This window comes from Stenotrophomonas indicatrix (assembly GCF_002750975.1).
Taxonomy (GTDB): domain Bacteria; phylum Pseudomonadota; class Gammaproteobacteria; order Xanthomonadales; family Xanthomonadaceae; genus Stenotrophomonas; species Stenotrophomonas indicatrix.
The window spans coordinates 3,300,081-3,357,321 of record NZ_PEJS01000001.1 but is presented as its reverse complement, the minus strand read 5'-3'; the positions used below and the strand labels follow the sequence as shown (position 1 = coordinate 3,357,321).

Sequence of the window (57,241 nt, the reverse complement as noted above, 5' to 3'; positions counted from 1 at the left end):
GTTGACCACCGGCTGGCCGGTCAGTTCGGTCAGGGCCTGGTAGTTATCGGCCAGGGTGTTCTGCGCAACGATGGTGTTGGCGCGCGCCTGGTCGTACTGGGCGCGTGCTTCATGCACGTCGGTGATCGGCGCCAGGCCCACTTCCAGGCGCTTGTCGGCGAAGTCGAACTGCTTCTTCGCGGCCGCTTCATTGGTCTGTGCGGCGTTCAGCGATTCGATCGCCACCAGCACGTTGAAGTAGGCCGCCGAGGTGCGCACGATCAGATTGTCGTTGGCCGAGTCGAGGGTGAAATCAGCCGCCTTGCTCAGCTCGCGCTGCGAGCGCAGGTTGTTGATCTGCGTCCAGTTGAACAGCGTCTGCGAACCGTCGATCGTGTAGTTGCGGCGCTTGCTGGTGACCGTGCCGGAGTTGGCGTCATGGTCGGCTTCGGTGCGGGTGCGGCTCAACTGGGCCTGGCCATTGATCTGCGGCAGCAGGGCAGCACGCGCCTGCACGGCGCCTTCCTTGTCGTACAGCCGGGTGGATTCGGCGGCGGACAGCTGCGGGTCACCATTGCGCGCCATTTCATAGACCTGCAGCAGGTCGGCGGCATGGGCGGACAACGGCAGCAGGGCAGTGGCCAGCGCAACAGCGAGGGATCGGCGGATCATTGCGGCTTCCTTGGACTCAGAGGTGGAACTGGGGGGCCGGGGCGGCACCACGCAGGTAATCGATATCGGTCTCGAACAGCGACTCGGTGCTGCCATCGGCCTTCACCAGCAGTGCTTCCATTGCCGGCGAACGGCCCTGGATGACATACAGGCGACCACCCGGACGCAACCACGAAGCAAACTGTGACGGCACCACGTCGACGGCGCCAGTGACACAGATCACGTCGAAGCGGCGTTCGGTCTGCCAGGCCAGGCCATCGGCCACTTCCACGCGCACGTTGGTGCCCAGGCCGGTGGCATCCAGGCGGGCGCGCGCAGCGGCGGCCAGTTCCGGGTCGATTTCCAGGCTCAGCACGTCGCGCGCCAGCGCGCCGATGCAGGCCGACAGGAAGCCGCTGCCGGTGCCGATTTCCAGCACTTCGTCACCCGGCTGCAGATCCAGTGCCTGCAGGGTACGGCCCTCGATGACCGGCTTCATCATCTTCTGGCCGTTGCCGATCGGCAGTTCGACATCGGCATAGGCCAGCGCCCGGTGCGCGTCGGCGACGAAGGCCTCGCGCGGCAGGCGGGCCAGGACGTCGAGCACCTTGATGTCCAGCACGTCCCAGGGACGGATCTGCTGTTCCACCATCAGTTCGCGGGCGTGGGCGTAATCAATCGTCATGAGGTTCAAATCCAGCGCAGTGGGCCGGCCATTTTACCGGTGCCGGGGGCCGGCGGCGCGCCCAGAGCATCAGCTGCGGGGTGGCCGGGGTCGCAGTGCCGGAAGTCATCGCGACCTCCGGTTCGTTCAGTTTTGGTTATCCAGCATTCCCAGCCCCCCGCGGCGCGTAGGCGCGCAGGAAGAAATCCACACTGGCGGCCACATGGATCGCAGCATCGGTCTCGACGGGGGACAGTGGCATGCCGCACATCATATGCATGTGCACTTCGCCCTTCACCAGGGTCAGGAACTGCTGGCCGGCGATGTAGCAGTCGGGGATATCCAGTTCGCCGCGCTCGGCACGCGAACGCATGAAGTCGGCCAGTGCCTCGCAGGTGCGTTGCGGGCCCGCCTGCCAGAACAGTTCGCGCAGGCGCTCGTCGGTCTCCGGCGCCATCATCATCCGCTGGATCGACAGGGCCGCGTCGGAGGTGATCATCTCGAAGAACGCCATGCCGATGCCCAGCAACTGGTCACGCAGGGGGCCTTCGACGTCGGCCACGAACAGCGCGTCGGGCAGCATCTCGATGCACTTGGACTGCACAGCTTCGGAGAACAGGGTCTCTTTGTCGCCGAAATGGCTGTAAACGGTCAGCTTCGAGACGCCGGCCTGGGCAGCAATGCTGTCCATGCTCACGCCGCTGTAGCCCTGTTCGATGAACAGTGTCTTGGCTGCCTCGAGTATTGCCGCGCGCTTGCCCAGATCCTTGGGGCGCCCGGGACCGGCAGCCTTGGCAGCGGGCTTGGCCGTCGGCTTTCGGGAAGTGGAAGAACTCATTCCGCTAATACTAGACCAAGCGGTTCGATATTTATACTATACCGGCTGGTTCACTAATGTCCGCGTTGCAACAGTATGTTGCCGGCGCGTTCCCCCCGGATTTCTTTTCAGGTCCTGTACCTCATGAAAAACATGCGTTGGTTGGGCGTAGGCGTACTGGTCGTGGTGTTGGCAGCGTGCGGCAAGCAGGCCGCCGAGCCGGCGGCGGCCATCCCGGTGCTGGTGGTGCATCCCACCACGCAGGATGGACAGGCCGCGGCCGCCTACCCCGGCGAGGTGCGTGCCCGCCAGGAAAGCCCACTCTCGTTCCGGGTTGGCGGCAACCTGGTCAAGCGCCTCGTCGACGCAGGCGAGCGGGTGAAGAAGGGCCAGCTGCTGGCCGAACTGGATGCGGCCGACTACGCCTCGCAGGCGGCGGCGTCGCAGGCGCAGCTGGCGGCGGCGGAAGCAGACCTGGTGCGCGCGCGCGATGACCAGAAGCGCTATGCCAAGCTGGCGGAAGACCAACTGGTGAGCCGCTCGGCACTGGACCAGCAGACGGCGGCATTCAAGGCTGCACAGGGCCAGGCCAACGCCGCCCGGGCCAACCTCGCCGTGGCCCGCAACCAGGCCGAGTACGCGCAGCTGCGCGCACCCGCCGATGGCGTGATCGCCAGCCGCCAGGCCGAAGCCGGGCAGGTCGTGAGCGCGGGGCAGACGGTGTTCACCCTGGCCGCCGATGGTGGCCGTGAGGTGCTGATCGCGCTGCCGGAAAGCAGCATCCGCGACTACAAGGTCGGCCAGTCGGTGCAGGTGGAACTGTGGAACCGTCCGGGCCAGCTGCTGCCGGGCACCCTGCGCGAGATCGCCCCGGCCGCCGATGCACAGGCGCGCACCTATGCCACGCGCGTGAGCCTGGCGCCGGAAGCACTGAGCGAAGTGGAACTGGGCCAGAGTGCGCGGGTGTTTGCCACCGCCGGGCGCAGTGGTGCGTTGCAGCTGCCGCTGGCGGCTGTACTGCGCGGCAGTGATGGCAAGGCCAGCGTGTGGGTGGTCAATCCGTCCAACGGTGCATTGAAGGCAACGCCGGTGCAGGTGGGTGCCTACGGCGCGCAGGCTGTGCCGGTCGTGTCCGGCGTGGGCGCGACGGACTGGGTGGTCGCTGCCGGCGGCCATCTGCTGCGCGAAGGCCAGGTGGTGACGCCGGTCGACCGCCAGAACCGCCCGGTGCTGGCACCGTCGGCCGCCAAGCCGGCGCCGGCCGCAGACAAGGGGCACTGACCCGTGCGCCGCTTCAATCTCTCCGAATGGGCGCTGGGCAACCGTGCGCTGGTGTTGTTCGCGATGCTGGCGTTCGCCGTCATCGGTGCCTGGTCGTACAAGCACCTGGGCCAGTCCGAAGATCCGCCCTTCACCTTCAAGGCGATGGTGGTACGCACGATGTGGCCGGGCGCCACCGCCGAGCAGGTCTCGCGGCAGGTGACCGAGCCGATCGAAAAAGCGCTGATGAACACCGGCGAGTACGAATTCATCCGTTCGTACTCGCGGCCGGGCGAATCGCAGGTGATCTTCATGGCGCGCGACAGCCTGCGCTCCAAGCAGATTCCGGACCTGTGGTACCAGGTGCGCAAGCGCGTGGGCGATATCCGCGCGACGCTGCCGAGGGAGATCGTCGGGCCCTTCTACAACGATGAGTTCGGCGACACCTTCGGCAACATCTATGCGTTGACCGGCGAAGGCTTCGACTACGCGGTGATGCGCGACTATGCCGACCGCATCCAGCTGGAGCTGCAGCGCGTGCCCGACGTCGGCAAGATCGACCTGGTCGGCCTGCAGGACGAGAAGGTGTGGATCGAGCTGTCCAACACCAAGCTGGCCACGCTGGGCGTATCGCTGCAACAGGTGCAGCAGGCGCTGGCCGACCAGAACGCGGTCAGCGCCACCAGCTTCTTCGAAACCCCGACCGACCGCGTGCAGCTGCGCGTGACCGGTCAGTTCGATTCGATCGAGGACATCCGCAAATTCCCGATCCAGGCCGGCGAACGCACGCTGCATCTGGGCGACATCGCCGAGGTCAAGCGTGGCTTTGCCGATCCGGCCTCGCCGAAGATGCGCTTCATGGGCCAGGATGCGATCGGCCTGGCGGTGGCGATGAAGGACGGCGGTGACATCCTCAAGCTCGGTGCCACCCTGGATGCCGAGTTCGAACGCCTGCAGAAGACTCTGCCGGCCGGTATGCAGCTGCGCAAGGTGTCCGACCAGCCGCATGCGGTGGAAGAGTCGGTGGGCGAGTTCGTGCAGGTGCTCACCGAAGCGGTGGTGATCGTGCTGCTGGTCAGCTTCTTCTCGCTGGGCCTGCGTACCGGCCTGGTGGTGGGCGTGACCATCCCGCTGGTGCTGGCGATGACCTTCTTCGTCATGCACTACTTCGATATCGGCCTGCACAAGATTTCGCTGGGTGCACTGGTGCTGGCACTGGGCCTGCTGGTGGACGATGCGATCATCGCGGTGGAGATGATGGCCACCAAGATGGAGCAGGGCTACGACCGCCTGCGCGCGGCCAGTTTCGCCTGGGAATCCACCGCCTTCCCGATGTTGACCGGCACCCTGATCACTGCCGCTGGCTTCCTGCCCATCGCCACGGCGGCATCCAGCACGGGTGAGTACACCCGTTCGCTGTTCCAGGTGGTGACCATCGCGCTGGTGGTGTCGTGGATCGCGGCAGTGCTGTTCATCCCGTACCTGGGTGACAAGATGCTGCCGGACCTGTTCAACCCGCAGCTGCCGAAGCCGGACAGCCTGGCCGGCCGCTGGCGCGCCAAGCGCCTGCAGTGGGCCGACCGGCATCCGTCACTCGCGCGCTGGATCGCACCGAAGGAGCATGCGCACGATCATGATCCGTACCAGCGGCCGTTCTACACGCGCTTCCGGGCGTTCCTGGATACCTGCCTGCGCCATCGCTGGTGGGTGATCGCTGCGACCATTGCCCTGTTCATCGGTTCGCTGATGCTGTTCCGCTTCGTGCCACAGCAGTTCTTCCCCGACTCGACCCGCCCGGAACTCATGGTGGACATCGAGCTGGCCGAAGGTGCGTCGCTGGCCGCGACCCAGGCACAGGCCGACAAGCTGGAGAAGCTGCTGAAGGGGCGCGAAGGCATCAGCAACTACGTGGCCTACGTCGGCACCGGTTCGCCGCGCTTCTACCTGCCGCTGGACCAGCAGCTGCCGGCCACCAACTTCGCCCAGTTCGTGGTGCTCACCGAAGACGCCAAGGCCCGCGAATCGACCCGCGACTGGATGCTGAAGGACGTGATCAGTCAGTTCCCGGATGTGCAGATGCGGGTGACGCGCCTGGAGAACGGGCCGCCGGTCGGTTATCCGGTGCAGATGCGCGTGTCCGGCGAGCACATCGCGCAGGTGCAGGCGATCGCGCGCCAGGTCGAGGCCAAGGTGCGCGAGAACCCGCACGTGATGAACGTGAACCTGGACTGGAGCGAGCCGAGCAAGGTGGTGCGGCTGGTGATCGACCAGGACCGCGCCCGCGCGCTGGGCGTCAGCAGTGCGCAGGTCAGCCAGTTCCTCAGCAGCTCGTTGTCGGGCATGAGCGTGAGCACCTATCGCGAAGGCAACCGCCAGATCGAGATGCTGCTGCGTGGCCCGGACAACGAGCGAGCGCAGCTGGACCTGCTCGGCAGCCTGGCGATTCCGACCAGCAGTGGTACCGCGGTGACGCTGTCGCAGGTCGCGCGGCTGGAATACGCCTTCGAGGACGGCATCATCTGGCACCGCAATCGCCTGCCGACGGTGACCGTGCGTGCCGACATCAGCGATGGCATGCAGCCGCTGGACGTGGTGCAGCAGATCGTGCCGACCCTGGATGGCATCCGTGCCGACCTGCCCAGCGGCTACCTGCTGGAGACCGGCGGCTCGGTGGAGGATTCGGCTCGCGGGCAGAACTCGATCAAGGCCGGCATGCCGTTGTTCCTGATCGTGGTGGCCACGTTGCTGATGCTGCAGCTGCGCAGCTTCTCGCGTGCGGCGATGGTGCTGGTGACCGCTCCGCTGGGCATCATCGGCGCGACGCTGTTCCTGTTGCTGTTCCGCGCGCCGTTCGGCTTCGTGGCGCTGCTGGGCACCATCGCGCTGGCGGGCATGATCATGCGCAACTCGGTGATCCTGATCGACCAGATCCAGCAGGACATCGATGCCGGGCATGACCGCTGGCATTCGATCATCGATGCGACGGTGCGGCGTTTCCGCCCGATCGTGCTGACTGCGCTGGCGGCGGTGCTGGCGATGATCCCGCTGTCGCGCAGCGCTTTCTATGGCTCGATGGCGATTTCGATCATGGGCGGTTTGATCGTGGGCACGGTGCTGACGCTGGTGTTCCTGCCGGCGCTGTATGCGGCGTGGTTCCGGGTCAAGCCGGACGAATCCGGGGCGTGATACCCCGGGTTTCCCGGCCACCGGGCTGAGCCCCCTCTGCGGTGGTGGGCAGAAGCGGGATTGCTTGTCCGGGCCGGGTGGGTGGGCTGTTCGGGGGACGCCGCAAGTACGTCCTTGTAGGCTTGGCAGCCGCATCCATGCGGCTGACACCCCCGCCCAGTCTACCCACCCACCGGCCCCTGACAGTTTCCTGTGGCCTGCACCGCAGGAAGAGAAAGAAGAAGAGCGAAAAGCAACAGCAACAGCCGCGTGCTGATGGTTGGGGTCGGATCCGTTTTCCATTGGAAAACGGATCCGACCCCTTCTTGCTTTCCGATACACCTCATCCACGCACGGCGTGGATCCACCAACCGTCATCGGGAAATTGTCGAAGGCGGGGAGGGGGCAGCTGGCGGGACCGTCCACGGCATGGATGCCGTGGCCGAGCCTACAGGGACGTACTTGCGGCGTGTCCCACCAGCTGCCCCCTCCCCGCCAACCAAGCAACAACCCAGAGCCGCTCCGGCTTTTGTAGTTGCTTTTGCAGTTGCAGTTGCCTCGGCGGGCGCCGGGCAGCCGCCCGGCCGATCACCCCTGCAACTGCAGCCGCTCACGCAGCAGCGGCACCAGCCAATCCAGGAACACCTGCACACGCTGCGCGCGATGCTGCCGGTGCGGCAGCAACAGGGTCACCGGCAGCGGCTGCGCCGCGTGCTGGGGCATCACTTCCACCAGTGCACCGGTTTGCAGTTCGGCCTGCACGTCGTAGCGTGGAATCTGCAGCAGTCCCAGCCCTGCTACGCAGCAGGCAATCGACGCCTCGGCGCTGTTCACCCGCACCCAGCCGGGCATCGGCAGCGTGCGCAGCTGCGCGCCGTCCTGCCATTCCCACGGCTCCACCCGCGCCGTGGTAGGCGACGCATAGTTCACCGCGCGGTGCTGCTGCAGGTCGGTGGGGTGCTGCGGTACGCCGTGCGCGTGCAGGTACGCTGGCGCGGCAACGTTGACGAAGTCCAGCTGGCCCAGTGTGCGGGCCACCAGACTGGAGTCACCCAGCTGCCCCACCCTCAGCACCGCATCGCAGCCGTCCTCGATCAGATTCACCGCGCGATCGGTCATGCCCAGGTCCAGCTCGACCTGGGGGTGCCGTGCGAAGAAGTCCGGCAGCGCGGGGGCGATGACGCGGCGGCCGATCCGGCTGGGTACATCGATCTTCAACAGGCCACTCGGCTGTGCGTCGTCCTGGCGGAACAGCGACTCGGCGTCTTCCACCTCGGCAATCAGGCGTAGGCAGCGAACATAGAACGTGTCGCCATCGTGGGTGGTGGAGACCCTGCGGGTGGAGCGCTGCAGCAGGCGCGTGCCCAGGCGCTGCTCGAGTTCCGCCACGGCCGCCGAGACGGTGGAGCGGGGCAGGCCGAGCTGGTCGGCGGCGCGGGTGAAGCTGGTGCACTCCACCACCCGGGCAAAGATGCGGAAACGCTCGATCCGGTCCATTGTTCGCCCGCTTTGGAAAGTTAAGTCAATGTTGCGGTCTTTATCCGCAATTTCTGCACGATATCGTCGTCGGCACAGGGTTGCCAGCCCGGCAGCCTCTTCCCGAGACCGATGCCATGACCGACCACCGTATCCAGGGCAAGACCGTGCTGATCGCCGGCGGTGCCAAGAACCTAGGCGGGCTGATCGCCCGCGACTTCGCCGAACAGGGCGCCAAGGCCATCGTCATCCACTACAACAGCGCCGCCACCCAGGCCGATGCCGAGGCGACCGTTGCGGCGGTGCAGGCCGCAGGTGCCAAGGCCGTGGCGTTGCAGGCCGATCTGACCTCGGCCGCTGCGATGGAGCGGCTGTTCGCCGACGCGGTCGCCGCCGTCGGTCGCCCCGACATCGCCATCAACACCGTCGGCAAAGTTCTGAAGAAGCCGATGCTGGACATCAGCGAAGCGGAGTACGACCAGATGAGCGCGGTCAATGCGAAGACGGCCTTCTTCTTCCTCAAGGAGGCAGGACGCCATGTCAACGACGGCGGCCGCATCTGCACGCTGGTCACGTCGCTGCTGGGCGCGTTCACGCCGTTCTATTCCAGCTACGCGGGCACCAAGGCGCCGGTGGAACACTTCACCCGCGCGGCATCGAAGGAGTTTGGCGAACGTGGAATCTCGGTGACCGCGATCGGCCCCGGGCCGATGGATACGCCGTTCTTCTATCCGGCCGAGAGTGCCGATGCGCAGGCGTATCACAAGACCGCCGCGGCGCTGTCGGCATTCACCCGTACCGGTCTGACCGACATCGCCGACATCGTGCCGTGGATCCGCTTCCTGGTGACCGACGGTTGGTGGATGACCGGGCAGACCATCCTGGTCAATGGCGGTTACACCACAAAGTAGAGGCACGCGAGGCTTGGGTTCGTGCAGCAGCATCCACGCCATGCGTGGATGCTGCTGGCTTCCAATCAGGGCGTTCACGGGCACAATAGCGGGCTGTCCCGGGGCCGGAGAGCCTGCATGTTCCCTCGCACGATCCGCGCTTGCGTGCTGATGCTGGTTGCCTGCTGCGGTCATGCCGATGCAGAGCCGGCTCAGACCGAGGCCCTGCGCTTCCAGCAGAACCTGCTCGCCGTGCTCGAATGCCGTGCCAGTGCAGATACCCGGCAGACCGTCGCCAGCACCCTGCGGGCGGCACGCTACGGCGATCCGGCCGGTCGCCCGTTGCATCTGCGTGACTGGCATTTCGAGCAGGCCGGAGACGCCGACGCTGCTTCGGTGACGGTCATCGATATGCCGGTGCCGTTGACCGTGCAGGGCGTCCGGACCCAGCGCGTTTTCGCAGGCGCGCAGGGGTTGTCCATTGCCATCGACGCTGCAGCGCGCGATCGCATCGTTGCCCGCCATGGCCTGCAGCTGCAGTCGAGCACGCTGCGTGAACCCTTTCGGGTGTGGACTGCACGACCGGTTGATGGCAACGCGTCGGCCGCGTCGATCATGGTGAGCAGCGATGGCGACGGCTATCGGTTGGGATGTACTGCCGCGGTTGCCAGCACGCAGGGAACGTTGCCACTGGATCGGCAGCAGCGTGCAGATGCCAATGACCTCACAGCGGCCATCGAGTGCCGTGCCGACGATGCGGCCCTGCGCCGCGTCGGGCGCTTGCTGCAGCAGGTGATGGAACAGCCGCAGAGCGAATGGCCGGCAGAGGTGCACGCAGTGTCGGCACCCACGCATGCGATCAACGGCACGGTACTTCCGGTCTTCCAGATCGAACTGCAGACGCCGCTGCAGATCCAGGGAATCACCACCGACAAGGTACTGGCCGCACCGGCCGGCCTGATCGCTGCAGACCTTGGCAGAATCAACGTCGCAGGCGTGTTGCTCGATGCCGGTCTGACAACTGCTCACCAGCAGGCCGGCGTGCAGGTCTGGCAACGCGAAGCGTCGCGCAGCGGCTTGCCTTCAGGCAGCATCCGAATCCATGAACGCATGGTGGCCAGAGCTGACGACGGCACTGTCCTGACCGGATGCAGCAGCTCGCAGATGCGCGCGGCCGCGAGCGATCCGCAGAGCGCGAACATCCCGCACTGAGTGAGTCAGTGCGGGATGCGCAGAGAGAACGGGTACCGGACGCCGTCCGGTACCCCGATCACTCATCCCAGTTTGGCCAGCACCGCGTCGGTGGCCGTCGCCGTGCTCACCGCGTGGCCCTTGGCGGCCAGGTCTGCGGTGAAAACGCCATCGTCCAGCACCGCGTGCACTGCCGCTTCCACTGCTGCTGCTTCGTCTTCCAGCCCCAGCGAATGGCGCAGCAGCATCGCCGCGCTGAAGATCGTCGCGTACGGGTTGGCGATGCCCTTGCCGGCGATGTCCGGTGCCGAGCCGTGGATCGGCTCGTAGATGCCCACCGCACCCGGCTCGCCCAGCGATGCCGATGGCAGCAGGCCCAGCGAACCGGCCAGCATCGAAGCCTCATCGGTGAGGATGTCGCCGAACATGTTCTCGGTCACGATCACGTCGTACTCGCGTGGCTTGGCCAGCAGATGCATCGCCATGGAATCGACCAGCTGGTGTTCCAGCGCCACGTCCGGGAATTCCTCGCGGCCGATGCGCGCGGCCACGTCACGCCACAGGCGTGAGGTTTCCAGCACGTTGGCCTTGTCCACCGACGTGACCTTGCCGCGACGCTGCTGCGCCAGCCGGAAGGCACTGCGCAGCACACGCTCGATCTCGGCCACGGTGTAGCGGCACAGATCGCTGGCGCTGTCGGTATCGCGGGTCTTGTCGCCGAAGTAGATGCCACCGGTCAGTTCGCGCACCACGACGAAGTCCACGCCCTGCAGCAGCTCGGCCTTGATCGGCGAGGCGTGCAGTGCGGCTTCATGGGTGCGCACCGGACGCAGGTTGGCATACAGGCCCAGCGCCTTGCGGATCGCCAGCAGGCCCTGTTCCGGGCGGACCTTGGCGTTCGGGTCGGACCACTTCGGCCCGCCCACGGCGCCCAGCAGCACAGCGTTGGCGGCCTGGCAGGCGGCCAGGGTCGACGCCGGCAGCGGTTCGCCGTGGCGGTCGATGGCGATGCCACCGAGGTCGTGCTCGCTGAAGGTGAAGGTGTGGTTGAAGCGCTTGGCGACGGTGTTCAGAACGGCGACCGCGGCGGCGGCCACTTCCGGGCCGATGCCATCACCGGGCAGGACAACAATTTCAGCGTGCATGCTCACTCTCGTAACGTTCGATTTCAGGGACACGGCCCAACAGATAACCCAGTTGATCGACGCCTTCCAGCAGGCAGGTCTGCGAGAAGCCGTCCAACGGGAAGGAGTAGACGCGGCCATCGGGCGTGCGCAGCTCGCGCGCCGCAACGTCGATGGTCAGCTCATCGTCAGGGCGCTGCATCAGCAGCTGCACGTCGGCCTCGTCCAGTACGATCGGCAGCAGGCCGTTCTTCAGCGAATTGCCGCGGAAGATGTCGGCGATCTCGCTGCTGACGATGGCACGCAGGCCGAGATCGGTCAGTGCCCACGGCGCATGCTCGCGCGATGAGCCGCAGCCGAAGTTGCGCCCGGCCAGCAGGATGCTGCGGCCGGCGTTGTGCGGTTGGTTGAAGGCGAAGTCCGCCACGGGCGAGCCATCGGCCTGCCAGCGCCAGTCGTTGAACGCATTGCGGCCCAGGCCAGCACGTTCGGTGGTGGACAGGAACCGCGCCGGAATGATCTGGTCGGTGTCGATGTTGGTCTGGCGCAGCACCACGCTGGCCGAGCTCAGGGTGCGGAAGCCGCTCATCAGGCCACCTCCTGGGCGAACAGCTCACGGGCATCGGCGACGTGGCCCTGCACCGCGGCCCAGGCAGCACTCATCGGCGAGGCCAGCAGCGTGCGCGAGCCCGGGCCCTGGCGGCCTTCGAAGTTGCGGTTGCTGGTGCTGACCGCCAGTTGGCCGGGGGCGACCAGGTCGCCATTCATGGCAATGCACATCGAACAGCCCGGCTCGCGCCATTCGGCACCGGCCGCGCGCACGATCTCATGGATGCCTTCGGCCTCGGCCTGGCGCTTGACGATTTCAGAACCAGGCACCACCAGCATGCGCACGCGCTCGGCGATGCGACGGCCACGCAGCACCTGTGCCACTTCGCGCATGTCGCTCAGCCGGCCATTGGTGCAGGAGCCGACGAACACCACGTCCACGGGCGTGCCGGCCAGCGTCTGTCCCGCCTGGAAGTGCATGTAATCCAGGCCCTTCTGCGCGGCGGCATCGTTGGCCGCCGGGATCGGCGCATCCACCGCGATGGCGGTGCCGGGGTGGGTACCCCAGGTCAGGGTCGGGCGGATATCGGCGGCATCGATGTGCACCTCGCTGTCGAAGCGCGCGCCTTCATCGCTGCGCAGCTGCGTCCAGCGGGCAACGGCAGCGTCGAAGTCGGCGCCCTTGGGGCCACGCGGCGTATTGGCGACGAAGTCGAATGTCACCTGGTCGGGAGCGACCATGCCGGCGCGTGCTCCGGCTTCGATCGACATGTTGCACAGGGTCATGCGCTGTTCCATGTCCATCGCTTCGATGGTGCTGCCGCGGAACTCGATCACGTGCCCGGTGCCACCATTGACGCCGATCACGCCGATGATGTGCAGGACCACGTCCTTGGCGCCGATACCCGGCGCGACCTTGCCATCGACGGTGATCGCCAGCGTCTTCGCCTTGCGCTGCAGCAGGCACTGCGTGGCCAGCACATGGCCGACTTCGCTGGTGCCGATGCCGAAGGCCAGCGACCCGAATGCGCCGTGGGTGGAGGTGTGGCTGTCGCCGCAGACGATGGTCATGCCCGGCTGGGTGAAGCCCTGTTCCGGTGCGATCACGTGGACGATGCCGCGGTTGTCCGAGGCCATGTCGAACAGTTCGATGCCGTGCTCGGCGCAGTTGCGCGCCAGCATCGCGACCTGTGCTTCGGAGGCGGCACTGGCGTAGGGCAGCGTACCGTCGGCAGCGGCCGGCAGGGTCGGCGTTGAATGATCCATCGTGGCCTTGGTCCGATCCGGACGGCGCGGCTTCAGGCCACGCTCGCGCAGCTCGGTGAAAGCCTGCGGCGAGGTCACTTCATGGATCAGGTGGAGGTCGATATACAGCACGGCGGGCGCGCTGTCGGTTTCTGGAACCACCACGTGGGCGTCCCACAGTTTGTCGTACAGGGTGCGGGGTGCGGAAGTCATGCGTTTGCCTGGCAGGAGTACGGAGTAACGGGCATCGAAGAGAAAGTAACAGGAGCAGGTCAGCGGCGCCGCGCGAGCACGCGCAGGCGCACGTAGTCGGCCAGCGGCTGGCAGGCGGCATTGCGCGGCAGGTCGGCCAGCAGGGCCGTGGCGGCATCGCGCACCGTGGCGCGCGCCTCGGCCGGCAGGTCGTCCAGCAGTGGAGCGGCGAATACCCGCAGCCAGCCGGCAACGCCGGTCGGCAGCGCGGTCGGTCGCGGCAGGCATTCGATCAGCTGCACCTGGAAGCCATGCTGGCGCAGGCGGTCTGCGTAGGCATCGGCAGTGGGGAAGTACCACTGGAATGTGCTGGCACCATGGCCATGGGCGACGCGTGCGGCCTGCACGGCGGCAGTGATCGTGGCCACGTTGCCATGGCCGCCGAACTCGGCGACCAAGCGCCCGCCGGGGCGCAGGGCGCGGCGCACGCCCTCCAGCACGCGATCCGGGTCGGGCATCCAATGCAGGGCTGCGTTGCTGAACACCGCATCGAACGCACCATCGAAGGCCAGCGCGTGGCCGTCCATCACCTGCGCATCGACGCCCCGCGCACGCGCGGCGATCACCATTTCCGGCGAGGCATCGACGCCCTGCATATGTGCGCCGCTGAGGGCCAGCTCGGTGGTGAGCAGGCCATCGCCACAACCCAGGTCGAGAATGCGTTCTCCGGCACGCGCATCGAGCAGGCGCGCTACGGCGCCACCGAGGCGCGGCACGAAGCCGGCATCGATCGCATAGTCCTGGGCATTCCACTGCTGGCCAGCGCTGCTGGTGGTGGTTGCGGTGTCGAAGGCGCTCATCTCACATTCCTCAGGCAGTGGCGGTGGCAGGTGATTCAGCACTGATGCCGGCGTTGGCCTGGCGCTGGCGCAGCAGGCGGTTGGCCACGTCCAGCCAGGCCAGCGCGGACGCTTCGATGATGTCCTTGCTGGTACCGGTGCCGTCGTACTCCACGCCCTCGTGGCGCACGCTCAGGTTGGCCTCGCCACGCGCGTCGGCGCCGATGCCGACGCTGTGCACGTGGTAGCTGTCCAGCATCAGCTGCACGCCGGTGGCGGCCGACAACGCGCCGAACAGCGCATCGACGGGGCCGTCGCCCTGCGCGGTCTCGGCCACGCGGTTGCCGTCCGGGTCGGACAATTCGACCAGCGCGTTGGCGCGGCTGCCGACATCGCTGATGGTCATCGAAGCCAGACGGTAGCCCTGGGCATTGGAACCGCCCTGCATCAGCGTCTGCAGGTCGGCATCGGTGACAACACGCTGCTGCTCGCACAGTCCCTTGAACTGCTCGAACACCAGCTTCAGCTCGTCTTCTTCCAGCCAGAAGCCCAGTGCGCGCAGGCGTGCTTCGACGGCAGCGCGGCCACTGTGGCGGCCCAGCACCATCTGCGAATCTTCCCAGCCCACGTCTTCCGGACGCATGATTTCGTAGGTGCCGCGGTGACGCAGCATGCCGTGCTGATGGATGCCCGACTCATGGGCGAAGGCATTGGCACCCACGATGGCCTTGTTGCGCTGTACCGGCATGCCGACCAGGCGCTGCAGCAGCTGCGAGGTGCCGACGATGCGCGGGGTGTCGATGGCGGTGTCCTGCTCGTAGAAAGCCTGGCGCACCTTCAGCACCATCGCGATCTCTTCCAGCGAGCAGTTGCCGGCGCGCTCACCGATGCCGTTGACGGTGCATTCGACCTGGCGCGCGCCGCCTTCGATGGCGGCCAGCGAGTTGGCCACGGCCAGGCCCAGGTCGTTGTGGCAGTGGGCGCTGAAGATCACGTTGGCTGCGTTCGGCACATCGGCGACGCCAGCGATGACCTGCTGGAACATCGTGCGGATCTCTTCCGGCGTGGTGAAGCCGACGGTGTCGGGCAGGTTGATGGTGGTGGCGCCGGCAGCGATCGCCACGCGCGAGACCTCGATCAGGTAGTCCAGTTCGGTGCGGGTGGCGTCCTCGGCGGAGAACTCCACGTCATCGATGTAGGAGCGGGCCAGCGCTACGTGCCTGCGTACCGATTCCAGTACCTGCTCGCGGGTCATCCGCAGCTTGTGCTCACGGTGCAGCGGGCTGGTCGACAGGAATACATGCAGGCGCGGGTTGGCAGCGGCTTCCAGCGCACGCGCCGAGGTTTCGATGTCGGCCTGCAGGCAGCGCGACAGCACCGCCAGGCTCAGGCTCGGGCGGCGCAGTTCGCGGCCGATCAGGGCCATCGCTTCGCGGTCGGACTGCGAGCTGGCCGGGAAGCCGGTCTCGATGATGTCCACGCCCAGTTCGTCCAGCGCACGCGCCATCACCAGCTTCTGCGGCGGGCTCATGCTGCAGCCGGGGGACTGCTCGCCGTCACGCAGGGTGGTGTCGAAGATGCGGATGCGCGGGGTGGTAATTCGTTCGATGGTGGTCACAGGGAAATCTCCTCGACAGCGGGTGCGACGGCTTGCAGGGGGGAAGGGGAAGGCGTGGGAAAAGCGGTGGCGGTCGCCTTGCCGGGCGAGCGCGGGGTTTCTGCCCGGCGTCGGCGCGGCTTGCGTGGCGGGCGTGGGCGGATGTCGGTGAGCAGGCCGGCGAGCACGCCGGCGTCGATGTTGCCACCGGAGACGACCGCGCACTTGCGGCGCCCGGCGACGCGACGGCCGGCGGCCAGTGCCAGCGCACCGGCGCCTTCGGCGATGATGTGTTCTTCCAGTGCCAGCCGCACCAGGGTCTCGCGCAGCTCGGCTTCGCGCACGATCACCACATCGTCCAGCAGCGAGGTACACAGGCGACGGGTCAGGAAACCGGGGATCTTCACCCGCACGCCATCGGCCAGCGACGGCACAGGATTGATCTCGCGCACGTCGCCGCGGATCGCGCGGGCCATCGAATCGACTCCCTCGACCTGCGCGCCGACGATGCGCACGCCCTGCGACTTCAGCGCCAGGGCTACGCCGGATGCCAGGCCGCCACCGCCGATCGGTACGATCACCACGTCCGGCGCGTGTGCGGCCAGCTCGATGCCGACGGTGCCCTGGCCGGCGATGACATCGGCATCATCGAAGGCGGACAGGAAGCGGTAGCCATGACGCTGCGCCAGTTCGACGGCGAACGCATAGGCCTCGTCATAGCTGTTGCCGTGCTGGCGCACCGTTGCACCCCAATGGGCGACGCCAGCGATCTTGGTGGCCGGTGCGCCATGCGGCATCACGGTGATGGCCGGCACATCCAGGCGATAGGCGGCCCAGGCCACGCCCTGGGCATGGTTGCCGGCCGAGGCGCAGATCACCGGCCGGGTATCGCCACGTTCGCGGGCGGCCAGCAGGGCATTGAGCGCGCCGCGCACCTTGTACGAGCCGGTGCGCTGCAGGTTTTCCAGCTTCAGCCAGGTGCCGAAGCGCTCGGCATGATGCAGCGGCGTGGGCGGCAGGAAGCGGCGCAGGCGGGCCTGCGCAGCCAGTACGTCGGCAACGGTTACGTCGCCGACATCGCTTTCCTTGCTGGCGTCAGCGGCCGGCATGGGCCACCAGCAGGGTGTTGCCGACCACCGCATGCGGGCACGGGCGGCGAAGAAGACGCCTCCGTACCGGCACCGTGTTGCATACGGTACGGGCGTTCATGCGGATGCTCCTTCCAGTGCGGTCATCTGCACCGAAACGCAGTCGTAGATCTTTTCCATCTGCCGGCACAGCGTTTCCGGCGGGCGCTGGCTGTCCACCACCAGTTGCAGGTGCCAACGGCCATCATCGGCGGCCATCGGCGCACCGGTGATCGCGCGCGGCGCGAAACCGCGGCGTTCGGCCATGCCGATCACGCGCAGCAGCGCGCCCTCGGCCGGTTGCAGCACCAGGTCAAGCCGGTATTGCATTGGGGATCTCCTGGCGTGCATGTGCAGGGTTGCTTTCCAGCATGGTGCTGTTGGCGGTATTGGGCGGTACCAGCGGCCACACGTTCGCGCGTGCATCGATGGCCACGTGCAGCAGGGCCGGGCCGGGTTCGGCCAGCAGCGCGGCCAGGCCACCTTCGACGTCATCACGTGCGTCGATGCGCGTGGCCGCGATGCCGAACACCTTGGCCAGGGCGACGAAGTCCGGGTTGTCGGACAGGTCGATCTCGCTGTAACGCTCGGCAAAGAACAGTTCCTGCCACTGCCGCACCATGCCCAGCGAACTGTTGTCCAGCAGGATGATCTTCACCGGCAGGCGGCAGCGGGCGATGGTCGCCAGCTCCTGCACGTTCATCATGAAGCTGCCATCGCCGGAGACCAGCACCACCGTGCGCTCGGGGCAGGCGAACTGCGCGCCCATCGCCGCCGGCAGGCCGAAGCCCATCGTGCCCAGTGCACCGCTGGTCAGGTGGTTGCGCGGATGAGTGAAGCGGCAGTGCTGCGCAACCCACATCTGGTGCTGGCCGACGTCGCAGGCGACCACCGTATCGGCCGGCGCCAGTTCGCTCAGGCGCTTCAGCAGCGCCGGGGCGTAGATGTGCTGGCCGGGTGCGTCGTAGCGCGCGGCGAAGCGATCGCGATGCTGGGCGCAGCGCTTGCGCCATGCGTCCTGGTGGGCCTTGGGGGAGGGGAAGGCCGCACGCAGGGCGCGGATGGCGTGGCCGACGTTGCCGGGCACGGCGACATCAGCGCTGCGCAGCTTGGAGATCTCGTACGCATCGGCATCGATGTGCACCACGCGGGCAAACGGTGCGAACTCGGCCAGCTTGCCGGTCGCCCGATCATCGAAGCGCGCACCCAGCACCAGCAGCAGATCGCTTTCCTGCACGGCCATGTTCGCCGCGCGGGTGCCGTGCATGCCCAGCATGCCCAGCGACTGCGGGTGCTGGGGAGGCAGCGCGCCCAGCCCACGCAGGGTCATCACGGTGGGGATGGCGCTGGCTTCGACGAATTCGCGCAGGTCCTGCACGGCATCGCCCAGGGCGATGCCACCACCGGCGTAGACCACCGGCTTCTCGGCCGCCGCCAGAGCCGCGATGGCCTCGGCGATGGCCGCGTCGGCCGGGGCCGGCGGCGGTTCCACATTGGCCGGCACATGCGCCGGCAGGTGGCTGGCATCGGCCAGCTGCACGTCCTTGGGCAGATCGATCAGCACCGGGCCGGGACGGCCTTCGCGGGCGATGCGGAAAGCATCGGCCACCACGCGCGGCAGGTCATCGACGCTGCGCACCAGCCAGCTGTGCTTGACGATCGGCATCGTCAGGCCGAACACGTCCAGTTCCTGGAACGCATCGGTGCCCAGCAGCGGCGTGGCGACCTGGCCGGTGATGCAGACCATCGGCACCGAATCGAGCATCGCATCGGCGATGCCGGTGACCAGGTTCGACGCGCCCGGACCGGAGGTCGCCACGCAGACGCCGACCTGGCCACTGGCGCGCGCAAAGCCGTTGGCGGCCAGTGCCGCGCCCTGCTCATGGCGCACCAGGATGTGCTTCAGCGACGAATCCACCAGCGCGTCGTAGAACGGCATGATGGTGCCGCCCGGATAGCCGAACAGCGTACGGACACCCTCGGCCTCCAGCGCCTGGGTCAGCCAGCGCGCGCCGTTGGGCGGCGCGCTGCGGTGTGTGGGAGAGTTCATGGGGGAACCTTGCAGAGCGGGTGGGGGTGCCGCGTTGTTACGCGGCTTGACCTTGCAACCAGACCATCTTGGCGCGCAGTTCCTTGCCTACCTTCTCGATCGGGTGCTCCAGGTCGGCCTGCTTGAACTTGTTGTAGTTCGGCAGGCCCGCTTCGTACTCGGCCACCCAGTTCTTGGTGAAGGTACCGTCCTGGATGTCCTTCAGCACTTCCTTCATGCGCGCCTTGGTACCGGCGTCGATCACCCGCGGGCCGCTGACGTAGTCGCCGTACTGCGCGGTCTCGGAGATGAACTCCAGCATCCGCGAGATGCCGCCTTCGTAGAACAGGTCGACGATCAGCTTCAGTTCGTGCAGCACTTCGTAGTAGGCGATTTCCGGCTGGTAACCGGCTTCGACCAGCGTCTCGAAGCCCGCCTGCACCAGTGCCGAAGCGCCGCCGCACAGCACTGCCTGCTCGCCGAACAGATCGGTTTCGGTTTCTTCCTTGAAGGTGGTCTGGATCAGGTTGGCGCGCGCACCACCCAGGCCGGCCGCATAGGCGAGCGCGTACTCGGCGGCCTTGCCGCTCTTGTCCTGGTAGACCGCCCAGATGCATGGCACACCGCGGCCGATTTCATATTCGCGACGGACCAGTGCACCCGGGCCCTTCGGTGCGACCAGCACGACGTCCAGGTCTTCGCGCGGCTTGATCATGTCGAAGTGCACGTTCAGACCATGCGCGAACAGCAGCACCGCGCCCTGCTTCATGTTCGACGCCAGCACGTCCTCGTACAGCTTCTTCTGCACCATGTCCGGGGTCAGCACCGCGACCAGGTCGGCATCCTTCACCGCATCGGCCGGTGCCTTCACGGTGAAGCCATCGGCCTGTGCCTTGACCTCGGTGGGGCCGCCCGGACGCAGGCCTACCACCACATCGAAGCCGGATTCACGCAGGTTCAGCGCGTGCGCGCGGCCCTGGCTGCCGTAGCCGATGACGGCGATCTTGGTCTGGGGCAGTTCGTTGGTGCTCATGGGGGAGGTTCCTTGCGGGTGGGAAGAAAAAAGACGGCCGGCAGTCGAAGCGACGTACCGGCCGGTCAGGGAAAAGCGGGGAGGGCAGCGCCGCGCATCGCACAGGTACTGCCACCACGAGAGTTCGTGGTGCAGCGGGTCCAGGTTGTGGAGGAGGCGGTGGTCATGGTGGTTGCGTCTGAAACCAGGTCCTGAAATGAAAAAACCCGCACCTGGGCGGGTGCGGGTTTTTGAAGAGTTCCGGTGTGTTTGTTGCTTACACGCTGGCTCGTCCCGCACCTGTTGGTTGGGTAATAAGTACGAGCACAAGAATCGAACGCAGCGAGGCGGCGCCGGTATCGGCGGCTTCGATGTGGGTTCGCGGTGGTGTGTTGTGATGCAACATGTGATCGAGAAAACCACAGCCATTTCCGCTGTGTCAACCCTCGCAGCACTATTTCCGTCAGTTTCCGCTGCATGCAGTGCAATCGCTTGTGGCACAAGGATGGTTGCTGCTGAAAGTGTTTCGGTGAACCCGAATTCACTCTTTTCAACGGGTTTTTTGCGCGGATTCCGGCGATACCAGCTGCGCTCGCCGGGTCGTGCAGCGCCCCGTGTGCCGCGGGAGGTTCCGCGCGATTGCGATGCGTTCGTGGCAATGGCGCCCGTGGCTCCATGAGGCGCCCCATGACCTATGCCCGATGGCTCCCGGCCGCGGTAGCGGCGAAGATCGGGTCACCACCCCTTCCCTCGGAACCTGACCGTGTCCCGACGTCTTGCCCGTTCCCTGCTGGCAGCTGCCGTGCTGGCTGCCGTGCCCATGCTGTCCCAGGCCGCCGACCGCATTACCGGCCACACCTTCGCCACGCGTTCGGAGGTGATCGCCCCGCATGCGATGGCCGCCACCTCGCAGCCGCTGGCTACCCAGATCGCACTGGACGTGATGAAGGCCGGTGGCTCGGCCGTCGATGCCGCCATTGCGGCCAACGCAGCGCTGGGGTTGATGGAGCCGACTGGCAATGGCGTCGGCGGCGACCTGTTCGCCATCGTGTGGGACCCGAAGACGCAGAAGCTCTACGGCTACAACGGCTCGGGCCGTTCGCCGAAGTCACTCACCCTGGCCGAGTTCCAGCGTCGTGGCCTGAAGGAGATCCCCGCGACCGGCCCGCTGCCGGTATCGGTGCCGGGCGCGGTTGATGGCTGGTTCGCGCTGCACGAGCGCTTCGGCCGCAAGCCGATGGCCGACAACCTGGCCCCGGCCATCCGCTACGCGCGCGACGGTCATCCCGTTGCCGAAGTGATTGCCTATTACTGGGATCGCTCGGTGCCGAAGCTGTCGCAGTATCCGGGTTTCAAGGAACAGTTCACGATCGATGGCCACGCGCCGCGCAAGGGCGAGATGTGGAAGAACCCCAACCTTGCCGACACCCTGCAGAAGATTGCCGACGGCGGCCGTGATGCCTTCTACAAGGGCGACATCGCCCACACCATCGGCGATTACTTCAAGAAGAACGGCGGCTACCTGAGCTACCAGGACATGGCCGACCATCATGGCGAGTGGGTCGAGCCGGTCAGCAGCAACTACCGCGGCTACGACGTGTGGGAGCTGCCGCCCAACAGCCAGGGCATCGCCGCGCTGCAGATCCTCAACGTACTGGAAGGCTACGACTTCTCGAAGATTCCGTTCGGCTCACCCGAGCACGTGCATCTGTTCGTGGAAGCCAAGAAGCTGGCCTTCGCCGATCGTGCGCGCTTCTACGCGGACATGGCGTTCCAGCCCGCGCCGGTACAGAAGCTGATTTCCAAGGAGTACGCAGCGCAGCGTCGCGCGCTGATTTCGATGGACAAGGCGCTGAAGGAAGTGCAGCCGGGCACGCCCAAGCAGCTGGAAGAGGGCGACACGATCTACATGACCGTGGCCGATGCCGACGGCATGATGGTGTCACTGATCCAGTCCAACTACCGCGGCATGGGCAGCGGCATGGCCCCGCCGGGGCTGGGCTTCATCCTGCAGGATCGCGGCGAGATGTTCGTGCTGCAGAAGAACCATCCCAACGGTTACGCACCGGGCAAGCGTCCCTTCCAGACCATCATTCCGGCCTTCATCACCAAGGGCGGCAAGCCTTATGCAAGTTTCGGCGTGATGGGCGGTGCGATGCAGCCGCAGGGGCACGCACAGATCGTGATGAACCTGGTGGACTTCGGCATGAACCTGCAGGAGGCCGGTGATGCACCCCGCATCCAGCATGAGGGATCGACCGAACCGACCGGGCAGGCGACGGCGATGACTGATGGTGGCGAGGTCAATCTGGAAACCGGGTTCCCGTACGAGACGGTGCGGGCGCTGATGCGCAAGGGGCACCGGGTGGTGTTCGCCGATGGTCCGTATGGTGGTTATCAGGCGATCCTGCGTGATCCGGAAACGGGCGTGTATTACGGCGCGTCGGAGAGCCGCAAGGATGGGCAGGCGGCGGGCTACTGAGGTTTACCGGCCAACGGGCTGAGCCCCCTCTGCGGAGGGTTCAGAAGCGGGATCGCTTGCTGGGCCGGGTGGGTGGGCTGTTCGGGGGACGCCGTGAATCCGTCCCTGGAGGCTTGGCAGCCGCATCCATGCGGCTGACACCCCCGCCCAGCCCACCCACCCGACCTCTGACAGTTTGCTGCGGCCGCCACCGCAGGAAGAGAAAGAAGAAGATCAAAAGCAAAGGCAGCAACGGCCGCGTGCTGATGGTTGGGGTCGGATCCGTTTTCCTTTGGAAAACGGATCCGACCCCTTCTTGTTTTCCGATACACCTTCATCCACGCATGGCGTGGATCTACTGCCGTCACCGGGAAATTGTCGGAGGCGGGGAGGGGGCCGATGGCGGGACCGTCCACGGCATGGATGCCGTGGCCGAGCCTACAGGGACGTACTTGCGGCGTGTCCCGCCATCGGCCCCCTCCCCGCCAGGCAAGCAACAACCCAGAGCCGCCTTGGCTTCGGCCGTTGCCTTTGCCTGAAAAAAGCGGTGCAGCCGCAGGCTGCAAAACACCTCAATCCTGATCCTGCGCGCGTGCCGCCTCCGCCTGGGTCTCTTCCTGCGCCGCCATCTCGCGTGCGATCCACGCATCGATCATGCGCCGCTGGCGCTGCGCCTGCCGCCGCTCGCGCGTGTACTCCTGGTCCAGCACCCGGTACAGCGACACCATCACCAGCACCATCAGCAGCGCGAACGGCAACGCGGCAATCGTGATCATGCCCTGCAGCGCATCCAGCCCGCCCGCCAGCAGCAATGCCGCCGCAATCAACGCTACCGCGATGCCCCACGCCAGCTTGCGCTTCAGCGGCGGATCCCCGGCTTCGTCGGTGGACATGCTGGCCAGTACCAGAACCGCCGAATCGGCCGAGGTCACGAAGAAGATCATCAACAGCACCAATGCCACCGCCGACAGCATCAGCGACGCCGGCAGGCTGTCGAACAGGGTGAACAGCACCGTCTCATAGCCATTGCCCAGTGCCTGCACAAGGTCGGCGTGGCCGAAGATCTGCGCCCACAATGCCGTTCCCCCGAACACGGCGAACCAGAAGAAGCCAAGCACGGTCGGTGCCAACACCACGCCGATCACGAACTCGCGCACGCTGCGGCCGCGCGAGATGCGCGCGATGAAGGAACCCACGAACGGGGCCCACGAAATCCACCAGGCCCAGTAGAAGATCGTCCAGTCGGCCACCCACGTGCTGCCGGAGAACGGCGACATGCGCAGGCTCATGGTCACCAGCTGGTTGAGGTAGGAACCCAGCGTGGTGGTGAACGTATCGAAGATGAAGCCAGTCGGCCCCAGCACAAGTACGGTCGCGGCCAGCAATGCAGCCAGTGCCAGGTTGAAGTTGGACAGCCACTTCACGCCGCGCTCCACACCGCTGGCGGTAGAGGCCATGTACAGCACGAAGGCAATGGCGATGATGGTCATCTGCACCGGTACAGTCGCCTGCAGACCAAATACGCGCTCCACGCCTGCAGCGATCTGGATGGTGCCGAAGCCGAGCGTCGTCGCCACGCCGATCGCCGTGGCGACCACCGCCGCGATGTTGACGACACGGCCGATCCAGCCGCGATGGTGGCGGCCGATGATCGGCTGCAGCATATCGCTGACCAGCCCCCGTCCATTGCGGTTGAACTGGAACCAGGCCATCGCCAGGCCGATCAGTGCATAGATCGCCCACGGATGCAGGCCCCAGTGGAAGAACGCATAGCGCATCGATGCACGCGCGGCATCCATGCTCTGTGGCGCAATGCCTTCCGGTGGCTTGGTGAAGTGTGAGATCGGCTCGGCCGCGCCCCAGAACACCAGGCCGATGCCCATGCCGGCGGCGAACAGCATCGACATCCAGCTGGCGCGCGAAAATTCGGGTTCAGCGTCTTCGCCACCGATGCGCAGGTTGCCGAAGCGGCCGAAGGCCAGGTACATCAGGAATACCAGCGCCAGGAACACCACCAGCAGGTACAGCCAACCGACGCTGCGGATGACATCAGCCAGCGCCGCCTGCACGACGGTATTGAAGGGGCCGGGCGCGAGGCCGGCCAGCAGCACCAGGACAAGCACCAGTGCGATGGAAATGCGAAACACCATGAAGGAGCTTCTCCGATCAAGGGAATGAGGGGAGCGAGCGAAAGCTTGCAGGGAGTAGGCCGGCGACAGTGTGCGCGCACCGGACAGGCACCGCGATGGCGGCAGGGAAAGCGCCACGTGCAACGGTGCGGCGCGCGTGCACGTTACTGAATGCGACGTCACGGTTCTGTTAACGCGGGTGCGGCAGATCTGCGCCCTGCGTGGATGAACGGCCAGGAGGTCGAGTGGTTTCTATGCTCTAATGCCCACCAAGAAGCGGGGGTACCGCGGCCTTGTGGCCACGGTTGAGATAGTCCCTTGGAACCTGATCCGGCTCATACCGGCGTAGGGAAGCTTTGCAATGCAGCCGTACCCGGAACCTGCCCAGGGAGCGCCTTGGTGCCGTCCGGGCGCGGTGGCAGTGCGCCGCCGCTTCGTCCCTGACCTTCCTGGACGATGCCCGATGAACGCACAGCTCTCCGCCCTGCAGCAACAGGCCCAGCAACTCTCCGAATCCGTGACCCGGCCCATTCCCGGCTCGCGCAAGATCCACGTGCCTGGCTCGCGCCCGGACCTGCAGGTGCCGATGCGCGAGATCGCGCTGACCCGCACGCCGACCGTGTTCGGTGGCGAAGAGAACGCACCGGTCACCGTCTACGACACCTCCGGCCCGTACACCGATCCGGACGTGCGCATCGACCTGTCTGCGGGCCTGCCGGCACTGCGCCGTGGCTGGGTGGAGGAGCGCAACGACACCGAACAGCTCGACGGCCTCAGCTCCTCGTTCGGCCGCGCGCGCGAGCATGATCCGAAGCTGGACCCGGTGCGTTTTCCCGCGCGCAGCCTGCCACGTCGCGCGCGGGCCGGCGCCAACGTCACCCAGATGCACTATGCGCGCCGCGGCATCATCACCCCGGAAATGGAATTCGTGGCAATCCGCGAAAACCAGCGGCTGGAAGCGATCCGCGATGCCTCACTGCTGCAGCAGCATCCTGGCGAGGCATTCGGTGCGTCGATCCAGCAGATCATCACCCCGGAATTCGTGCGCGAGGAAATCGCCCGCGGCCGTGCGGTGCTGCCCAACAACATCAATCACCCGGAAAGCGAGCCGATGATCATCGGCCGCAACTTCCTGACCAAGATCAACGCCAACATCGGCAACAGCGCGGTGTCCTCGGGCATTGCCGAGGAAGTGGAAAAGCTGGTGTGGGCGATCCGCTGGGGCGGCGACACGGTGATGGACCTGTCCACCGGCAAGCACATCCATGAAACGCGCGAATGGATCATCCGCAATTCGCCGGTGGCGATCGGTACGGTGCCGATCTACCAGGCGCTGGAGAAGGTCGACGGCCGCGCCGAAGCGCTGACCTGGGAGATCTTCCGCGACACCCTGATCGAACAGGCAGAGCAGGGCGTGGACTACTTCACCATCCATGCCGGGGTACTGCTGCGCTATGTGCCACTCACCGCCAGGCGGGTTACCGGCATCGTCAGCCGCGGCGGTTCGATCATGGCCAAGTGGTGCCTGGCCCACCACAAGGAAAACTTCCTCTACACGCATTTCGAAGACATCTGCGAAATCATGAAGGCCTACGACGTGACCTTCTCGCTGGGTGATGGCCTGCGTCCTGGCTGCATTGCCGATGCCAACGATGCGGCGCAGTTCGGCGAGCTGGAGACGCTGGGCGAGTTGACGAAGATTGCGTGGAAGCACGACGTGCAGACCATGATCGAAGGCCCCGGCCATGTGCCGATGCAGCTGATCAAGGAGAACATGGACAAGCAGCTTCGCGAGTGCGGCGAGGCGCCGTTCTACACGCTCGGTCCGCTGACCACCGACATCGCACCGGGCTACGACCACATCACCAGCGCGATCGGTGCGGCGATGATCGGCTGGTTCGGCACTGCCATGCTCTGCTACGTCACGCCGAAGGAGCATCTGGGCCTGCCCAACCGGCAGGACGTGCGCGACGGCATCATGGCCTATCGCATCGCCGCCCATGCTGCTGACCTGGCCAAGGGGCACCCGGGGGCTCAGGTGCGTGACAACGCGCTGAGCAAGGCACGTTTCGAATTCCGCTGGGAAGACCAGTTCCACCTCGGCCTGGACCCGGAGAAGGCCAAGGAATTCCACGACGAGACCCTGCCCAAGGACGCGCACAAGCTGGCCCACTTCTGTTCGATGTGCGGCCCGCATTTCTGTTCGATGAAGATCACCCAGGACGTGCGCGAGTACGCCGAGAAGGGCATGCAGGAAAAGTCCGAGCAGTTCCGGGCGGCCGGCGCCGAGGTGTACCAGCAGGGCTGATCGCAGATGGGCAGTGCCGGGTCATGCCCGGCACCGTCCAGTCACCCAACTCACCGACATGCCGCTATCCTCGCCCCATCGTTCCCCGGGGACACGGAACCATGCCCATTGCCGTCACCACCCGCTGGCTGGCCATCGCCCGCCGTCATCCCTCTGCCTGGCTGCTCGGCGCACAGCTGTTGTCGGTACTGCTGTACCCGGCGTTGGACGAAACTGCTGCCGGGCGCGCGGCAGTAGGCGTATTCGGCATGGCCGTGCTCGGCCTGGCACTGTGGGTGGTGCAGCGCAGCCCGCTGGGGACATGGCTGGCGTTGGTGCTGGCCATCCCGGCGGTGGTGTTTTCCCTTTCGGCGGCCCTGCTCGACCGGCCTGCACTGGGCATCACCGCGCAGCTGCTGGAAAGCCTGCTGTATTTCTACACCGCCGGTGCGCTGATCGCTTACATGCTGCAGGACCACAAAGTGACGCGCGACGAGCTGTTCGCCGCCGGTGCCACGTTCACTCTGCTGGCATGGGCATTCGCTTTTACCTTTGCCGTATGTCAGCAGTGGTATCCGGGCAGTTTCCAGGGCGCCAGTGGCGGCGCGCAGCGCACATGGATGGAGCTGCTTTATCTGAGCTTCAGCTTATTGTCGGGGGTAGGTCTCAGCGACGTCGTGCCACTGCATCCGCAGGCCCGCGCGCTGGTAATGCTGGAGCAGTTTTCCGGCGTCATGTACGTAGCGCTGGTGGTTTCGCGGCTGGTTGGCCTGACCATGCTGAAACGCTTCTGAAAATGAACGCCAGATAAAAATATCGCGCCCAAAAGGGCGCGAATGATGATGCGTATTATGTGAATGCGTCGGCGAGAGAGAGCCTGATGTCGACCACGCGATAGGCGAGGTAACTCGCATAGGCTAATATCCGGAGGCTTCGTTTTTTTTGCGGTATGCGCCGATGCTTTGTGCGGAATCTGGCTTCTTGCTGTGCCAAGGATGGGAAGGGATCGATGGTGAACAGTGTTTGCGGCCTGTTTCAGCCCCATAGCAACGAATGATCAACAGCGAAATCCAGTCGCCTGAATCCGACCGCGTCCGCGTCGGTGAGTGCATCGTTACTTTGTCCTCGCGTGAGGTCGAAGTCGCCGGTGCCCGCCGTACACGCCGTTTGACGCCCAAGTCGCTGGGCGTGCTGCGCGTGTTGATGCGGCAGCCGGGGCGGGTGGTGACCCGTGACGAGCTGTTCGCCGAAGTGTGGCCGGACACGCTGCCGACCAACGATGTGCTGACCCAGGCCGTGACCCAGCTGCGCAAGGCGTTCAGCGTCGACGACGACAACGGCCAGGCGTACATCGAGACCATCGCCAAGACCGGCTACCGCCTGCTTGTGCCGGTGCAACCGCTGGCGGACCACGAGACCGACGCGATCGCCGTTGCAGAGGACTCGACCGCATCACAGCCGCCTGCGCCGGATGCCGTGGCTCCCGCCGGCGTGCCGGTGGTTGAACGCGGAAGCCGCCGCTGGCGCCGTCTGCGCCGTCGCCTGCTGCTGGCACTGGGCGTGGTGATGCTGCTTGCGCTGGTGGTGTTGAGCGTACTGCTGCTGCGCCGCCCGGCGCCGGTGAATTCTCCGGTGGATGCGGCAGTGGAGAACGGCACGCGGGTGATCGGAAGTCCGGAGCGGCCGTATCGATTGATTACCGCGACGGCCGGTTTTGAGACCTATCCCACACTTTCTCCTGATGGATCGCAGGTCGCCTACGAAGGCGCCAACGACGATGGCGCCGGCGGCAACGCCATCAAGGTGCAGACCTCCGGCAATGCCCCCGCGCGCCAGCTGCTATCGCCACCGGCAGGTGCCAGCGACCGTTTCCCGAACTGGTCGCCCGATGGCCGCGAAATCGCCTTCGCCCGCTTTGGTGCCGATGCCAGCTGCCAGGTGCTGATCGCCAGCGCCACCGGCGGCGCCGTGCGCCAGGCCACGCGCTGCGACGGCACCGAGCTGCTCAGTTTCGACTGGACGCCCGATGGTCGTGGCCTGGTCTTCGGCAGCATGGTCGGTCGCTATGCCCATCGCGGCATCCGCGTGCTCGATCTGGCCACCGGCCAATGGCGTTCGCTGGAGTACGCCGTCGACGAGGATGATTTCGACTACGCCCCGCGCTATTCCCCGGATGGCCGATGGCTGGTGTTTGTCCGCAACCCCCAGCTGGGCGACCTGTGGCGGATGCCTGCCAGCGGCGGCACGCCCGAGCAGTTGACCACCGAATCGGCCGAACTGCGTGGTTGGGCGTGGCTGGGCGACGGTCGGCATATCGTGTTCGGTCGCCGCGTGGACAGCGAAGCACGCCTGTACTACCTCGACGTCGAGCGCCGCACGCTGCGCGACGCCGGGCTCGACGATGCGCAGTGGCCGGCAGTATCCCGCCGCGGCGACATGCTGGCGTTCGTGCATCGGCGCGCGCAGTTCGGGGTGTTCAGGATGCCCGCGCAGGGCGGTGCCGGTGAGCGCCTGTTCGCCTCCAGTGGCCGCGACGGGCAACCGATGGTGGCACCGGATGGGCGGCAACTGGTGTTCAGTTCCGATCGTTCCGGCAGCTTCGCCCTGTGGTGGGCCGACATGCAGCGGCCGGAGTCGCTGCGGCCGATCGAGGGGCTGAAGCCCGAGGCACGGCAGGCGCCCGACTGGTCGGCCGACAGCCGGCATCTGCTGGTGGTGGGCCGCGATGAGCATGGCGAAGCGGTTGTCTACGAGATCGCACCGCGCGATGAACAACTGCATCGCCTTCCGGTTCCCGCCGAGCAGCCATTGCAGGCGTTGTACGGCGCAGACGCGGAGCAGCTGCTGGTGGTCGAACGTGATGCCGACCAGCACACCCGCTTGAGCCTGTTCGACCGCAGCGCGCAGCCATGGCGGCGGTTGGCCAGCCTGGAAGGCGTATCGCAGGCGCGTTTCGACCGCAGTACCGGGCGGGTGCTGTTCACCCGGCTGGCAGCCGGTGGGCTGTGGTCGGTGGACGCGGCGTTGACCCCTGCCAGCGTGCAGCAGGTCAGTGAGGACCGGCCCAGCCGTTGGCGCTACCGGACCTGGACGGTGGCCGGCAACGGCAGCATCGACTACCTCGGCAGCAGTGCCAGCTGCGGCACGACCCTGGTCCGTATCCAGTCCGGACGCGAAGAAGCCGAGCGTTGCCTGGACGCCCAGCGGCTGAGCGCGGGCAATGGACTCAGCGCCAGTGCCGACGGAAACAGCCTGTACCTGGCCCTGGCCATCAGCGATGGTGCCGACATCGGTGTGATGCGACTGCCCGAAAAACCGCCCGCACTGTTCCCGGCATTCTCCAAATTATTGATCTTGAACGAGAAAGGGCCTTCGTAATTTCTTCGTGACGATCTCGCCGCGAATTCGTGGCGATCTCGGCAGTCTTTCCTGACGCGCTGTCACCTCATTTGGCAAAACGGAGGCCTGTACTTGGCAAATCCGTGGTGCCCCTATGCGTCAACTCTCGCTGGCCGATCGTGGCCAAACCGTATCCCTGGACAAGGCGATCGACGATGTCGCGCCGACCTGCATGGGGGTTGCCCGCCTCGGCAGCCTGCAGACCGCCGGCACCAGCTTCAGCGTCTGGATGCAGGTGCGCGGCACCTCGTGGGTGGAAGCCAAGGAAGGGCGGTTCCGGCTTCGCCAGGGCGAATGGATCGCGTTCGAGAAGGAGTCCAGGCCGCTGGTCCAGGCCGGACGCAACGGCTTGTGCGTGGGCATGAACCTGAACGTGGAAGCGCTGCGCGTGCTGACCGAAATGGCCGACTGCGGCCTGTACGCCGGTCGTGGCCAGATGAACCGCGCTGATGCGCGGGTGGCGCTGCGCCTGTGGCGTGACGCCCTCGCCAGCGGGCAGCCGGCGCAGGCACTGCGTCCGTTGCTGCTGCATCTGGCCGGTCTGCAGCGCAGCCTGGCCGACAACGTACAGCGTTGCCCGGGCCGCTCGCGCAGCCGCAAGCGCCAGGTGTTTGGTCGCATGCAGCGCGCGCGCCTGTATCTGGAAGGCAACAGCCACCGTGTGGTGCGCATCGGCGAACTGGCCGAGCTGACCAACTTCTCCAGCTGGTATCTCTCCAAGACGTTCCAGAGCCTGTACGAGGAAAGCCCGCAGTCGCTTTCGGCACGGTTGCGCCTCGAACGTGCGGCCGATCTGCTGCGCGATACCGACATGATGGTCGGCGAAGTCGCTGCCGCCAGCGGTTTCGACAACTGCTGCAGCTTCGCGCGTGCGTTCCGCGCCCGCTACGGCCAGTCCGCCTCGCGCTTCCGCGAGAATGACGGACAGCTTCCGCCACACTCCGCAAAGTCTCCGGTTGTGTCGCGCAAATACAGCGCTGCAACGCAATCGTAACGTGCTACGGCGTTTTAACACGCTACTAACACGTACCTTGGAGAGATTGATGAACGTTCGTATTCCTGCAGTGCGGCTCGGCTTGTTGCCGGCCGGCATTGCGCTTGCCTTGGCACCGTCCTTCGCTTCGGCGCAGGACGCAGCTGCCGGCGGCACGACCGACCTGGACCGCATTTCGGTCACCGGTTCGCGCATCCGCCAGGCGAGCATGGAAACCGCGCAGCCGGTGATCGCGCTGCAGCGCGCCGACATTGAAAAGCAGGGCTTCACCAGCGTTGCCGACATCGTGCAGAACCTGTCGGCGACCGGTTCGCCGGCGATCAGCCGCGCCGATGCCCTGTCTTCGGGCGAAGAAGTCGGCGGCCAGTACGTCGACCTGCGCAACCTCGGCCCGGAGCGCACCCTGGTGCTGCTGGACGGCAAGCGCATGGGCACCAGCACCGGCGGCTACACCGACCTGGCCTCGATCCCGACCTCGGTCGTGGAACGCATCGAAGTGCTGACCGACGGTGCATCGGCCATCTATGGTTCCGACGCCATCGCCGGCGTGGTCAACATCATCACCCGCAAGAACTTCGACGGCCTGGAAGCCAGCGTCTACGGTGGCCAGTACGGCCAGGGCGACGGCCAGAAGCAGGTCTACAACTTCGTCTACGGCCAGACCGGTGAGCGCGGTTCGATCACCTTCGGCGCTGAATACAGCAAGGAAGACGAGGTCAAGGCCAAGGATCGTTCCTTCAGCCGCTACCCGAACGGTCGCTTCCACCCGTTCCCGACCGACGACGATGCCAATGGCTGGTCGCCGGCGTCGAACCAGGGCGTGCTGATCGACGACATGGGTACCCCGAAGGACGCCAACGACGATATCTGGTACACCCGTGCCAATACCGGTGCCGGCAACGGCATGGGCGACTTCCGTGAGTTCGGCACCGCCGACTACACCAATGCCAGCCAGGAAATGTGGCTGCAGAACAAGCTGACCCGTCGCTCGGTCTTTGCCAACGGCAACTACGACCTGACCGACAACATCCGCGCCACCGCGAACGTGCTGTACACCAAGCGCACCGCGACCTCGCAGATTGCCGGCTACCCGTACCAGTCCGAGGTCTACGGCACCCCGCTGTCGGCCGACAGCATCTACAACCCGCTGGGCAAGGACGCGAACTTCATCCGTCGCACCTCCGAGTTCCCGCGCCAGACCGAATCCGAGCAGGAAACCTTCCGCTTCTCGGCCGGCCTGGAAGGTTCGTTCGAGTTCGCCGACAAGTTCTGGGACTGGGACGTGGGCTACGTCTACAACCAGAACAAGGGCGTCAAGACCGGCACCGGCAACCTGTTCATCCCGAACGTGCAGAACGCCGTCGGCCCGTCCTTCATGGACGGCGACGTTGCCCGTTGCGGCACCCCGGGCAAGGTGATCGCCGGTTGCACCCCGTGGAACCCGCTCGCACCGTACGGCTCCACCGGCAACGGTTCGCTGGCTGACCCGGCACTGCAGGCCTACCTGTTCCTGCCGAGCCACGACACCTACACCAACACCACCAAGGCCTACAGCGCCAACATCTCCGGTTCGCTGTTCACGCTGCCCGCCGGTGACCTGGCCATCGCTGCCGGTTACGAGCACCGCCAGGAAAGCGGTGAGTACAACCCGGATGCACTGCTGCAGTCGGGCCTGAGCACCGACCTGGCCGGCGCACCGACCAAGGGCAGCTACAAGCTCGACGAGTTCTACGTCGAACTGAACGTGCCGGTGCTGGCCGACATGCCGTTCGCCAAGGAACTGTCGCTCGACATGGCTGGTCGCTATTCGGACTACAACACCTTCGGCGACACCATCAACAGCAAGTTCGGCCTGAAGTGGAAGCCGATCGACGACCTGCTGGTGCGTGCGACCTATTCGACGGGCTTCCGCGCGCCGAACATCGCCAACATGTACGGCGGCACCTCGCAGACCTTCGATGCCTACACCGATCCGTGCGACAGCAGCTTCGGCTCGGCTTCGCGCAATCCGTCGGTTGCCGCGGCCTGCGGCGCACGTGGCGTTCCGGCGAACTTCCGCCAGATCACCTCCGGTGGCGCACAGTCGACCGGCCCGGGCACCCAGTCCTACAGCGCCTTCGAGTCGGGTTCCAACCCGGAACTGCAGCCGGAAACCTCCAAGACCTGGACTGCTGGCCTGGTCTACAGCCCGAACTTCGTGCAGGGCCTGGACGTCAGCCTGGACTGGTGGAAGATCCGCATCGACAACGTGATCGCCGCCGAGTCGGTGACCTCGATCCTCAACCAGTGCTACGTGCTGGGCGTGGCTTCGGCGTGTGACCGCTTCAGCCGCGGTACCGAAGGCCGCACCGTCAACCAGGTGGTCGACGTTACCCGTACCCTGATCAACGGTGGTTACCAGGAAACCGCAGGTTACGACCTGGGCATCAAGTACCGCCTGCCGGAGTTCTCCTTCGGCAAGATCGTGGTTGACTGGAAGACCACCTACGTCGATTACCTCGAGTACAAGCGCGACAACGAAGCCGAGACTCCGGTCGAGCAGCACACCAGCTGGGCAACCGGCGACTGGGGTGCGAACTTCCGCGTCCGCTCGAACCTGAATGTCGATTGGAGCCTGGGCAACCTGGGCGTGAACTGGGCCGTGCGTTACTACTCGAGCATGAAGGAGCCGTGCTCCTACGACACCGAGTGCAACCTGCCTGACTTCACCTCGGCCTACACCCTGGGCCAGCCGACCCGCAAGGTTGGTTCGAACACCTTCCACGATGTGCAGGTGCGTTACACCCTGCCGTGGCAGGCTACGGTCTCGGTCGGTGCCAACAACGTGTTCAACCACGAAGGCCCGGTCATGTACAGCCAGCCGAACTCGAGCTTCTCCTACTACGGTGGCTTCGACATCGGTCGCTACTACTACATGAAGTACACCCAGCGCTTCTGATCCATCGAAGCGTGATAGCAGAAAGAGGAGGGCGGGCCGCAAGGTCCGCCCTTCTTGTTTGTGCGGTCGAGCAACGCGGCTGTCCACGCCGCGCGCGCCGAACCTCCGGTCACTTCCAGTAGATCCACGCCATGCGTGGATGAACTTCCGGCACAACGAAAAAAGGCAGGCCACGTGGCCTGCCTTTCGTCCCCTTCGTACCCGCCTGACGCTGTGCCTCAGGCCTCGCTCGGCACCAGCCCCATCAGGCTGTTGGCGTGCTCGCGCCACTGCGGCAGCTTGTTCAGCACACCGGCGCGCTGCAGATACTCTTCATCCACCGGGTCACCGTTGACCAGCGCCAGTGCCACGTGCACCGCACCGGTCACCCAGAAGCTGCGTGTATTGGCGCGCTGCGGCTGCAGATGGAACGCCACCGCCTCGATGATCGGCATCGGCAGGCCCCACAGGCCAAGCAGGTAGGCACCCGCTTCGGCATGCCCGGGGCGATCATCATCGGCCGGCTCCGGTTCGCTGCGCTCGTTGCGTACGCCCGGCAGCAGCAGGCCGATGTCGGCCAGCAGGGCGGCGGTGGCACCGAGTTCGGCGCTGGAGTCGGGCAGCAGGCGTGCGGCCAATCGCGAGGCCATCAAGGCACGCTGCTGCAGCGAGTTGCGTTCGGCCCCGGACAAGGTAGGCGCGGAGAACACCTCACTGGCCAGCACCAGGTCACGCAGCGTGGCCAGGCCCAGCCGGGTCACGGCGGTGCGCAGGTCGGCGATGGTGCGGCCCTGGCTGAAGAACGCCGAATTGGAAAGCTGCAGCACCTTGGCCGCGATCGCCGGGTCGGCGGCGACCAGCTTGGCGACATCGGCGCTGTCGGCGTCGTCGTCATGTTCCAGTGCCTGGGTCAGGCTCAGGTACAGGTGCGGCGGCGAAGGCAGCTTCTCGATGCGGCCGATGGCATCGCGCAGGCGCGGGCTGTCCAGCACTTCGCGCAGCTCTTCCAGGCTGGTCAATGCTTCCAGCAGTACTTCTGGTGCCAGCGGCAATGGCAGGAAGCGATGGGCGACCCCGATCAGGCGTGCCGGCGGCGGCCGGTTGCCATGCTGTGCATCGACCAGTGCGATGCGGATGGTCTCCGGGCGCAAGGTGCGGATCTGTCCCAGCAACGTGGTCGCGTTGAGATCGGGCAACTGCGGGCAGACGATCACCGCGTCCACGCCCTGGGTGGCGACCGCGGTCATCGCGGCATGGCCATCGGTGGCGGTCAACGGCTGCCAGTCTTCCCCAAGATCGGCAATGAATTCGGTCAGCTCAGCCGGCAGGCTGGCTGTATCCCCAACAAGCAGAATACGCACGACACATTCCCCTGGCTGTCTCGACGGTCGATGTCGATGACGTGTGAAGTGACGCAATTTACCTAATACGGCGGCAAAGGTGATGTGCCGCCGTCATGAAACGTGACCCGCATCGCTCCGACGCCGTGCGCCGGAGCAATGCTGTTCAGTCTCAGGCCTTGCTGTCGAGGTGGCGCTGGTGCGCCTCGATCAGGATCTGCTTGGCCTCGGCCGCGCCGCCCCAACCGTCCAGCTTGACCCACTTGCCCTTCTCCAGGTCCTTGTAGTGCTCGAAGAAGTGGCCGATGCGCTCCAGCCAGTGGCTGGACACCTGGGCGATGTCCTCGACGTGGGCATAGCCGCTGAAGATCTTCGAAACCGGCACGGCCAGGATCTTCTCGTCGCTGCCTGCCTCATCGCTCATCTTCAGCACGCCGACCGGACGGCAGCGCACCACCGAACCCGGGACCAGCGGCAGCGGCAGCACCACCAGTACGTCGGCCGGATCGCCGTCGCCGCACAGGGTGCTCGGCACGTAGCCGTAGTTGCAGGGGTAGCGCATCGGGGTGGAGAGGATGCGGTCGACGAAGATCGCGCCGGTTTCCTTGTCCACTTCGTACTTCACCGGCTCGGAATCCTTCGGGATCTCGATGATGACGTTGATTTCTTCCGGCGGGTTCTTGCCGGGCGAGACGAGTTCCAGACCCATGGTGTGCTCCAGGTGGGGGATGTAGACGGATAGCCCTCCATTTTATGCCTTTGCCGGTCGCTGTGCAGGGTGGGGCGCCGACGGGCCGTCGCGGTAGCCGACGACCGGCCAGGCCGGGGTTTCCCGATGGGGCCGGCCGGGTGACCGGGGCAGGCTGGAACCCTGAACCGAGGAGACCTGCCATGAACTGGAATCGTTGGCGCTGCGGCGTCCTGCTGTTGCTTGCTCCGTTGGCCGCGCTCGCGCGCGGGACGCATGTCGACCTGATCCACTACCCGACCCGGGAGGCCGGGTGGGACAGGGCCTACGCGCTTGAGGGAGCGCTTGCACAGGCGTTCGACCGTGTGTGCGCCGATACCTTCTGCGAAGGCGATTACAGCAACTACCGGGTGATGGAGTTCCGTTGTGCGGTGCTGGCCCATCGGGGCACGGTGCAGCGGTGTGTGTGGGTGCTGGCGGCCAGCGAACTGGTGGTGCAGGGTGAGACCGGCCAGGTGCAGGTCGACAACGGTCGCTGGACCTGCCCGGTGGAGATGCGGCCCGGGGTGCCGGTTGAAGCCTTCTTTGCCGCGCTGGAGGCGCCGGATGGGCTGATGGCACCGTTGCCCGGGCTCGATCATGGGCTGTTCGACGGGCTTGCCGACTGCCTGCGGGCGCAGGGGAGGGACGCCTGATGCGCACTTTCCCGGGACGATGGCTGATCTGCGGTCTGATGGTGGCTGGCGCTGCGCAGGCCGCGCCGGCGTTCGTGGACGCCCGTGACTATCCCGACCCAGCGACCGGCCGGGAGCGGTTCCTGGCCGCCGAACGGATGCTGGTGCGCGGGTTCGATGATGTCTGCGGCGACACGTTCTGCGAGGGGCAGTACTACAACCTGTGGGCCATGCGGCTGCGCTGTTCGGTGGAGCGAGCAACAGGTGTGGTCGGCAGCTGTATCTGGACCTTCGCCGGCAGCGATACCTGGGTGCGGAAGGAAGGACGGATCGATGTCGACCTTGGCAGCTATGCATGCGTGCTGCCGCTGGCATCTGGAACCCGGTTGGAGCAGCTCCTGCAGGTCTGGCAGGTGGGTTCCGGGGATGAGGCGATCCACGCGCCCTTGCCCGGTACGACCACGAGCGTCTATGACGGGCTGACAGACTGTCTCTGACGTCGATGATTGCGAATGCAAACGTGATTTATTCGCATTAACGGAGTAGCATGCGCGCCGCCCTGTCCGTCCCTTGGCTCCGCGCATGTCCTCCAATGCCCTCACCCTGACCGAACTGCTGATCCGCGAACGACCGGCACTGCTGCGACGCGTGCAGCGCATCCTCGGCGGCGACAGCGGGGCCGAAGACGTGATCCAGGCGGTCTGGTTCAAGGCGCGTGGGGTAGACAGCAGCCAGGGCATCGACAATCCGCGCGCCTATCTCTATCGATTGGCCATCAACCTCGCCACCGACCACGGCCGCGAATCGACGCGCCGCAACCGCCTGCTGGCCGAGCACTACCTGTGGCAGGAGGACGAGCAGATCTCCACCGAGGAACAGGTGATGGCGCAGGATGAACTGCAGCGTGTGCTTGATGCCGCCGGCCACCTGCCCGAGCCGACGCGCACCATCTTTCATCTCAATCGCCTGCAGGGCCTTACCCAGGCCGACATCGCCCGGCGCCTCGGTGTGTCGGTGACCACGGTGGAGAACCACGTACGCACCGCGCTGCAGCGGCTTGCCTGGGCGCGCAGTGGCCGATGAACGATCCGGCTTGGGGGCGCACACCCGTCATGCGTCTTGATTCGCAGGCCCCCCATGCGCTCTAGTCCTTCCGCCCACCTCTGACCGTGTCCCCTGCCAGCCGATGAGCCCGCCCCCGACACCCCGCAGCACCGCCGATGATGCCGTGGCCGAACAGGCCAGGGACTGGATTGTGTGCCTGGCGTCCGGCGATATCAGCGATGCACGCATGGACGCGTTCGAGCAGTGGCTGGCCGAGCCCGCGAATCGGCGTTCGTTCGAGCATGAGCGCATGCTGTGGCGCAGTGTGGGCCCGCGCCCGGCCGCCACCGAACGCAGGCAGGCAGCGCGCCGTCCGCGGCGGCTGCGCTGGGCCATGGCCACGGCCGCTGCGCTGGCGGTGCTGGTGGCCTGGCCCGATGCCTGGCTGCGCCTGCAGGCGGATCATCGCAGCGACCACCGGGTGCAGGATGTGCATCTGCCCGATGGCAGCCGCGCCGTGCTCGATGCCGACAGCGCGATCGCCGTGCACTTCGATGACCAGCGCCGTCGCGTTGAACTGCTGCGTGGCCGCGCCTGGTTCGACGTGGCGCCCGATGCGCAGAGGCGATTCAGCGTTGCTGCTGGCAACGGTGTAGTGGAAGACATCTCCACAGCTTTCACGGTCGCCCACGTTGCGGCCGGGGTGGAGACCGAAGTCGGGCAGGGCCGGGTACGCGTGGCCAGTCCTGTCGATGGCGGCTGGACCTATCTGCAGGTGGGGCAACGTGCCAGCTATGGCGAGCACCGAGGCGTGCAGCGCCTGGCTGACGTTGCTGCGGACGGCGTCGGCGCCTGGCGCCAGGGCGAACTGCTGCTGGAGCAGGCCAGTGTGGCCGACGCCGTGCACGCGGTCGGCCGCTATCGCGCAGGTCCGACCTTTGTGCGCGGCGATCTTTCCACGATTCCAGCCGTGAGCGCGGCGCTGCGCGTCGATCATCCGGAGCAGGCACTGGATGCACTGGCGGCCACCGCCGGCCTGCAGGTCACCCGCCTGCCGCTGGGCGTGGCGATCGTGTACCGGTAGTACCGCGCCAGGCGCGGATGCAGCGGATGCAACGCATCGGTCTTGGGGAAAGCGCGCCGCCACTCGTCTCATCCACGAACGTACCCGCCGCCGCCACGTACGTCGTTGGGTCCGCGCATGCGCGGATGATGCCGCGCCCGCGGCCACGCTTCTCTGACAGGTTCCCCCATGTACGAATTCCGCCGCCCGGGCCGCGCACCGCGCCCGTCCCGTCTGTGCACCGCGTTGCTGGCCGCCGGCCTGGCAACCGCCGCCCCCGCCGTGATGGCGCAGTCCAGCAGCGCTGCTCCGGCAGCGGCACAGCACTTTGATATTCCCGACCAACCGCTGGACGATGCACTGCGCGCCTACATGCGCCAGTCCGGTGTGCAGGTGGTCTATCCGAGCACGCTGGCCAAGGGCGTGATCTCGCAACCGGTCAGTGGCACGCTGTCAGCCGACGAGGCCCTCGCCCGCCTGCTGCGCGGCAGCGGCCTGAGCGTGCGCCGGGTAAGCGCCGATGCGGTCACGCTGGAGGTCGCTGCGGCGGGACAGACGGGCGGCGTGATCGTCACCGATACCCTCAGCGTGGCCGGAGACCGCGTGCAGGACGGTGCGGTCAGCGATGAAGCGCGCCTGCTCGACAGCTACCGCAGCGTGGGGTCGACCACCACCATCGGCCGCGTCGCGCTGGAGCGTTTCCGCGGCACGTCCAACGGCGACATCGTCAAGGGCGTGGCCGGTGTCACTGCGGGCGATCCGCGCGTGGGCAACGGCTTCGACGTCAACATCCGCGGCATCCAGGGCCAGAGCCGGGTGCCGGTCATCATCGACGGTGGCCAGTCCAGCATGGACACCTACCGTGGCTATGCCGGCCAGTCGCAGCGCACCTATCTCGACCCGGACCTGATCTCGCGCCTGACCATCACCAAGGGCCCGAGCCTGCAGGCCAATGCCTCCGGCGGCATCGGTGGCGTGGTCGAAATGGAAACGCTGAATGTCGATGACGTGCTGCGCGAGGGGCGTGATGTCGGCGTGCGCGTGCGCGGGGGGCTGGCCAACGGCAGCGCCAATAACCTGCCCGGCTACGAGGCCGCGCCGCGCAGCGATCGTAGTGCCACCGGCAGCCAGTTCTTCAACGTGGCCGCTGCCGGTCACTGGGACCGCTTCGACCTGGTGGCCGCCTATGCATACCGCGACAACGGCAACTACTTCTCCGGCAAGCACGGCTATGACGACTTTCCGCAGACCCGTCGCACGCTGGCGCCGCTGAATCCGCCACGCACCGAAGTGTTCAACACTTCCTCGCGCTCGAAGTCGACCCTGCTCAAGGGCACTTGGCGCATCGACGACGCGCAGACGCTGGAAGCGGGCTATCGTCGTTACGAAGGTACTGCGGGCGAGATCATGGCGTCGCAGATCATCCGCGTCGACCGCGACCGCGTGCCGCAGTGGGACCCGGGCCATGTGGACATGGACAGCTACAGCCTGCGCTACCGGTTCAACCCGGACAGCGAGCTGATCGACCTGCGCGTCAACGCGTGGTACACCGACGCCGACAGCGTGATGTACAACAGCCTGACCGGCATCACCCCCTGGTACTTCGATCGCCGCACCGAGTGGTACGACGCACCCAGCTTCAGTGGCAATCCCGGCTACAAGGATGCCTACCGCAACCCGTTGCGGCAGAAGCGCTTCGGCCTGGACGCCAGCAACACCTCCGTGTTCGACGGCAGTGCCGGCCGCTTCACCCTCGATTACGGCCTGTCCTACAGCGACGAGGACATCGCCCCGGGCAGCTCCGGGCCGATCATGCACGACGACCTGGTCAACAACCGCTTCCTGCGCAATGCCGAGCGCAAGGAATACAGTGCGGTGGCATCGCTGAAGTGGGCACCGGACGAGCACTGGGAGATGCTGCTGGGTGGGCGCTGGAACCGCGTGGACGTGCATGACCGCAACCGCCTGGCCACGCCGGACGGATATGAAGTGCAGGGTCAATACCGCTACACCGAACTGCTCAACGGCAATCCCAAGCTGCCGTCGTGGCGGGCCAAGCGCATCGCCCTGTTGAACTGGTATCCGGACGCCAACGGCAACTTCACCCAGGAGTCGCTGCTGGCCTCCCCGTACAAGAAGGGCACCGTCGGTGACATCGGTGGCTGGAACTTCCATGACGCTGACGCCGCGGAGGACCTGAAGGTACCGGTGAGCTGGACCTGGTCCCAGCCGATCCGACGTCGTGACAGCGCGTTCTCGCCGACCGCCAGTGTGGCCTTCCGTTTCAGCGAAGACAGCATGGTCTACCTGAAGTACGCAGAAGGCACCAAGCTGCCGAGTCTGTTCGAAACCACGCTCGGCCTGTTCACCGCGGCCAAGCCGGTGGATGAACTCAAGCCCGAGCGCGCGCACAGCTGGGAACTGGGCGCCAGTACGATCCAGCACGACCTGTTCACTGCCGGTGACCGCCTGGCGCTGAAGCTGGCGTACTTCGATACCCGCATCGATGACCTGATCACCCGCGACTACCGCACGTTGTCGGCCGGCCTGATCCGCAACGTCGACCGCTTCAAGGTGTCGGGCATGGAGTTCCAGTCCAGCTATGACAGCGGCAGGCTGTTTGCCGATCTGTCCGCGCACTATTACTTCAAGGCCAAGACCTGCGCGCCGGACATCGCCGCCGAACGCCGTGCCTACGGCGCACAGCGGAAGAATGGCGAGCTGGCCAACACGCCCAACTGCGTGGACGGTGGCTTCGAAGGCTCCTACAGCAACACGCAGAACCCGCCGCGCTACATGGTCAACCTGACCCTGGGTTCGCGACTGTTCGACGAGCGGCTGACCTTCGGCACCCGCGTGGTCCACAACGCCGGCCCGATCAGCAAGCTGGACAAGGAGTGGAACGTCGGGTTGTCGGCGATCCAGCAGCTGTACCGGCCGACCACGCTGGTGGATCTGTTCGCGAGCTGGAGTTTCAACGACCAGCTGTCGGTGGAAGCGAACGTGGACAACGTGACCGACCGCTACTACCTGGACCCGCTGGCGCTGGGCGTGATGCCGGCTCCGGGCCGGACCGCGCGATTGGCGTTGACCTGGAAGTACTGATCGGCAGCACGGAGTGCCTTCGGTGGGTGCGGACCTTGGTCCGCACCGCCTTTGTAGTGCGGAAGACTTCGCTTGACCGGAACTACCGCTCTATAAATTGGTTCTCAATCCGTCGGCTGGAAGGTCCAGTGAGAGCTCGACATCCGTCCAGTCTTCTTCAACTGGGAGGCGGTGGAAAAGGCTGAGAAACAGTTCGCTCAAGTAGCCAGCCCTGTTCTCGACTTCGCCAAGCGGAAGTTCGTGTGGAATCAGGTTTCGCCAGTGATCTTCAGCGCCATTCGTCCCTGCAAGGAAGCCTAGAGTGCTGCAGACATGGGCACGGGCTGCGGGACCGAATGTCTCCAGAACCTTGCCCATCTCACCGAACAGCCAAGCTCTGTCCTGCGCATCGTTTATCTCGAACGCCGCCAGTTCATCGTCCGACATGGACAACAACGGGTAGTAGAGGTAATGGATGTAGTTGATGTTCGCTGCTTTCGCCATGGGTGGATCAGCCTTGCTACCGCGCTCATCGTGATGGAAATGACGCGCTTCATCGAGGGCCGATTGCGACTGAGGTTCAGAATTCTTTTGGCAAGGGAATTCATCTGCACATGGTGTGGATCTACGGGTGGTGCCGGGCCATGCCCGGTGCCCCCATCCCGGCGAATGCTTACAGCCCGGTCGCTGCCTTCACCGCCTCTTCGTGCAGCGCCTCGTTCAGTTCGTCGACCACAGTGGTCCACGCCGCATCGGCCTGCAGCGATTCGCTCAGGAACTGGCGCTGGGCATCGTTCCAGTAGGGTGCCTCGACCACTTCAACGTCGGTGGCCAGCTGGTGCTCGCGGATGAAACGGGCGATGCCCTCGGCGCTGGCATCCAGGCCCAGCTGCAGGAACAGGTTGGTCATGCGCGGTTCGGTGGTGATCATCGTTGGCTCCGGGTGGAAGAAGGGAATGGCCCATTATCGGCGCACACGGGCTTGGGGAAAGCCCCGCAGCAGACGTCTACAGCACGACGACCCTCCTGGCATTCCCCCATGAACGCACACATCGCTCCCGAAGACAGCCGCAGCGTGCGGCTCAAGGCCGCCACCCGCGACAGCCACGGTGCTCTGGACAAGCGGATCATGGCCGGCGACATCTTCGCCGACCGCCGCAACTTCGCCCGCTTCCTGCGCGTGCAGTACCGCTTTCACCGCAGCATCGATGCGCTGTATGGCAACCCCGCGCTGGACGCACTGCTGCCTGATCTCGGAGAGCGCCGCCGCCTGACACAGGTCGCACGCGACCTGCAGGACCTTGAACAGACCCTGCCGGACGCCGACATCCCCGCATTGCCGTTGCACCTGGCGCTGCCCGCAGCGCTGGGCTGGCTGTATGTGGCCGAAGGCTCCAACCTGGGCGGCACCGTGCTGTACAAAATGGCTGCCAGGCTTGGCCTGGACCGCGACTTCGGCGCCCGTCACCTGGCGGCGCATCCGGATGGCGCCGCGCGTCACTGGCGTGCGTTCACCGCGGCGCTGGACGCGGTACCGCTGAGTGCCGAGCAGGAGCAGCAGGTGATCGATGCCGCCGATGCCGCGTTCCGCAGCGTGCACGGCCATGTTGAAGTGGAGTTCTCCTGATGTACCTGCACCGCCCGCTGGCGCGCGATTGATGCGCTGGCTCTGGTTCGCGCTCGGCTGGTTGATGGTCGCGCTGGGGGTGATCGGCGCACTGCTGCCGGTCATGCCGACCACCATTTTCCTGATCCTGGCGGTGGGCTGCTTCGCACGCAGTTCGCCCAGGTTCGAACAGCGGCTGCTTTCCCATCCGCGCTACGGTCCGTCGCTGCGCCTGTGGCGTGAGCAGGGCGCGGTATCGCGCAAGGGCAAGGCGTTTGCCAGCGCCGGCATGGCGGTGGGATTCGCGATGTTCTGCTGGGGCGCACACCCGTCCTGGCGTCTGCTGCTGGGCGTGGGACTGTTCTTTGCGGTCAGTGCGGGTTATGTCCTGAGTCGACCGGCGCCCCGTTTCGATCCAGCGCCGCTGGTGGGCGTGGAGGACGCCACCGATCCGCGCGCTGCCCGCCGTCGCACTACTTCTACCGATTCCAATGGAACCTCCGACGATGCTGCCTGCTGATCTGGCTCCCATGGCCGCCCCCGCACTGACCCCCTGGGGCATGTACCTGGCCGCCGATGTGGTGGTGAAGGGCGTGATGATCGCCTTGGCCGTGGCCTCGCTTGCCACCTGGACCGTGCTGCTGGCCAAGGGCTGGGAACTGGCCCGGCAGGCACGCGCGTTGCGCCTGGCGAGAAGCGTGCTGCTGTCGGCACCCAGCCTGCCGGTCGCAGGCGGCGAGCCCGCACTGCAGCAGAACACCGCCGCAGCCATGCTGGATGCCGCGCGCACCGAACTGCATCTGTCGCAGGAACTTGATCACCGCGAGGGGATCAAGGAGCGGGTGGCATCACGACTGGAGCGCCTGGAACTGGAGACCGCACGCAACCAGCGTCGTGGCATCGGCGTGCTTGCCAGCATTGGCGCGGTGGCGCCGTTCGTAGGCCTGTTCGGCACCGTGTGGGGCATCATGAACAGCTTCATCGGCATCGCCCACAGCAATACCACCAACCTTGCCGTGGTGGCGCCAGGTATTGCCGAGGCGCTGCTGGCTACAGCGCTCGGTCTGGTCGCGGCGATCCCGGCGGTACTGGTCTACAACCACTTCACTCGGGTGCTGGCAGGCCTGCGCGGCCTGCTGGGCGATCTTTCCGCGGCTGTGCAGCAGCTGGTGTCGCGTGATCTGGATCGGGCTGCACGCCGGGCGCCGACAGGCACGCTGCGTGCAGTGAACTGAGGCACGCCATGGCGATCAGGACCGCATCCACACGCGATGACACCCCGGAAGAAGCTCACGAGATCAATGTCACGCCCTTCATCGACGTGATGCTGGTGCTGCTGATCATCTTCATGGTGGCCGCGCCGCTGGCCACGGTGTCGGTGCCGGTGCAGCTTCCTGCCAGCAGTGCGCAGGCGGCGCCGGCAGAAAATGCGCCGGTGTATGTGACCGTGCAGGCCGATCTGTCGCTGCGGGTGGGCGAGGCGCCGGTGGCACGCGATGGCCTCGCCTCTGCGCTGCGCTCGGCAACGCACGGCGATACGTCGCAGCGCCTCTATCTGCGTGCCGATCAGCGGGTCTCCTATGGAGACCTGATGGCGACGCTGGATGCGTTGCGCAGTGCCGGTTACCTGAAGGTCGCCTTGGTCGGGTTGGAGCAGGGCGCACGATGAGCGGGCTGCAGCGCTGGGCAACCAGCCTGGCGATCGTGCTGCTGGCCCATGCGGTGCTGATCGCTACGGCGTGGTGGTGGGCATCGCGTACGCCGCCGGTCGTGGCAGCGGCACCTCCTGCCGCTTTGATGCTGGAACTGGCTCCCGCCGCACAGGCCCCACCGGTACCGCCGCGCGCGCTGCCGGCCGGACCGCTGCAGCAGGAGCAGCAGCGGCGCGTGACCGTGCCCAAGCAACAAGAACGGATCAAGGCGCCGGCGCTGCCCCAAGGCGAACTGGCGGCCCCGGACGAGCCACCTGCGAAACCGGCAGAGGAAGCGGCGGACAGCAACATCGATCGCACGCTGGCGCCGCCGGACGTTCCTGCCCAGGCCGCAGCGAGCTACGCCGCACCGCGTACCACGGCCGGCGAACGCAGCAGTGCCAACGCCACCTGGCAGGGGGTGCTGCTGGGACACCTGCAACAGCATCGGCGCTATCCACGCCAGTCCGAACGGTTGCGCCAGCAGGGCGTGGCCTATGTGCGCTTTGCCGTTGCCCGCGACGGCCGCGTATCGGCGCCGCGCATCGAGCGCAGCAGCGGCTTCGCACTGCTTGACCAGGAGACGCTGGACACGGTGCAGCGCGCCAGCCCGGTGCCGGCGCCGCCGGCCGATGTGGCCGGCGACCCGGTGGAGGTGATGGTGCCCGTCGCGTTCTTCCTGCGCGGGCGGTGATCGTCGGCGGGGTCGGATCCCTTCCCACAGGAAAGGGCTCTGACCCCATCGGAGGCGACCCCATCGGAGCCGCCATCCACGCATGGCGTGGATCTACAGCAACGGCACCAGCAGCAGCGCCACGATGTTGATGATCTTGATCAGCGGGTTGATCGCCGGGCCGGCGGTGTCCTTGTACGGGTCACCGACCGTGTCGCCGGTCACCGCTGCCTTGTGCGCTTCGCTGCCCTTGCCGCCGAAGTGGCCGTCCTCGATGTACTTCTTGGCGTTGTCCCAGGCACCGCCGCCGGTGGTCATCGAAATGGCCACGAACAGCCCGGTGACGATCGTGCCGATCAGCAGCCCGCCCAGCGCGCGTGGCCCCAGCAGCAGGCCGACCACCACCGGCACGGCCACCGGCAGCAGCGACGGTACGATCATTTCGCGGATCGCCGAGCGGGTCAGCATGTCCACCGCCTTGTCGTACTGCGGCTTGGCGGTGCCCTGCATGATGCCGGGAATCTCGCGGAACTGCCGCCGCACTTCCTCCACGACCGCGCCGGCCGCGCGACCGACGGCTTCCATCGCCATCGCACCGAACAGGTACGGAATCAGGCCACCGATCAGCAGGCCGATGATCACCGTGTGGTCGCTGAGGTCGAAGCGGAACTCCTGGCCGGGATTGGCCGCCTGCAGGTTGTGCGTGTAGTCGGCGAACAAGACCAGCGCGGCCAGTGCTGCCGAACCGATGGCATAGCCCTTGGTGACCGCCTTGGTGGTGTTGCCCACCGCATCCAGCGGATCGGTGATGTCGCGGATCTCCGAAGGCAGCTCTGCCATCTCGGCGATGCCACCAGCGTTGTCGGTGATCGGCCCGTAGGCATCGAGTGCGACGATCATGCCCGCCATCGACAGCATGGCGGTGGCGGCGATGGCGATGCCGTACAAACCGGCCAGCGCGTGCGCGCCCCAGATCGCCGCGCAGACGGCAATCACCGGCAGCGCGGTGGACTTCATCGAGATGCCGAGGCCGGCGATGATGTTGGTGCCATGGCCGGTGGTCGAGGCCTGCGCCACATGCTGCACCGGCTTGTACTGGGTACCGGTGTAGTACTCGGTGATCCACACGATCAGGCCGGTCAATACCAGGCCGATCAGCGCACAGCCATACAGCGCCATCGGCCCGTACACGTTGTCCGCCATCAGTCCTGTGGTGATCGGATAGAACGCGATCGCTGCCAGCACACCGGAGACAATCACGCCCTTGTACAGCGCGCCCATGATCGAGCCACCGGGCTTCACCTTCACAAACAGCGCGCCGATGATCGAAGCGATGATCGAAACACCGCCCAGCACCAGCGGATACAGCACCGCATTGGCGCCGGCCTCGGCCAGCATCAGGCTGCCCAGCAGCATGGTGGCGATCACGGTGACCGCATAGGTTTCAAACAGATCGGCGGCCATGCCGGCGCAGTCGCCCACGTTGTCGCCGACGTTGTCGGCGATCACCGCCGGGTTGCGCGGGTCATCTTCGGGAATGCCTGCTTCGACCTTGCCGACCAGATCGGCGCCGACATCGGCCCCCTTGGTGAAGATGCCGCCGCCCAGGCGCGCGAAGATCGAGATCAGCGATGAGCCGAAGGCCAGGCCGACCAGTGCATGCAGTGCCTGTTCCATCGGCAGGCCCAGCCGCAGCAGCAGTGCGTAGTAGCCGGCCACGCCGAGCAGGCCCAGGCCGACCACCAGCATGCCGGTGATCGCACCGCCGCGGAAGGCCACGTCCATTGCCGCGCTGATGCCGTGGCGCGCCGCCTCTGCGGTGCGTACGTTGGCGCGCACCGACACGTTCATGCCGATGTAGCCCGCTGCACCGGACAGCACCGCACCGACCGCGAAGCCGATCGCGGTGTACCAGCTCAGGAAGATGCCGACCAGCACGAACAGCACCACGCCGGCGATGCCGATGGTCAGGTACTGGCGGTTGAGGTAGGCGCGCGCGCCTTCCTGGATGGCCGTGGCGATGGCGACCATGCGTTCATTGCCGGTGGGTTGGCGCAGGATCCAGCGCGCCGAGACGATTCCGTACAGGATCGCGAGAATGGCGCAGCCCAGCGCCAATGACAGCCCGTGACGTTCCAGCATTAGACCCCTCCGCAGAATGGATGGACAAGCATCCAGTGGCGATGAACGGCACCACGAGGGGGACGACGGGCTGCAGCCTGGAACCAACCCGTACCGACCTTGGTGGTCGTCCGACGTATGGCGGTGTTCAGCATTCCCTGGTGTCCGCAGTATGCGTGCACCCGCGCCCGGATGGTAGCGCCGGGCCGCGCCCGGCGAGCGCAGCGGTTGCTGCACCGACGCGATATCCGTCGTCCCCATCGCCACCTTTGCACCCCGTTAAGGCAACCTCTGCAAGCCTGCGCGCAGTCCCGTCGGAGAATCCCCATGCGCCTGTCCCTGTTGATGCTTGCCGTTCTGGCCCCGGCCCTGCCTGCCTTCGCGGCGGAAGCACCGGAACTGCAGCGCGCGGTGGGTGCACCACAAGCGGTCGGCGCGGTGCACACGCTGCGGCAGATTCCCGAAGCCTGTGCCCGCCTGGAAGGCGCGTTCACTGGCCAGGCGGCGGAGCCCTATCGTTTCTCGGCGGTGCGCACCAGCGAGCAGTGTCAGCCGCGTGCCCGCTTTGTCGACTACAGCAAGGCGCAGCCGAGCGCTGACAAGGGCTGGAAACTCAATGATGTGATCCGTGTTCCGAATGCCGCCTGCCCGGCGCAGCAGGCGGTGGTGCGCGTGTGGCGTCTGCCGGTGAACAACGCCCAGGCGCTGGATGGGCAGGGACAGTCGCGCATCTATCTGGAAGAAGCCAAGAAGCAGGCCGCTGCCGGCAAGATCCCGCAGGTGACGATGTTCGCCGCGCAGCTGCAGATGGAAGGCAAAGCCTGCAATTGAGGCCGAGCATCCACGCATGGCGTGGATCTACTGGATGGGAGACCTGGGCAAAGCCTGCAATTGAGGCCGAGCATCCACGCATGGCGTGGATCTACTGGGAGGGAGACCTGGGCAAAGCCTGCAATTGAGGCCGAGCATCCACGCATGGCGTGGATCTACTGGGAGGGAGACCTGGGTAGTGCCGGCCGCTGGCCGGCAACCCCGCGATCAATCCGCAAGCCTCGCTCCACGCGCCACCAGCAGCTCGCGCAGTGCCGACCGGTGGCAATGCGCCTCGTCCTCGCAATAGCAGCCCACCGCGATATCGCTGTGCTGCGACAGCGCCGCGAGCAGGTCCAGCGCATGCGCTGCATCCGGTGCCTTCATTTCGGCGTTGTAGTGACGGAAGAACGCCGTCCAGTCGGCGGCGCTCTTCGCCTCATGCGCCTGTTTCACCAGCTCCGCGCTGGGTGACAGCGTCGGGAACCACACGTCGTACCAGTCCTGCCGGGCAAATTCGCTGCGCGGCACACCGCGCGGCGGGCGCCGCACGGTGCCGATGCGCAGGCCTTCACCGGGCGCACGCGGAGAGCCAAGTCGAACAACGCGCAACGCCATGGCATTCCTCGCAAAAAGGGGACGGAGGGGGTCAGCCTTCGAACGCAGGCAGCTTCTGCTTCACCGCCACGTTCTTCAGCGTCACGTACTTGGGCAGGCCATCGCTACCGTAAGGCAACGGTGCTTCGCCCTTGATCAACGGCTGCAGGTAGGCGCGCGCCTTGGCCGTGATGCCGAATCCATCGCGACGGATGAAACTGGCCGGCATCTTCTTCTCGTGGTTGGCAATCTTCGACAGCGGTGCGGCTTCGATCTTCCAGCGATACGGTGCATCGCTGCTGCGCACGATCACCGGCATCACCCCGTTCTGGCCCTTCAGCGCCAGCTGCACAGCGGCCTTGCCGACCGCCTGGGCCTGTTCCCAGTCGGTTTTGCTGGCCAGGTGGCGGGCTGAGCGCTGCAGGTAGTCGGGCAGGGCCCAGTGCACCTTCAGCCCCAGCTGGTCCTTGACCCGCCCGGCCAGATGCGCGGCCACGCCGCCCAGCTGCGAATGGCCGAAGGAGTCCTTGCCGCCGCCGGCGTCGGCGACGAAGCGGCCATCGGCAGTGGCGATGCCTTCCGACGCCACCACCACGCAGTAGCCCACGCGCGCGACCACGGCCTTGACCTTGGCCAGGAACGCGGCCTCGTCATAGGCTCGCTCGGGCAGCAGGATGATGTGCGGGGCGTCGTCCTCGCCGGTGCCGGCCAGACCGGCAGCCGCGGCCAGCCAGCCGGCGTGGCGGCCCATCGCCTCGTAGATGAAGACGCGGGTGGAGGTCTCGGCCATCGCCGCCACGTCCAACGCCGCTTCGCGCACGGACACGGCCGTGTACTTGGCCGCCGAGCCGAAGCCGGGGCAGGTGTCGGTCACCGCCAGGTCGTTGTCAATGGTCTTGGGCACGCCGATGCAGGTCAGGTCGTAGCCGGAGCTTTTTGCCAGCTGCGACACCTTCAGTGCGGTATCGGCCGAGTCGTTGCCGCCGTTGTAGAGGAACCAGCGCACGTCATGGGCGCGCAGGACCTCCAGCAGGCGGTCGTAACGTGCACGGTCGGCCTCCAGCGATTTCAGCTTGACCCGGCACGAGCCGAACGCGCCGCCGGGGGTGTGGGCCAGGGCGCGGATGGCCGCAGCACTCTCCTTGCTGGTGTCGATCAGCTCCTCGCGCAGGGCGCCTAGGATGCCGTTGCGCGCAGCCAGGACCTTGATTCCCTTGGCGCGGGCCTGTTCGATCACCGCCGCGGCAGTGGCGTTGATGACGGCGGTGACGCCGCCGGACTGGGCGTAAAGGAGGGTGCCATTGCGCATGCTTCTACCTGTTCGGGGGAGGGGACATTGCAGGGACATTACCCGGATGCGCTAAAGTGGCGCTATTGCGGTGCAGCGATACCGGACCGTCCGGGGCGCGAACCTTCTTTATTTTCAACACGTTGGAGTCAGGTCAATGCGATTGGTTCTGTTGGGACCGCCCGGTTCGGGCAAGGGGACACAGGCGACGCGCCTGAAGGAAAAGCTCGAGATCGCCCACATTTCCACCGGCGACATGCTGCGCGCTGAAATTGCCGCCGGCTCGGAGCTGGGCAAGCAGGCCAAGTCGGTGATGGATGCCGGCAACCTGGTGTCCGATGAGATCCTGCTGGGCATGCTGAAGTCGCGCCTGGCCCAGGCCGATGTCGCCAAGGGCTTCATCCTTGACGGCTATCCGCGCAATGTGGCCCAGGCCAACGCGCTGGACGGCATGCTGGCCGAGATCGGCCAGCCGCTGGATGCGGTGGTGCAGCTGGACGTGGCTACCGAGCTGCTGGTCGAGCGCATCGCCGGCCGTGCGCAGGAGCAGGGCCGCGCTGACGACAATCCGGAATCGGTGCGCAAGCGCCTGCAGGTCTACACCGAGCAGACTGCTCCGGTGGTGGACTTCTACGCCGGCCGGGGCACCCTGGCCCGCGTCGATGGCGTCGGCGAACTGGACGAGATCGAAGCCCGGATCCTGGCGGCGATCAAGCGCTGACCCTCGTGGCCGGTTGATGCCGGCCACCGCAGGCGCAAAAAAACAGGCCTGATCCGCGAGGATCAGGCCTGTTTCGTTTCATAGGTGCCAGCAAAGGGCTTGCTCAGGGCCCCCACAGCATGAGCTCCCTTGGGGATGGCCTCTTGGGGAGTAGGACCGGTTCGGGTACTGCGGCTGGCATCCTGAATTGTGTCCGGGTTCACAGAACATCGCTATCAGGAATTCCCTGACATGTGGCTGGAGTTTTCTCACAGCAGCTGTAGGGGTTCTCTTACCCCGGTGCTGACAATGGCCCTATACAGCCGTGATCGGTCACAATCCCCGGTCATGAGCAGCGTACATATCCTTGCAATCGCCGGCACCTTCATGGGTGGCGTGGCCGCCCTGGCGCGGGAACTGGGCCATACGGTCAGTGGCAGCGACCAGGCCATCTATCCGCCGATGTCGACCCAGCTCGAGCAGCTGGGCATCACTCTGGACCAGGGCTACCGCGCCGACAGCGTGCCGGAGGGCACCGGGCAGGTGGTGATCGGCAACGCGCTGTCGCGCGGCAATCCTGCCGTCGAAGCCGTCCTGGATGCCGGCCAGCGCTACATTTCCGGCGCCCAGTGGCTGTCCGAGCAGGTCCTGCCGGGCCGTGACACCCTGGCCGTGGCCGGTACCCATGGCAAGACCACCACCACCACCATCCTGACCTGGCTGCTGGAGAATGCTGGTCGCTCCCCCGGCTTCCTGATCGGCGGCGTCGCCGAGGACTTCGGCGTGTCCGCCCGCTTGGGCCAGGGCCGCGAGTTCGTTGTCGAAGCCGACGAGTACGACACCGCGTTCTTCGACAAGCGCAGCAAGTTCGTGCACTACCGGCCGCTGGTGGCGATCCTCAACAACCTTGAATACGACCACGCCGACATCTTCCCCGACGTGGCGGCGATCCAGCGCCAGTTCCACCACCTGGTGCGTACCGTGCCGGCGCGCGGCCGCCTGATCGTCAATGGCGAAGACGCGCACCTGGCCGAAGTGCTGGCGATGGGCTGCTGGACCCCGGTCGAACGCTTCGGCTTCGACCCCGCGCTGGAATGGCATGCCGAGCTGTTGGCCGCCGATGGCAGCGCGTTCCGCGTCCATCATCGCGGGCAGGCGCTGGGTGATGTGCACTGGTCGCTGCTGGGCCGGCACAATGTGCTCAATGGCCTGGCTGCACTGGCCGCTGCGCACGCAGTCGGTGTCGCGCCGGCCGAGGTGATCCCGGCGTTGGCGCGCTTCCGCAGCGTCAAGCGGCGCATGGAAGTGATCGGCAACCACGATGGCATCACCGTCTACGACGACTTCGCCCATCACCCGACCGCGATTGCGACCACGCTCGAAGGCCTGCGTGCCAGGGTCGGTGATGCCCGCATCGTGGTGGCGATGGAGCCGCGCAGCAATTCGATGCGGTTGGGCGCTCACGCACAAGCACTGGCACCGTCCTTGGCACTCGCCGATGAGGTGGTGTTCCTGCACCGCCCGGAGCTGGCCTGGGATGCGGCAGCGGTGATCGCGGCGGTGCGCGGACAGGCGCATGCCGTGGCCGACACCGATGCGCTGTTGGCGCAGCTGCAGGCCGACGTGCGCAGCGGCGACCATGTGGTGTTCATGTCCAACGGCGGCTTCGACGGCGCGCCGCGCCGCTTCCTTGCAGGGCTGCAGGCACGATGAGCAGTGAGGGTTCGCTGCCGCTGTTCCCGCTGCATACGACGCTGCTGCCGGGCGCGGCCATCGGCCTGCGGGTCTTCGAGCCACGCTACCTGGATCTGGTGCGCGAAACCGGCCGCAGCGGTGAAGGTTTCGGTGTCTGCCTGATCCTGGAAGGAAACGAAGTGGGAGCGCCGGCAACGCCGGCCGCCTTCGGCGTGCAGGTGAAGATCGAGGATTTCGATGTCGGCGCCGATGGCGTGCTGCAGCTGCGATTGCGCGGCACCCGTCGTTTCCACGTCGAGCGCACGCGCGTGCGCGACAACGGGCTGGTGGTTGCCGATGTGCGCTGGTGCGATGAGGATCCCGATGACGAACTGCGTCCGCAGCATGCGCTGCTGGCGACGGTACTGGACCACATCATCGAGCAGGCGGGCGTGGCGTTCGCACCGGCCTCGCCGGCCTTGATGGACCAGGCCAGCTGGGTCAGCTGGCGATTGGCCGAGCTGCTGCCGCTGAGCGAACAGCAGCGCCTGCAACTGCTGCAGCTGGACGACCCGCACCAGCGCCTGCAGCAACTGCTGGGCTGGATGCCGTAAGAGCCCGGCCGCGGTGCTCGCCGGGCATGGCCCGGCGTCGTCGGTAGATGCCAACCTTGGTTGGCAGCCTTTCCCGAAAGCGCCAACCAAGGTTGGCAACTACCAGAGCGGGACGGTAGCGCCGGGCCATGCCCGGCGGCTTCGTTACGGCGTGGCGGTCTTCAACCGCAGTACCGGCAGCCCGGTCTCCGGCTGCACATCCTCGCGCTGCGGCAACGACTGCACCGCTTCCTTGACCGCGTTCAACGCCGGGTCGATGCCCCGCACCGGGTGCCACATGCCGATCCACTGGAAGTGGCGCTCGTAGCGCAGGGTCTGTGCGCTGCCGAGCCACAACGGGGTGTCGCCCGGCTGCAGCTGCGCCGGCGCCTGCCACAAGCGCAGCACGTAACGCTCGTCGGCCTGCGCGCCCTGGCGCACCATCAGCAGCGCTTCAACGCGCGTATCCAGTGTCGCCGGCAGTACCGGCAGTTCATTGGCGCCGGTGTTCTTGTCCAGCATCAGCAGCGCTTCCTGCCAGCCGGCCTGGGCCTGCACCTGCCAGCCGCGCGCTTCCAGCTGCGCCTGCAGCGGCGCCAACGGACCGGCCACCTGCACGTCCAGTGGCCAGCGCTGGTCATCGTCGAATTCGTTGCGACGCGCCGGCAGCTTCGCCCAGTCGTGCTGCCACCAGGCCTGCGCGTCCATCGCCAGCGGCGCCGGCAGGGTCGGCTCGAAGCGTTCCAGCTTGATGGCGATGTTGCGCGGCGCGTACCACATCGCCGCCACCACGAAGACGCCGTAGAACAGCCATGCCACCGGCTTTACCCAGAACGAGCGGTTGAAGCGGCGGCGGTAGGCGATGCCCAGCACCAGCAGCCAGAACGTCCCGAACAGCATGCCGCCGATGACATCGCTCAGCCAGTGCGCGCCAAGGTACAGGCGCGCAAAGCCGATCAGGCTGACCACGATGCCCGACACCAGGTAGGGCCAGACGCGGGTGCGGCCGGGCATTTCGCGGGCGATCAGCACCGCGAAGAAGCCGAAGGTGATGGTGGCCATGGTCACCGACACCGACGGGAAGCCGAAGCCGCTGCTGGCATCGATCGGGCGCACCACATCGACGGTGGTACCGAGCAGTTTGGTCAGGGCCAGGCCGAAGGCCAATGCGGCCAGCCAATGGGCGGCCGCCATCCAGCGCCGGCGCCAGACCAGATAGCCCATCGCGGCAGCGGTTGCCGGCAGCAGCACCTGCCATGCGCCAAGCGAGGCCAATGCGGCCATCGGGTAGTCGGCCAGCGGATTGCGCAGGGCCAGCATCGCCTGGTGCACCAGCAGGTCCACCGCCAACGGCTCGCCATGGGCGACCACCACCGTCAGCAGCGCGAACCAGCCCCAGCCCAGCAACAGCAGCATCAGCGCCAGCATCGCCAGCGGCACCGATTCGCGGCGCTTCGGGTCGAGCACGCCCACCGTGTAGCGGCCCAGCGTCGGGTGCCGGTTGGACCAGTCGAGCAGCCGCGCCAGCCAGCTGTCCATGCGCGCGGCCGACCAGCGATAGCCGTACAGCACGATGGCCCAGACCAGGCTGAGGATCACCGCCAACAAGCCCACCACCACCACCAGTCGGCCGGCAACAGCAGCGACGGCATCATAGGCTTCGCCAAGAATCCAGCCCGGTGCCAGGAACAGCACGGCCCAGGAAATACTGGCGATGCCACTGGCCTGCACGTAACGGCTGGCGGGCATTTTCATCATGCCGGCAATGGCGGGCACGAACGGCCGGATGGCACCGACATAGCGGGCGATCAGGATGCTCTTGAACGCATTGCGGCGGAACAGGTTCTCGCCCCGGTCAAGCAGCTGCGGGTAGCGGCTGAACGGCCAGACGCCACGCAGGCGGTCGCCCCAGCGCCGGCCTATCCAGTAGCTGATGCCATCACCGGCGAACGCACCCAGCGCCGCGGCGGCAACCGCATACGGCCCGGAGATCTGGCCCAGGCCGATGAACACGCCAACGGCGAACAGCAACGGCAGCGCCGGCACGATGGCGCCAAGAATGATGACCGCATCGCAGAAGGCGATCAGAAAGATGACCGCACCCGCCAACACGGGATGAGCGGCAATCCACGCGAGGGTGGCGTCGATCCATGAAGAGTCCATTGCCCGATTATAGGGGCGTGAAGGTGACTGGTTCCCAGCCGCTTGGTGACCGTTTGCAACCGGCGGCATCGCCTAGAATGTCGCCATGCCTGTATCCAATGACGCGCCAACGCATGCACTGAAGGCCGACAGTTTCGGCCGGATCCTCCTCGTGCAGGGCCCTGAAGGCCCCTTCGTGCGCCGCGATCTGGGGGCCACGCCGCTGTGGCTGCGGTTGCCTGCGTGGTGGTTGGCGCGACGCGAAGCGCGCGCATTGCGCCATATCCACGGCATGGCCGATGTGCCGCAACTGCTGGACTGGGATGGCCGCCACCTCGACCGCAGCTTCATGGCCGGCGATGCGATGTACCGGCGCCCGCCGCGTGGTGAAGTTGCCTGGTTCCGCGCCGCACGCCGCCTGCTGCAGCAGCTGCATCGGCGCGGTGTGGCCCACAACGACCTGGCCAAGGAAGCCAACTGGCTGGTGACCGAGGACGGTCGACCGGCCCTGATCGACTTCCAGCTGGCAGTGATCGGCGACCCGCGCTCGCGCTGGATGCGCTTGTTGGCGCGCGAGGACCTGCGCCACCTGCTCAAGCACAAGCGCATGTACTGCCGGGAGTCGCTGACGCCGGTGGAGAAGCGCGTGCTCAAGCGCACGTCGTGGGTGCGCGATCTCTGGTTCGCCACCGGCAAGCCGGTCTACCGCTTCGTCACCCGCCGCATCCTGCATTGGGAAGACAACGAAGGGCAGGGCCCCAAGCCGTGAGCGCCCAGCTGAGCGAAGGCAGCGTGCTGCGTTCGCAACTGCCGGGTGCCGATTTCGTCCATGCCTGCCAAGAGGCGGCGCCGCGCAACGGCCGTTCGGCGCTGCAGGCCTACCGCGATATGGCCGCGACGGTGCCCGGCTGGTTCGATGGACTGATGGCGCTGCGCAACAGGGTCATGCGGCTGCTGGGCATGAAGGATCTGGGCTCGCTGCGCGGAGTGCAGCAGACCGCCGACCCGCAGCCCGGGCAACGCCTCGGGATCTTCACCCTGCAGGCGCTGGACGAGGATGCCATCGTGCTGGAAGACAACGACCGCCATCTGCGCGTGCAGCTGGCGCTGCAATGGCACGGCGATATGTTGGAAGTGGCGACGGTGGTGCACACCCACAACGCGTTCGGCCGCCTGTACATGCTGCCGGTGGCACCGGTGCATCGATGGATCGCGCCGCACCTGCTGAGCAAGCAGGTGCGCGGATATCAGTAGATCCGCGCCAGGCGTGGGTGCGCGTTGCCGCATGGCGCGGCAAACCCCTACGGCGTCACCGGCACCACCTGCTGGCCGATGAAGTTGCGCTTGCCATCGAAGTCATAGCCGATCTGCAGCTGGCCCACGTCCGGGCACGCATGGCAGTCGCGCAGCGGCGTGCGGTACAGCAGGCGGATGCCGCCCCCATCCAGCGCTGCGGTAC

49 protein-coding genes and 1 riboswitch (2 of these 50 only partly in view) are annotated in these 57,241 nt (G+C 66.3%); of the genes, 26 read left to right on the top strand and 23 right to left on the bottom strand.

Annotation, left to right across the window (positions count from 1 at the left end; all coding sequences use genetic code 11):
* The 3 genes from CR918_RS15455 to CR918_RS15445 form a co-directional block, all read right to left on the bottom strand.
* Positions 1-651 carry the start of a TolC family outer membrane protein gene (locus CR918_RS15455; RefSeq protein ID WP_025874136.1) on the bottom strand. It extends 708 nt beyond the left edge of the window, so only the first 651 of its 1,359 coding nucleotides appear in the window; its start codon is at positions 649-651; its stop codon lies off the left edge, out of view.
* 16 nt (positions 652-667) lie between these two features.
* The gene (locus CR918_RS15450; RefSeq protein ID WP_032975442.1) at positions 668-1,315 is read right to left on the bottom strand and encodes a protein-L-isoaspartate O-methyltransferase family protein; all 648 of its coding nucleotides are present in this window, start codon (positions 1,313-1,315) and stop codon (positions 668-670) included.
* 136 nt (positions 1,316-1,451) lie between these two features.
* Positions 1,452-2,132, bottom strand: coding sequence for a TetR/AcrR family transcriptional regulator (locus CR918_RS15445; RefSeq protein ID WP_099843594.1), 681 nt, complete (start codon positions 2,130-2,132; stop codon positions 1,452-1,454).
* A gap of 123 nt (positions 2,133-2,255) precedes the next feature.
* Here CR918_RS15445 and CR918_RS15440 point away from each other — a divergent pair, with 123 nt between their 5' ends.
* Positions 2,256-3,392 carry an efflux RND transporter periplasmic adaptor subunit gene (locus CR918_RS15440; RefSeq protein WP_099843592.1) on the top strand — a complete coding sequence of 379 codons (1,137 nt, stop codon included), beginning with the start codon at positions 2,256-2,258 and terminating at the stop codon, positions 3,390-3,392.
* A gap of 3 nt (positions 3,393-3,395) precedes the next feature.
* A complete protein-coding gene (locus CR918_RS15435) occupies positions 3,396-6,557 on the top strand; it encodes an efflux RND transporter permease subunit (RefSeq protein ID WP_025874140.1) in 3,162 nt (1,053 codons plus the stop codon).
* Between the two features lie 567 nt (positions 6,558-7,124).
* Here CR918_RS15435 and CR918_RS15430 read toward each other — a convergent pair.
* Positions 7,125-8,033: a LysR family transcriptional regulator gene (locus CR918_RS15430; RefSeq protein ID WP_099843590.1), complete on the bottom strand. Its 909-nt coding sequence runs from the start codon at positions 8,031-8,033 to the stop codon at positions 7,125-7,127.
* Positions 8,034-8,149: 116 nt separating this feature from the next.
* Here CR918_RS15430 and CR918_RS15425 point away from each other — a divergent pair, with 116 nt between their 5' ends.
* Both CR918_RS15425 and CR918_RS15420 read left to right on the top strand, forming a co-directional pair.
* Positions 8,150-8,923: an SDR family oxidoreductase gene (locus CR918_RS15425; RefSeq protein WP_049465737.1), complete on the top strand. Its 774-nt coding sequence runs from the start codon at positions 8,150-8,152 to the stop codon at positions 8,921-8,923.
* Between the two features lie 117 nt (positions 8,924-9,040).
* On the top strand, positions 9,041-10,114 hold the full coding sequence (locus CR918_RS15420) for a hypothetical protein (RefSeq protein WP_099843588.1): 1,074 nt from the start codon (positions 9,041-9,043) through the stop codon (positions 10,112-10,114).
* A 62-nt stretch (positions 10,115-10,176) separates the two neighbouring features.
* Here the strand turns inward: CR918_RS15420 and leuB are convergent, their stop codons facing one another.
* The 9 genes from leuB to ilvC form a co-directional block, all read right to left on the bottom strand.
* Positions 10,177-11,238: a 3-isopropylmalate dehydrogenase gene (leuB, locus tag CR918_RS15415; RefSeq protein WP_099843586.1), complete on the bottom strand. Its 1,062-nt coding sequence runs from the start codon at positions 11,236-11,238 to the stop codon at positions 10,177-10,179.
* Positions 11,228-11,806 (bottom strand): 3-isopropylmalate dehydratase small subunit, encoded by a 579-nt coding sequence (leuD, locus tag CR918_RS15410; RefSeq protein WP_032977269.1) that lies wholly within the window; start codon positions 11,804-11,806, stop codon positions 11,228-11,230. The genes leuB and leuD overlap by 11 nt, the downstream gene beginning before the upstream one ends.
* Positions 11,806-13,224 carry a 3-isopropylmalate dehydratase large subunit gene (gene leuC, locus CR918_RS15405; RefSeq protein WP_025874146.1) on the bottom strand — a complete coding sequence of 473 codons (1,419 nt, stop codon included), beginning with the start codon at positions 13,222-13,224 and terminating at the stop codon, positions 11,806-11,808. The genes leuD and leuC overlap by 1 nt, the downstream gene beginning before the upstream one ends.
* A 59-nt stretch (positions 13,225-13,283) precedes the next feature.
* Positions 13,284-14,063: a class I SAM-dependent methyltransferase gene (locus CR918_RS15400; protein ID WP_099843584.1), complete on the bottom strand. Its 780-nt coding sequence runs from the start codon at positions 14,061-14,063 to the stop codon at positions 13,284-13,286.
* 10 nt (positions 14,064-14,073) lie between these two features.
* A complete protein-coding gene (locus tag CR918_RS15395) occupies positions 14,074-15,660 on the bottom strand; it encodes a 2-isopropylmalate synthase (RefSeq protein ID WP_099843582.1) in 1,587 nt (528 codons plus the stop codon).
* Positions 15,657-16,748 (bottom strand): threonine dehydratase, encoded by a 1,092-nt coding sequence (locus tag CR918_RS15390; protein WP_025874149.1) that lies wholly within the window; start codon positions 16,746-16,748, stop codon positions 15,657-15,659. The genes CR918_RS15395 and CR918_RS15390 overlap by 4 nt, the downstream gene beginning before the upstream one ends.
* A gap of 96 nt (positions 16,749-16,844) precedes the next feature.
* A complete protein-coding gene (locus CR918_RS15385) occupies positions 16,845-17,096 on the bottom strand; it encodes an ACT domain-containing protein (RefSeq protein ID WP_099843581.1) in 252 nt (83 codons plus the stop codon).
* The gene (ilvG, locus tag CR918_RS15380) at positions 17,080-18,816 is read right to left on the bottom strand and encodes an acetolactate synthase 2 catalytic subunit (protein ID WP_059065039.1); all 1,737 of its coding nucleotides are present in this window, start codon (positions 18,814-18,816) and stop codon (positions 17,080-17,082) included. Before ilvG ends, CR918_RS15385 begins: the two co-directional genes overlap by 17 nt.
* 37 nt (positions 18,817-18,853) lie before the next feature.
* Positions 18,854-19,828 carry a ketol-acid reductoisomerase gene (ilvC, locus tag CR918_RS15375; protein WP_025874152.1) on the bottom strand — a complete coding sequence of 325 codons (975 nt, stop codon included), beginning with the start codon at positions 19,826-19,828 and terminating at the stop codon, positions 18,854-18,856.
* Between the two features lie 799 nt (positions 19,829-20,627).
* Between ilvC and ggt the strand changes: the two genes are divergently transcribed.
* On the top strand, positions 20,628-22,289 hold the full coding sequence (gene ggt, locus CR918_RS15370) for a gamma-glutamyltransferase (RefSeq protein WP_080149926.1): 1,662 nt from the start codon (positions 20,628-20,630) through the stop codon (positions 22,287-22,289).
* Between the two features lie 551 nt (positions 22,290-22,840).
* Here the strand turns inward: ggt and CR918_RS15360 are convergent.
* Entirely contained in the window at positions 22,841-24,418 is a 1,578-nt protein-coding gene (locus tag CR918_RS15360; RefSeq protein WP_099843577.1) for a BCCT family transporter, read from the bottom strand.
* A 247-nt stretch (positions 24,419-24,665) separates the two neighbouring features.
* Positions 24,666-24,767, top strand: a riboswitch (TPP riboswitch).
* 93 nt (positions 24,768-24,860) lie between these two features.
* On the opposite strand from CR918_RS15360, the gene thiC reads away from it, so the two are divergent.
* From thiC to CR918_RS15335, 5 genes are all read left to right on the top strand, one after another.
* Positions 24,861-26,705: a phosphomethylpyrimidine synthase ThiC gene (thiC, locus tag CR918_RS15355; protein WP_099843575.1), complete on the top strand. Its 1,845-nt coding sequence runs from the start codon at positions 24,861-24,863 to the stop codon at positions 26,703-26,705.
* A gap of 101 nt (positions 26,706-26,806) precedes the next feature.
* Positions 26,807-27,478, top strand: coding sequence for an ion channel (locus CR918_RS15350; RefSeq protein WP_032976761.1), 672 nt, complete (start codon positions 26,807-26,809; stop codon positions 27,476-27,478).
* A gap of 259 nt (positions 27,479-27,737) precedes the next feature.
* Positions 27,738-30,062 carry a winged helix-turn-helix domain-containing protein gene (locus CR918_RS15345; RefSeq protein WP_099843573.1) on the top strand — a complete coding sequence of 775 codons (2,325 nt, stop codon included), beginning with the start codon at positions 27,738-27,740 and terminating at the stop codon, positions 30,060-30,062.
* A 115-nt stretch (positions 30,063-30,177) separates the two neighbouring features.
* The gene (locus CR918_RS15340; protein ID WP_025874158.1) at positions 30,178-31,077 is read left to right on the top strand and encodes a helix-turn-helix transcriptional regulator; all 900 of its coding nucleotides are present in this window, start codon (positions 30,178-30,180) and stop codon (positions 31,075-31,077) included.
* Positions 31,078-31,126: 49 nt separating this feature from the next.
* Entirely contained in the window at positions 31,127-34,015 is a 2,889-nt protein-coding gene (locus CR918_RS15335; RefSeq protein ID WP_207759524.1) for a TonB-dependent receptor, read from the top strand.
* 218 nt (positions 34,016-34,233) lie between these two features.
* Here the strand turns inward: CR918_RS15335 and CR918_RS15330 are convergent, their stop codons facing one another.
* Together CR918_RS15330 and ppa are read right to left on the bottom strand one after the other, a co-directional pair.
* On the bottom strand, positions 34,234-35,355 hold the full coding sequence (locus CR918_RS15330) for an HDOD domain-containing protein (protein WP_025874160.1): 1,122 nt from the start codon (positions 35,353-35,355) through the stop codon (positions 34,234-34,236).
* Positions 35,356-35,506: 151 nt separating this feature from the next.
* Positions 35,507-36,043, bottom strand: coding sequence for an inorganic diphosphatase (gene ppa / locus CR918_RS15325; protein ID WP_005410935.1), 537 nt, complete (start codon positions 36,041-36,043; stop codon positions 35,507-35,509).
* 182 nt (positions 36,044-36,225) lie between these two features.
* Here ppa and CR918_RS15320 point away from each other — a divergent pair, with 182 nt between their 5' ends.
* The 5 genes from CR918_RS15320 (at position 36,226) to CR918_RS15300 (ending at position 41,908) form a co-directional block, all read left to right on the top strand.
* A complete protein-coding gene (locus CR918_RS15320; protein ID WP_099843569.1) occupies positions 36,226-36,717 on the top strand; it encodes a hypothetical protein in 492 nt (163 codons plus the stop codon).
* Positions 36,717-37,193 (top strand): hypothetical protein, encoded by a 477-nt coding sequence (locus tag CR918_RS15315; RefSeq protein ID WP_099843567.1) that lies wholly within the window; start codon positions 36,717-36,719, stop codon positions 37,191-37,193. The genes CR918_RS15320 and CR918_RS15315 overlap by 1 nt, the downstream gene beginning before the upstream one ends.
* 85 nt (positions 37,194-37,278) lie before the next feature.
* Positions 37,279-37,779, top strand: a complete 501-nt coding sequence (locus CR918_RS15310; RefSeq protein WP_025874164.1) for an RNA polymerase sigma factor — start codon at positions 37,279-37,281, stop codon at positions 37,777-37,779.
* Between the two features lie 103 nt (positions 37,780-37,882).
* Complete coding sequence (locus CR918_RS15305) at positions 37,883-38,824, top strand: FecR family protein (protein ID WP_099843565.1); 942 nt, start codon at positions 37,883-37,885, stop codon at positions 38,822-38,824.
* 168 nt (positions 38,825-38,992) lie between these two features.
* Positions 38,993-41,908, top strand: coding sequence for a TonB-dependent receptor (locus CR918_RS15300; RefSeq protein WP_099843563.1), 2,916 nt, complete (start codon positions 38,993-38,995; stop codon positions 41,906-41,908).
* Positions 41,909-41,998: 90 nt separating this feature from the next.
* Here CR918_RS15300 and CR918_RS15295 read toward each other — a convergent pair whose 3' ends face one another.
* Positions 41,999-42,391 carry a hypothetical protein gene (locus tag CR918_RS15295; RefSeq protein WP_099785307.1) on the bottom strand — a complete coding sequence of 131 codons (393 nt, stop codon included), beginning with the start codon at positions 42,389-42,391 and terminating at the stop codon, positions 41,999-42,001.
* A 169-nt stretch (positions 42,392-42,560) separates the two neighbouring features.
* Positions 42,561-42,818 carry a DUF2789 domain-containing protein gene (locus CR918_RS15290; protein WP_099785305.1) on the bottom strand — a complete coding sequence of 86 codons (258 nt, stop codon included), beginning with the start codon at positions 42,816-42,818 and terminating at the stop codon, positions 42,561-42,563.
* Between the two features lie 108 nt (positions 42,819-42,926).
* On the opposite strand from CR918_RS15290, the gene CR918_RS15285 reads away from it, so the two are divergent.
* The 5 genes from CR918_RS15285 to CR918_RS15265 are packed head-to-tail and all read left to right on the top strand — an operon-like array spanning position 42,927 to position 45,878.
* A complete protein-coding gene (locus CR918_RS15285; protein WP_099843561.1) occupies positions 42,927-43,514 on the top strand; it encodes a biliverdin-producing heme oxygenase in 588 nt (195 codons plus the stop codon).
* Positions 43,515-43,545: 31 nt separating this feature from the next.
* Positions 43,546-44,013, top strand: a complete 468-nt coding sequence (locus CR918_RS15280) for a YbaN family protein (protein WP_099843559.1) — start codon at positions 43,546-43,548, stop codon at positions 44,011-44,013.
* Positions 44,000-44,728, top strand: a complete 729-nt coding sequence (gene exbB / locus CR918_RS15275; protein ID WP_099843557.1) for a tonB-system energizer ExbB — start codon at positions 44,000-44,002, stop codon at positions 44,726-44,728. Before CR918_RS15280 ends, exbB begins: the two co-directional genes overlap by 14 nt.
* 8 nt (positions 44,729-44,736) lie before the next feature.
* Positions 44,737-45,162, top strand: a complete 426-nt coding sequence (gene exbD, locus CR918_RS15270) for a TonB system transport protein ExbD (RefSeq protein WP_032976747.1) — start codon at positions 44,737-44,739, stop codon at positions 45,160-45,162.
* The gene (locus CR918_RS15265) at positions 45,159-45,878 is read left to right on the top strand and encodes an energy transducer TonB (protein WP_099785301.1); all 720 of its coding nucleotides are present in this window, start codon (positions 45,159-45,161) and stop codon (positions 45,876-45,878) included. The genes exbD and CR918_RS15265 overlap by 4 nt, the downstream gene beginning before the upstream one ends.
* A gap of 93 nt (positions 45,879-45,971) precedes the next feature.
* On the opposite strand, the gene CR918_RS15260 is transcribed toward CR918_RS15265, so the two are convergent.
* Positions 45,972-47,999, bottom strand: coding sequence for a sodium-translocating pyrophosphatase (locus CR918_RS15260; protein WP_025874173.1), 2,028 nt, complete (start codon positions 47,997-47,999; stop codon positions 45,972-45,974).
* Positions 48,000-48,305: 306 nt separating this feature from the next.
* On the opposite strand from CR918_RS15260, the gene CR918_RS15255 reads away from it, so the two are divergent.
* Entirely contained in the window at positions 48,306-48,809 is a 504-nt protein-coding gene (locus tag CR918_RS15255) for a hypothetical protein (RefSeq protein WP_025874174.1), read from the top strand.
* Between the two features lie 207 nt (positions 48,810-49,016).
* Here CR918_RS15255 and CR918_RS15250 read toward each other — a convergent pair whose 3' ends face one another.
* Complete coding sequence (locus CR918_RS15250; protein WP_099785299.1) at positions 49,017-49,406, bottom strand: DUF488 domain-containing protein; 390 nt, start codon at positions 49,404-49,406, stop codon at positions 49,017-49,019.
* Positions 49,407-49,437: 31 nt separating this feature from the next.
* A complete protein-coding gene (locus CR918_RS15245; RefSeq protein WP_025874176.1) occupies positions 49,438-50,694 on the bottom strand; it encodes a 6-phosphofructokinase in 1,257 nt (418 codons plus the stop codon).
* Positions 50,695-50,830: 136 nt separating this feature from the next.
* Between CR918_RS15245 and CR918_RS15240 the strand changes: the two genes are divergently transcribed.
* The 3 genes from CR918_RS15240 to CR918_RS15230 all read left to right on the top strand — a co-directional run bounded on the left by CR918_RS15240 (position 50,831) and on the right by CR918_RS15230 (position 53,661).
* Entirely contained in the window at positions 50,831-51,394 is a 564-nt protein-coding gene (locus CR918_RS15240) for an adenylate kinase (protein WP_025874177.1), read from the top strand.
* Between the two features lie 327 nt (positions 51,395-51,721).
* On the top strand, positions 51,722-53,086 hold the full coding sequence (gene mpl, locus CR918_RS15235; RefSeq protein ID WP_032976743.1) for a UDP-N-acetylmuramate:L-alanyl-gamma-D-glutamyl-meso-diaminopimelate ligase: 1,365 nt from the start codon (positions 51,722-51,724) through the stop codon (positions 53,084-53,086).
* A complete protein-coding gene (locus CR918_RS15230; protein WP_099843555.1) occupies positions 53,083-53,661 on the top strand; it encodes an LON peptidase substrate-binding domain-containing protein in 579 nt (192 codons plus the stop codon). The genes mpl and CR918_RS15230 overlap by 4 nt, the downstream gene beginning before the upstream one ends.
* Positions 53,662-53,805: 144 nt before the next feature.
* Here CR918_RS15230 and CR918_RS15225 read toward each other — a convergent pair whose 3' ends face one another.
* Entirely contained in the window at positions 53,806-55,803 is a 1,998-nt protein-coding gene (locus tag CR918_RS15225; RefSeq protein WP_099843553.1) for a bifunctional DedA family/phosphatase PAP2 family protein, read from the bottom strand.
* Between the two features lie 85 nt (positions 55,804-55,888).
* Here CR918_RS15225 and CR918_RS15220 point away from each other — a divergent pair, with 85 nt between their 5' ends.
* Together CR918_RS15220 and CR918_RS15215 are read left to right on the top strand one after the other, a co-directional pair.
* Positions 55,889-56,551: a serine/threonine-protein kinase gene (locus tag CR918_RS15220; RefSeq protein WP_099843551.1), complete on the top strand. Its 663-nt coding sequence runs from the start codon at positions 55,889-55,891 to the stop codon at positions 56,549-56,551.
* Positions 56,548-57,036, top strand: coding sequence for a DUF2867 domain-containing protein (locus CR918_RS15215; RefSeq protein WP_099843549.1), 489 nt, complete (start codon positions 56,548-56,550; stop codon positions 57,034-57,036). The genes CR918_RS15220 and CR918_RS15215 overlap by 4 nt, the downstream gene beginning before the upstream one ends.
* Positions 57,037-57,083: 47 nt before the next feature.
* Here the strand turns inward: CR918_RS15215 and CR918_RS15210 are convergent, their stop codons facing one another.
* A protein-coding gene (locus CR918_RS15210) for a hypothetical protein (protein ID WP_099785293.1) crosses the window boundary here: on the bottom strand, positions 57,084-57,241 show its 3' end. It continues 526 nt past the right edge of the window; the window shows 158 of its 684 coding nt (coding positions 527-684); the start codon falls outside the window, past its right edge; it ends in the stop codon at positions 57,084-57,086.

Bases quoted from the DNA above. Each gene is read 5' to 3' on its own strand.
- CR918_RS15450 (WP_032975442.1), bottom strand. From the start codon at position 1,315: ATGACGATTGATTACGCCCACGCCCGCGAACTGATGGTGGAACAGCAG.
- CR918_RS15445 (WP_099843594.1), bottom strand. From the start codon at position 2,132: ATGAGTTCTTCCACTTCCCGAAAGCCGACGGCCAAGCCCGCTGCCAAG.
- CR918_RS15440 (WP_099843592.1), top strand. From the start codon at position 2,256: ATGAAAAACATGCGTTGGTTGGGCGTAGGCGTACTGGTCGTGGTGTTG.
- CR918_RS15430 (WP_099843590.1), bottom strand. From the start codon at position 8,033: ATGGACCGGATCGAGCGTTTCCGCATCTTTGCCCGGGTGGTGGAGTGC.
- CR918_RS15425 (WP_049465737.1), top strand. From the start codon at position 8,150: ATGACCGACCACCGTATCCAGGGCAAGACCGTGCTGATCGCCGGCGGT.
- CR918_RS15420 (WP_099843588.1), top strand. From the start codon at position 9,041: ATGTTCCCTCGCACGATCCGCGCTTGCGTGCTGATGCTGGTTGCCTGC.
- leuB (WP_099843586.1), bottom strand. From the start codon at position 11,238: ATGCACGCTGAAATTGTTGTCCTGCCCGGTGATGGCATCGGCCCGGAA.
- leuD (WP_032977269.1), bottom strand. From the start codon at position 11,806: ATGAGCGGCTTCCGCACCCTGAGCTCGGCCAGCGTGGTGCTGCGCCAG.
- leuC (WP_025874146.1), bottom strand. From the start codon at position 13,224: ATGACTTCCGCACCCCGCACCCTGTACGACAAACTGTGGGACGCCCAC.
- CR918_RS15400 (WP_099843584.1), bottom strand. From the start codon at position 14,063: ATGAGCGCCTTCGACACCGCAACCACCACCAGCAGCGCTGGCCAGCAG.
- CR918_RS15390 (WP_025874149.1), bottom strand. From the start codon at position 16,748: ATGCCGGCCGCTGACGCCAGCAAGGAAAGCGATGTCGGCGACGTAACC.
- CR918_RS15385 (WP_099843581.1), bottom strand. From the start codon at position 17,096: ATGCAATACCGGCTTGACCTGGTGCTGCAACCGGCCGAGGGCGCGCTG.
- ilvG (WP_059065039.1), bottom strand. From the start codon at position 18,816: ATGAACTCTCCCACACACCGCAGCGCGCCGCCCAACGGCGCGCGCTGG.
- ilvC (WP_025874152.1), bottom strand. From the start codon at position 19,828: ATGAGCACCAACGAACTGCCCCAGACCAAGATCGCCGTCATCGGCTAC.
- ggt (WP_080149926.1), top strand. From the start codon at position 20,628: ATGCTGTCCCAGGCCGCCGACCGCATTACCGGCCACACCTTCGCCACG.
- CR918_RS15360 (WP_099843577.1), bottom strand. From the start codon at position 24,418: ATGGTGTTTCGCATTTCCATCGCACTGGTGCTTGTCCTGGTGCTGCTG.
- thiC (WP_099843575.1), top strand. From the start codon at position 24,861: ATGAACGCACAGCTCTCCGCCCTGCAGCAACAGGCCCAGCAACTCTCC.
- CR918_RS15350 (WP_032976761.1), top strand. From the start codon at position 26,807: ATGCCCATTGCCGTCACCACCCGCTGGCTGGCCATCGCCCGCCGTCAT.
- CR918_RS15345 (WP_099843573.1), top strand. From the start codon at position 27,738: ATGATCAACAGCGAAATCCAGTCGCCTGAATCCGACCGCGTCCGCGTC.
- CR918_RS15340 (WP_025874158.1), top strand. From the start codon at position 30,178: ATGCGTCAACTCTCGCTGGCCGATCGTGGCCAAACCGTATCCCTGGAC.
- CR918_RS15335 (WP_207759524.1), top strand. From the start codon at position 31,127: ATGAACGTTCGTATTCCTGCAGTGCGGCTCGGCTTGTTGCCGGCCGGC.
- ppa (WP_005410935.1), bottom strand. From the start codon at position 36,043: ATGGGTCTGGAACTCGTCTCGCCCGGCAAGAACCCGCCGGAAGAAATC.
- CR918_RS15320 (WP_099843569.1), top strand. From the start codon at position 36,226: ATGAACTGGAATCGTTGGCGCTGCGGCGTCCTGCTGTTGCTTGCTCCG.
- CR918_RS15315 (WP_099843567.1), top strand. From the start codon at position 36,717: ATGCGCACTTTCCCGGGACGATGGCTGATCTGCGGTCTGATGGTGGCT.
- CR918_RS15310 (WP_025874164.1), top strand. From the start codon at position 37,279: ATGTCCTCCAATGCCCTCACCCTGACCGAACTGCTGATCCGCGAACGA.
- CR918_RS15305 (WP_099843565.1), top strand. From the start codon at position 37,883: ATGAGCCCGCCCCCGACACCCCGCAGCACCGCCGATGATGCCGTGGCC.
- CR918_RS15300 (WP_099843563.1), top strand. From the start codon at position 38,993: ATGTACGAATTCCGCCGCCCGGGCCGCGCACCGCGCCCGTCCCGTCTG.
- CR918_RS15295 (WP_099785307.1), bottom strand. From the start codon at position 42,391: ATGGCGAAAGCAGCGAACATCAACTACATCCATTACCTCTACTACCCG.
- CR918_RS15290 (WP_099785305.1), bottom strand. From the start codon at position 42,818: ATGATCACCACCGAACCGCGCATGACCAACCTGTTCCTGCAGCTGGGC.
- CR918_RS15285 (WP_099843561.1), top strand. From the start codon at position 42,927: ATGAACGCACACATCGCTCCCGAAGACAGCCGCAGCGTGCGGCTCAAG.
- CR918_RS15280 (WP_099843559.1), top strand. From the start codon at position 43,546: ATGCGCTGGCTCTGGTTCGCGCTCGGCTGGTTGATGGTCGCGCTGGGG.
- exbB (WP_099843557.1), top strand. From the start codon at position 44,000: ATGCTGCCTGCTGATCTGGCTCCCATGGCCGCCCCCGCACTGACCCCC.
- exbD (WP_032976747.1), top strand. From the start codon at position 44,737: ATGGCGATCAGGACCGCATCCACACGCGATGACACCCCGGAAGAAGCT.
- CR918_RS15265 (WP_099785301.1), top strand. From the start codon at position 45,159: ATGAGCGGGCTGCAGCGCTGGGCAACCAGCCTGGCGATCGTGCTGCTG.
- CR918_RS15260 (WP_025874173.1), bottom strand. From the start codon at position 47,999: ATGCTGGAACGTCACGGGCTGTCATTGGCGCTGGGCTGCGCCATTCTC.
- CR918_RS15255 (WP_025874174.1), top strand. From the start codon at position 48,306: ATGCGCCTGTCCCTGTTGATGCTTGCCGTTCTGGCCCCGGCCCTGCCT.
- CR918_RS15250 (WP_099785299.1), bottom strand. From the start codon at position 49,406: ATGGCGTTGCGCGTTGTTCGACTTGGCTCTCCGCGTGCGCCCGGTGAA.
- CR918_RS15245 (WP_025874176.1), bottom strand. From the start codon at position 50,694: ATGCGCAATGGCACCCTCCTTTACGCCCAGTCCGGCGGCGTCACCGCC.
- CR918_RS15240 (WP_025874177.1), top strand. From the start codon at position 50,831: ATGCGATTGGTTCTGTTGGGACCGCCCGGTTCGGGCAAGGGGACACAG.
- mpl (WP_032976743.1), top strand. From the start codon at position 51,722: ATGAGCAGCGTACATATCCTTGCAATCGCCGGCACCTTCATGGGTGGC.
- CR918_RS15230 (WP_099843555.1), top strand. From the start codon at position 53,083: ATGAGCAGTGAGGGTTCGCTGCCGCTGTTCCCGCTGCATACGACGCTG.
- CR918_RS15225 (WP_099843553.1), bottom strand. From the start codon at position 55,803: ATGGACTCTTCATGGATCGACGCCACCCTCGCGTGGATTGCCGCTCAT.
- CR918_RS15220 (WP_099843551.1), top strand. From the start codon at position 55,889: ATGCCTGTATCCAATGACGCGCCAACGCATGCACTGAAGGCCGACAGT.